This window comes from Robertmurraya siralis (assembly GCF_005502275.1).
GTDB classification, from domain to species: domain Bacteria; phylum Bacillota; class Bacilli; order Bacillales; family Cytobacillaceae; genus Robertmurraya; species Robertmurraya siralis.
The window spans coordinates 1-48803 of the sequence record NZ_SWLZ01000031.1; the positions used below are offsets into that span (position 1 = coordinate 1).

The window sequence follows — 48803 nt, forward strand, 5'->3', positions numbered from 1 at the left end:
GCGGAAGGGATAAGTGCTGAAAGCATCTAAGCATGAAGCCCCCCTCAAGATGAGATTTCCCATAGCGCAAGCTAGTAAGAACCCTGAAAGATGATCAGGTTGATAGGTCAGAGGTGGAAGCGTGGTGACATGTGGAGCTGACTGATACTAATCGTTCGAGGACTTAACCAAATAGGTTACTCGGTCTTTTTCTTCTTCATCCATTATCTAGTTTTGAGGGTACAATAGATTTTCATGTTGTTATGTTCTCATGTTACATAAAAAGTTTATTATAAGGAAGTTTTAATTATTTTTAACAATTAGTTATGAAGGAAAATTCTTTTGAATTTCTACTTGAAAAAAAAGTTAAAACCATTATAATAGAATTTGTCTTGATAATTTAAATAGGTCCGGTGGCGATAGCGAGAAGGTCACACCCGTTCCCATACCGAACACGGAAGTTAAGCTTCTCAGCGCCGATGGTAGTTAGGGGCTGTCCCCTTGTGAGAGTAGGACGTTGCCGGGCTGTTTAATAATAAATTGCTATTTCGGAGGATTAGCTCAGCTGGGAGAGCACCTGCCTTACAAGCAGGGGGTCGGCGGTTCGATCCCGTCATCCTCCACCAACATTTTTTCGCGTTAGCGAAAATAATGTACCTTTTCATTTTCTGTCTTAACATATATGCCGGCCTAGCTCAATTGGTAGAGCAACTGACTTGTAATCAGTAGGTTGGGGGTTCGAGTCCTCTGGCCGGCACCATTTTAGATTTAGAGCCATTAGCTCAGTCGGTAGAGCAACGAGCAATTCATCTATGAATTTGCTGCGAGTTGTACCCATCGAGCTGCTGCTTGAGTTAACTTTCTGAGGTGGGGACATCGTAGATGCTTTTTATCTCAAAGTTGAAAATTTGATAGCAGCGCATATTTACTTCAGAGCCATTAGCTCAGTCGGTAGAGCATCTGACTTTTAATCAGAGGGTCGAAGGTTCGAGTCCTTCATGGCTCACCAAAGTTCTTACGATGTAGGGAAAAAATATCTTTCTTTAATATACGTCAGTAAAAAGAACTTATGATTTTAACATGCGGGTGTGGCGGAATTGGCAGACGCACTAGACTTAGGATCTAGCGCCGCAAGGCGTGGGGGTTCGACTCCCTTCACCCGCACCAAGAAAAAATAATATATCTGCTTTTTTAATCGATTAATTTTGCGGAAGTAGTTCAGTGGTAGAACACCACCTTGCCAAGGTGGGGGTCGCGGGTTCGAATCCCGTCTTCCGCTCCATTTATTAGCCGGGGTGGCGGAACTGGCAGACGCACAGGACTTAAAATCCTGCGGTAGGTGACTACCGTACCGGTTCGATTCCGGTCCTCGGCATTAAAGTTTTTTCACAGTAGTGGAAATGACTGTTATATTGCGCCCGTAGCTCAATTGGATAGAGCGTTTGACTACGGATCAAAAGGTTAGGGGTTCGACTCCTCTCGGGCGCGCCATGTAACGGGAAGTAGCTCAGCTTGGTAGAGCACTTGGTTTGGGACCAAGGGGTCGCAGGTTCGAATCCTGTCTTCCCGACCACTATGCTATAATGATGGGGCCTTAGCTCAGCTGGGAGAGCGCCTGCCTTGCACGCAGGAGGTCAGCGGTTCGATCCCGCTAGGCTCCACCAATAATTATTCACACAACGAAATAAATTGAATATATTCATTCTTATAATGGCTCATAATAAAAGTGAGTATTTATCATATTATATTTGGCGGTGTAGCTCAGCTGGCTAGAGCGTACGGTTCATACCCGTAAGGTCGGGGGTTCGATCCCCTCCGCCGCTACCAATATTTTACCACAAAAGCTTTATTGGACCTTTAGCTCAGCTGGTTAGAGCAGACGGCTCATAACCGTCCGGTCGTAGGTTCGAGTCCTACAAGGTCCACCACTATTTTTTGCATAAGCAAAACAACCTATAATATTTCGGAGGAATACCCAAGTCTGGCTGAAGGGATCGGTCTTGAAAACCGACAGGCGGGTTAAACCGCGCGGGGGTTCGAATCCCTCTTCCTCCGCCATATCACCAATTTTACTATTAGCGCAGGGTGGAGCAACAAGCGTTACTTCACTGAGTAAACTGCGAGTTGTACCGATTGAAGTTCTTCCTCGAGTAAGCATACTGAAATCGGGACAGTCATTAAGCTATCTAGTAGCATGCGCTTATCTAGATATATACTATTATCGCGGGGTGGAGCAGTCTGGTAGCTCGTCGGGCTCATAACCCGAAGGTCGCAGGTTCAAATCCTGCCTCCGCAATCGAGTAGTTTCAATAAAGTTGAAACTACTTTGGTCCGGTAGTTCAGTTGGTTAGAATGCCTGCCTGTCACGCAGGAGGTCGCGGGTTCGAGTCCCGTCCGGACCGCCATTTACTTACATATGATGGCTCAGTAGCTCAGTCGGTAGAGCACGATGAATAAGCGGCAAGGATAAGCATCCAGCGCACTCATCGAGCATCATCTTGAATCAACTTTCTGAGATGAGGGCGAAGGACATTCGGAAAATGTGTTATAGGAATTTAATATTATTACGGCTCAGTAGCTCAGTCGGTAGAGCAAAGGACTGAAAATCCTTGTGTCGGCGGTTCGATTCCGTCCTGAGCCATCAAAGTTTTTTTACGAAGCATAGTGTAGTAAAAAAACTTTCACTATGCGGGTGTAGTTTAATGGTAAAACCACAGCCACGAGCAAAGCTTCAATGATTTATCAACGAGTTGCCTCGACGATATGACATCCTGAAAAAGCAAGAAGAGTTAGAGGCATGAAAGAAGGCCAAAATAAGGGAAGATAAAATCTAGTATAATTCAATAAAAATGCGGGTGTAGTTTAATGGTAAAACCACAGCCTTCCAAGCTGTTGTCGTGGGTTCGATTCCCATCACCCGCTCCAAAATGGGCCTATAGCTCAGCTGGTTAGAGCGCACGCCTGATAAGCGTGAGGTCGATGGTTCAAGTCCATTTAGGCCCACCATCTTTGCTTTTTTAATTTATGGAAGCTAGAACGCATCGTATTCCGCGGTAGCTCAGTGGTAGAGCAACGAGTAAAGCATCATGAATATGCTGCGAGTTGTACTCATCGAGTTGCTACTTGGATCGTCTTTCTGAGATGAGGACAATCGGAAAGTTATCAAGCTAGAGGAATAAATTAATAATTTTCCGCGGTAGCTCAGTGGTAGAGCAATCGGCTGTTAACCGATCGGTCGTAGGTTCGAATCCTACCCGCGGAGCCATATGGAGAAGTACTCAAGTGGCTGAAGAGGCGCCCCTGCTAAGGGTGTAGGTCGGGTAACCGGCGCGAGGGTTCAAATCCCTCCTTCTCCGCCATTTCTGGCCCGTTGGTCAAGTGGTTAAGACACCGCCCTTTCACGGCGGTAACACGGGTTCGAATCCCGTACGGGTCATAAAAAAAGCTGTTGACATTAGGTCAGCAGTTTTTTTTATCGTACTATACTAATGATACGCTTTTTTTGGCTCTGAAATATTTATTGGGATTTAAAAATAGTTTTAAGGACAAAGCATATAAACTCCCGATTCTGACGAGAATCTAATAAGATTAGAGTAACGACATAACACTATCACTCGTACTTTAGATTAAGGGATAGAGAAGGGGATAAAAGGGCGCTAATGGTAAGATACATCTTCATCATTAGCGCCCTTCTTTCATCGGTTACCGAGCTCTTTTTTCATCCGTGCAATCATTAATAATTCAGCGGCGTCACGTTTATTTAAGCTGTTAAAAATCGTAATTAACTCTTTTGCTTCTGCCGTTAGATTCACTATTTCATTCGAATCTGTGTCGTTAGTGGATCCTGTATTTTTGGAGGGACTGATTGCTGGTTTACCATCCTGGATCACGATATTTCCACTATTAAACGTTGAATCCACTATGTATTCCTCTCCATCTAGCAGCCAATCTGCCGTTACTTCAAATTCCTTGGCAATAGCATAAATGGCTTTGGCGCCAGGTAAAGATTTCTTTTTCTCGCTTTCCCAGTCTCCGACATTTCCAGCGGACACACCAATTCTTTTTGCAAAAGCAGCCTGAGATAATCCATGTTTTTCTCTTAAAAATTTAATTCGTTCTCCAATATTTTCGATGTTTTTCATCAATTTTTTCTCCCTTCGTACGAAAATACGTGTTTATATACGAAAATTCGATTATTTTTGTTGACTCGCACGCAAAAACGTGTATAATTTTAATTAGCAAATGATATTTGTCCACCGGTGCTAAATAGCTGCAAATATTTTTTGTGAAATGAATTTTTGAGTATTCTTAATTTTATTTGTTTGACACCCAAGTTAAAGTGCTATGAATAATGTGTTTTCTTAAGAAGAGCTTCTTGCATGCTGTTTTGATTCAGCTTGAAAAAGGCATACGTATGTCTACATTGGTTTGATTTTATTTACACGTATATGCGTGTTTATTTGGTTGCACCTTCATATCAGTATCACAAACAAAAGGAGCTTTGCTCACTCATACTTATACTGTTTTAAATTCAGAGAGGGGTTTCATATACCGACTGCTCCACACAGGTTTATTAGAGTGTCCCGCTGTCAGATGAACAGGGGGAAACGGATAGCAACTCTGTTCCATTCATGGTATGAAACAAAAGCTTCAAAGCCATTCGGATAAATTGTCTATTTATTTTGCTGCTATTAGCTTTACATTGCAGCATAAGGCGACTAGGAGTTACGCTGTTCTTTCGATGTTCTTGGTGTGTTGTAACAAATGTTGTTGGGGCAATCTGTATTACTCGATCCACTTTAAGGTATTTTGAGAGACGCTACAAAAAGATTAAAAAATAATGCCATTTGACTGCCCCAATGATCGCAGGCTTGCCACCTGCCTATTTTACTGTGCTCAAAGTGAGCAATGATAAACAACTTGTTTTAAACAAGGAGTGATTTGATGCAAATTGGTATGATTGGTTTAGGGAAAATGGGATATAACCTTGCGTTAAACTTAGCAAACAATGGCCATTCTGTCTATGGTTTTGATCGATCTAGCGAAGTGAGACTAGCAGCAAAAGATAAAGGTCTGCATATTGTGGATAGCATCGAGCAAATGCTGGCTAGTTTGCCACATCCAAGAGTGGTATGGGTCATGGTACCTGCAGGGAAATCAAGCGAAATGGTGATAGATGGACTCCTCCAAAAAATGAAAGCGGATGACATCGTGATTGATGGAGGAAATTCGCATTATAAGGACTCCGTCCGGCGTGCAGCCCAGGCTGATGAAAAGGGAATTGATTTTTTAGACGTTGGAACATCCGGAGGCATCGCTGGTGCCAATGGAGGAGCCTGTTTAATGATCGGAGGCAGGCGCGACGTTTTTGAACGGCTGGAACCAATATTTAAAGCAATTTCCATTCAAGGAGGTTGCTTATATGCGGGGGAATCTGGGAGTGGCCATTTCTTAAAAATGGTTCATAACGGAATTGAATACGGTTTTATGCAAGCGATTGGCGAGGGCTTTCAAGTGCTGAATCAAAGTCGCTATGATTTTGATTTGGCAGAAGTGGCTTCAGTTTGGAACAATGGTTCCGTCATTCGCAGCTGGCTAATGGAACTGACTGAATCTGCCTTCAAAAAAAATGCTGAACTTGAACATATTCGTGGAATGGTGGCATCGTCAGGCGAGGCAAAATGGACGGTAGAAACAGCCTTTGAGTTAGAAGTTCCTGTACCGGTTATTGCCTTGTCGCTTATGATGAGAAATCGTTCTTTAGAAGAAGATAGCTTCTCAGCAAAAGTGGTCGCCGCCCTGCGAAATGAATTTGGGGGACACAGTGTGGTAAAGAAGTAATTTAGTATAAATATGATGGTTTCACTTCTATTTTAATGGAGGGAGGAGAGTATTGCAGTAGTTTGTGAAATAACTAACATTTTAATTATACGAGGGAGTGATTAAACAAATGGCAACACTTTCCGTTGGTCAAGCACTAATAATAGCCATTTGGGTAGCGATTGTTATGTCCCGTGGGATTGGCTATGCTACCTTAACTTTGCGCTTTAGCCCATTAATGACAGGTCTGGTTGTGGGGATAGTGACAGGACATATAACAGAAGCAATGATTATTACAGCAGCTATTCAATTGGTTTATATGGGAGCGGTAGCGCCAGGTGGAGCTTTACCGAGTGAACCTGCGATTGCCGCAGCTATTGCTGTAACTGTCGCTGTACTAGGTGACTTCACTCCAGAAAAGGCAGTGGCGATTGCTGTGCCAGTTGGAATTTTAGGCAGCTATGCTTATCAATTTCGCTTCTTTTTAAATACGTTTGCATTACGCATATTGGACAAGTATGCAGCAGAAGTCAATGACAGAGGAATTTTTACTTCCGTAATCATTATTCCAATTGTAATAAGCTTTATTCTTTATGTTCCATTAGTGTTTGTGGCTCTTTACTTTGGAGCACCAGTTGTTGCTGATTTTGTTAATTCTATTAGCGATGGTCCGGTTATTCACGTTTTAGAAGTGGTTGGCGGTGGTCTTGCGGCTCTTGGAATTGCTGTTATTATGCACGTAATTGGCAAAAAGGAATTACTTTTGTTTTTCTTCCTTGCCTATTTTATGAGTGTTGCTTTAAAAGGGCTGGAAATCAACACGGTAACTTATGCGATTTTCGGAGCCATTTTAGCTGGTCTATATGTGTTATTCACAAGAAAAAAGGAACCGGCGTAAAAACTTTAAAGGTGGGATGACAGATGAATGCGGAAGAAAAGAGGCAAACTCCGGAGAATTATCCAGAGCCAATCACCAAGAAAGATTTGCTTAAAGCTTGGTCACGATGGTGGTGGGCAAATGAAATTCCTCATACATTTGACAGAATGGTCGCGCCATCGTTTTTATTTGGGATGATGCCAATTTTAAAGAAATTATATAAAGATAAAAAGGATTTAAGCGAGGCGTACCAAAGACATTTATTATTCTTTAATACGCAAGCGATTTGGGGTGGAGGGACGCTGACTGGCATTACAGCATCTCTTGAAGAATCCCGTGCAAAAGCATTTGCTGAAGGGAAGGAAGATGAAGCGCCAAGCCCTGACATGATTAACAATACAAAAGTAGGATTGATGGGAGCTTTAGCTGGTATTGGAGATGCAATTGACTCTGGTACCGTTCAATATATTTTTATTGCCATAGCTTTGCCATGGGCAATGGCAGGCAGTCCAATTGGTGCATTGTTTCCGTTCATTTGCTTCACGCTCGTCACATATTTGTACGGCTACTATTTTGTTAGAATGGGCTACGGCTTAGGTCGCAATGCCGCAAAAGAAATTTTAGCTGGAAGCCGAATTAAAACGATGATTGATGCATTATCTGTGCTTGGATTATTCATGATGGGGATCTTGGCCGGATCGTATGTAAAAGTGAGTAGTTCACTCTCTTTTACACTATCTGAAAAGGAATTCGTTCTGCAGGATATTTTGGACTCGATTTTACCAGGTTTATTGCCGTTATTAACCGTATTGGGTGTTTATTTATACTTTGATAAGAAAGGATTCAATATTACAAGAGGGCTATTATGGCTAACTGGTACATTAATTGTCCTTGGTGCGCTTCGGATTTTATAAGCTTTTGTTTTTAAAACTGTAATGGAGATTTAATGATCTGACGTGGGCGACTTACTTTTGTTAAGTTTCCTACAGAATAAAGGAGCGGGAATATGGCAAAGCGTGCGATTTTAGTGATTACGCATGGGGAGTTCGGCAAGGAGCTCATAAAAAGTGCGGAAATGATTATGGGACCGCAGGAAAATTTATGTGCATTAGCTCTTAAACCAAGTGCATCAGTAGATGATTTGCGTGAAGAAGCTAGTAAGATTGTAGTGGAGAATGAAAAAAAGGGATTAGAAACAGTCATCCTTGTCGATTTGTTGGGGGGAAGTCCGTCAAATGTATCGTTATCTCTGCTGAGCAAGTTTGAGTTGCATATATTAACTGGAGTCAATATGCCCATGTTAATTGAATTATTGACTTTGTTTCAATCAGAAGAAGATACAACAAAATTAATCGAAACGGTGAGAGGGACAAGTGTTGCTGGAATCTATCATTTGAATCGGAACTTTATAAAGAAGTAAATTTTTAGTGTCGAAAGGGAGGTCTGTATGGGGAAAATTAACTTGGTAAGGGTTGACGAGCGCTTAATTCATGGACAAGTCATGACAAAATGGTCAAAAGGTTTGGGTACGAATGCGCTTTATGTTATTGATGATGAAACAGCAGCAGATGAATTTATGAAAGATATTTATATTAATACGAATTCGTCATCTGGGCTGAAGATTCAAGTATACAGCAATAAAGAGGTTGTGGAGAAATGGAATCGTGATCAATTTGGAAATGACAGCGTTGTTCTATTATTTAAACATATTGCCAGTGTGAAAGAAGCTGTTGAAAGCGGGCTTCCCGTTACTAGGCTTAATATAGGGGGAGTTTCTAAAAAAGGAGATGCCCAATTTGTGATCCCAACCGTCGCTTTAACGAATGATGATGTTGAATGTTTAAAGAGTCTAGATGATAGAGGGATTGAAGTTTTTTTTCAAACTGTACCAGATAGTAAAAGAGTTTCTTTAGCTGAAGGATTAAAAGCGATTAAAAAATAACGATGAAATTCAAATTCACCTTAGTTAGTGCCTTGCTCTACAAAATAAGATATTTCTTCAGTTTGATAGAAGTAGAAAGGGATAAAAGCAATGGGAAATAAAATTGCAATTGTCAATTCAAGTAGTTTTGGAGAAAAGTGCCCTGGGCAACTAGAGCGTCTTAAAACACTTGGGGAAGTTGAAAGATTTACCTTTCATATAGATATTCCGGGGAAAGAATTAGCTGAAAAATTACATGGCTTTAATATCATTATTTCTAGTGTCACTCCTTTTTTTACGAGAGAATTTTTTGAGCATAAAGACGAAACGTGGATTATTTCACGGCATGGCATTGGTTATAACAATATAGACATTAAAGCAGCGACAGAAAAGGGTACAATTGTGACAGTTGTGTCCGCTTTAGTAGAAAGAGATGCAGTAGCTGAAAATGCCGTTACGAACTTGTTGGCAGTGGTAAGGAAGACAGTTTCAGCCGCGACAGCAGCAAAAGAAGGACGGTGGGTTGAGCGGGCTCAGTTTGTCGGACGGCAAATCACTGATAAAACGGTTGGTATTATAGGATTAGGAAATATAGGAAGTCGGGTTGGTGAGATTTTTAAATATGGATTTAATGCTAGATTACTTGCTTACGATCCTTATCAAACAATAGAGCAGTTAGAGCAAAAGGGAGCGGAAGCTGTTGCATTAGAGGAGTTATTAATTCAGTCCGATATTATTTCATTAAATGCATATGTTGATCAGAAAAGCTATCATCTTCTCTCTGATCGAGAGTTTGCCTTAATGAAAAAAGGCGTATACATCACTAATACAGCACGTGGAGAATTATGGGAGCAGGATGCTGTGTTGCGTGCGTTGGAGAGCGGTAAAATCGCTGGACTGGCAACAGACGTTTTAGAAGGGGAACCAGTTGATAATACTCATCCATTTTTTAAATATGACAATGTTCTTGTAACGCCCCACACTTCGGCATATACAATGGAATGTTTGAGAGGAATGGGTGAGAAAGTAGTTTCTGATGTTGAAAGGGTCATTCAAAAAGAGCAGCCGGATAACGTGGTAAATACTGAATTGTTTCGAGGTAATTTATCATAGGAAAGTACTGAGTAAACATCTATTCAAACGAAAGGAGAATCAGCTTGGAACTTCCATCTTTAGTTATTTTTGATATGGATGGCTTAATGTTTGATACGGAAAAATTGGCCTATGAAGCGTGGCAGATGACCTCTCACTATTATGGCTTCCCATTTGAAAGAGCGCTATTTGAGCAGTTTATTGGGATTACTAATCAAGATATTATTCGTAAAATGGCTGAGTATTATCCAGATCAACCTGTGCAGGAATGGCGAGCATATATGCGTTTTCAAAAGTATGAATTAGAACATTCGTTTATTAAAGGGCCTCGCTTTAAAAAAGAAGGGTTGGACGAGTTGCTTCAATTTTTGAGATCCAAAGGTATAAAGATTGCGGTAGCATCATCCAGTTCGGTTGAGGTAATCAATAGATTTCTAACGATTTCGCATACACTCCCATTTATTGATTTATATGTTTCTGGAGAGGAAGTGGCACGAGGTAAACCAAGTCCGGATATATTTCTCGAAGTTTGCACTCGGGCAAAAGTGAATCCGAAGGCCGCCATCGTACTTGAGGATTCACCTGCGGGAATCGAGGCAGCTTATAAGGCAGGAGTCCAAGCATTTTTTGTACCGGATTTTGTAAAGGAATCGGAAGTGATCGACAGATTCTCACCGAAAACGTTTGAAACGTTAGCTGCTGTCGAAAAGTACTTCCGTTTAACATCATGTTCTTCAAAAACAAATTGAGAGAGGAGGGGAACGGATGCCTAAAGTATTAATCACTCCACGCTCATTTGGAAAGCACAGTGATGAAGCGAAAAGGATTTTAATTGCGAATGGTTATGAAGTTGTCGAAAATCCATATGGAAGGATTTTGACCGAAGAGGAAATGAAAAAGGAAATCGCTGATGTCGATGCAGTTATTGTTGGTATTGATCCTTTGAATGGGGAGGTGCTTTCGTGCGCCAAAAACTTAAAAGTGATTTCAAAGTACGGCGTAGGTACAGATAATATTGACATTGAGTTTTGCAAGGGGCATAACATTCCAGTAACCGTTACCCGCAATGCAAATTCTGATTCAGTTGCAGATTTTACGTTCGCCCTTATGTTAGCGATTGCGAGAAGAGTAGTGGAAATAGATAAATCATGCCGTGCATTGAATTGGGGCAAAAAAGCAAGTATCGGTGTACACGGAAAAACACTTGGTGTCATCGGTACAGGTGCGATTGGAAGGGGTGTCATTAAAAGAGCGTGTGGCTTTGAGATGAAAATTCTTGCTTACGATGTTTATCCAGACGATGAATTTGCACAAGAGTACGATGCAACCTATGTTGAATTTGAAACGCTTCTTAAAGAGAGCGATTTTATTACCCTGCATTTGCCTGCAACACGGGAAACAACTGATTTACTCAGTGAGAAGGAATTTAGCATGATGAAGGAAACGGCTGTGCTGATCAACACAGCTCGCGGAGAACTTATTGATGAAGACGCGCTTTATGATGCTTTAAAAAATAAGCGAATTTGGGGAGCTGGACTTGATGTTTTCAAGAAGGAACCACCTGAAAAAATAGAACTGCTTGAATTGGAAAATATAATTTTAGGAGCGCATGCGGCCGCTTCAAGTGTGGATGCGGTTAATAAAATGAGCTTAATGGCAGTAGAAAATATTCTAGCCAATTTTAAATAAACATAAGGGATGAACATTCATGGATAAAATTGAAGTTTTGGCAAAGATGAAAGAGGAAAAAGTTATCGCAGTCATTCGTGCGCCAAATGAAGAACAAGGATTCCTTATCAGTGAAGCTATTTACCAAGGAGGCATTAAATTTTTAGAGTTAACGATGACCGTTCCAGGGGCGTTGGAGCTTATCAAAAAATTATCGGAAAAGTACGCTGGAGAGGATGTCATTGTTGGTGCCGGAACAGTGTTAGACTCTGAAACAGCACGCCTTGCCATTTTAGCAGGAGCTAAATTTATTGTTGGTCCAAATCTTTCACCTGAAGTCATTACGATGTGTCATCGATACCGAGTTACTGTAATGCCGGGTGTGATGACTCCGACGGAAGCATTATCGGCATTGGAACTGGGAGCAGATGTCATTAAGGTCTTTCCAGGAGGAGCTTTCGGACCAAGTATCATTAAAGATTTTAAGGGACCGCTTCCACATGGGAACTTCATGCCTAGCGGCGGTGTCACGGTAGAAAATGCAAATGAATGGATCAAAAGTGGTTCTTATGCAATCGGAACAGGCTCAAGCTTAACAAAAGGGGCGAGCATAGGAGATTACGAGGCAGTAACGAGAGAAGCAGAAAAATTTGTTGCGATTGTGAAATAGGGAAAAGAAGCTGTGTCAAAAGGTTGTTAAAAGGTACTGCACCCCAGAAGTTAGAGTTAATAATCTAACCTCTGGGGTGCAGTACCAAAAGGACTTTTTGATATCAGCTTTTTTTGCCTTGAAAATCGGATTATTATGCTCATTCACTAATAATAAACAATATTACCATTGAATCTTCTCCTCATTTTTAGCAATTATAATCCTTTATTGTTATAGTCCGAAACAACGCTTGTTATTTAATTAAAGTGGCAATATTAAAATTGCCTTCCTTTCATAAAATAGAATAGAATGGAAAGTACAAGTCATACTTTAAGGAGCGCTCAGACGATGTATGAACTAAAAACAAAAGAAAATAATCAAAGTGTTCTAGAGTTTATTGAAAATGTGGAGAGTCCGAAAAAAAGAGAGGACGCATATCGATTACTGGATATTTTTTCAGATGTAACAGGTTATAAAGCGAAAATGTGGGGACCAAGTATGATTGGATTTGGCAAGTATCATTATAAATATGCTTCCGGGCATGAAGGTGATGCTCCCTTGGTGGGCTTTTCTCCACGTAAAGCGAAAATTAGTTTATATTTTGCGCCGGGCGAGTCAAAAAGAGATGAGTTACTTAAGAGATTTGGAAAACACACGACAGGCAAGGCGTGTGTTTATATTAATAAAGTGGCAGATATTGATGAGGAGGTTCTAAAGGAGTTAATTGCCGCATCAGTTGAATTTTTGAGAGAATTGTATCCTTCTACAGCTGAATAGAAATGAAATAAGGAGAAGTCTTTCATCGCTGAAAGACCTCTCCAAATTCGATCGAGCATCAAGAATTAATTTTTCCCATTTACGCTTCCGTTGCTATTTCCTTTTTTGACGATATTTAATTTTCCTTTCGCTTTAGCGCGAGTTATATTGCCAAAGCTGTCTGTGACATTCACTTCGATTACAGCTCCCTTGCCCTCGATATTATTTGGAACCGTCCAATAGCCAACATAATGTCCATCGTCCGTTTCCATCATCGGCAATTCGGTTGCATTTTGGACATCACCAATATCGGTCAATGGCATTAAGATGGAGAACCTTGCTTTTAAATTCGGTTCGCTATCAAACTCAATGACGACTGTCTGACCAACTGAGACATCCCGATCCTTTGTAGGAGTTAAGTTCGCAATCGTTGGTGCGCTATAATCGACTTCAACAGTAATTGATTTAGATTCAGAATTTCCTGCTAAGTCGACGGCCTTCACTTCGATATTGTTCGAGCCTTCCTCTAATAAAATTCGTTTTGCGTAACGGCCGTCAGTAACAGTAGCTTTTTGCCCATTTACTTCGACATAATCTAAATGGGAGTCGACTACTTCGCCTTCAACTGTAACGGTTTCGCGATTGATCTTTTCCCCGTTTGTTGGGCTTGTGATCGTTAGTTGAGGTGCTTCTGTATCGAGAATGACGGTGACAGTTTCAGATTCATTTGCTCGTTCTCCATTTAAATAATTGACTGCTTGTAGTTCATTTTCACCTTCGCTTAAAGTAACTGGAATTTTAAATGTACCATCTTCTCCAACTGTTACTTCTTCAACTTCCTCACCGTTATTCAGCAAAGAAATGGTTGTTGTAGGTGATGCTTTCCCTTCGACTTCGATCGCTGGTTCATTTGTCATGTAGCCATTGGAAGGGGAGGTGATTTGAACAGCTTGAACCTCATAATCCACTCGAGCGCGAATCATATAATTTCCTTCACTAGAAGGGGATGGGGACCAAGTGCCAGCAACTGATTGGAAACTTCTCCCTGCGTTTGGTCCGTTTTCATCGGTAGCCAGGCCAGGAGTATTGGGATTCGCTCCAGTTTGGACGTATACCATGTAGAAATCACCCGAAACCTGGATATTTTCGTCACGAAGATCTACAATAGTCCATTGGTTTAAATCGCGAATCGCTTCTGCTTCAACAGGACCTGCTAATTTCTTGCCAGGTAGGCCGTCGGGACCTGTAGCATCCCAAACTTCAACGGCAAACTCAGTAGCTCCAGGAGATGGCCAATCCGTTCCATGGAATTGGAAAACACCATCTGTTACAATCGCCTCTTCTTTATCTTCTGGCAGGGACATGCGGACACCCCATTTATTCCCCGCATCGTAATAGGCACGAGCATTTTCTGGAGTGCCATCATCGTAGCCAATTTCTCCGCCAGGATAAGTGAATAGAGGCTCAAGTTCGATATTTACCTCTTTATTTTCATCAAAGCTCACTTCTAATTCTGTTCCAATAAATCCTCGTGCAGCAACTTTTAACGTATACGTGCCTTCATAAGCAGTTAAGCTATAGTTTCCGTCAGCATCTGTTTGTACTGGCGTTATATTGGCATCCTCCACAAGTAAGAGGGTTGCACCTTCGACTGCTTCTCCAGAATTGGCACTTGTAATGGTTCCGCTAATTGTTGCTTTTGGCAGTTCCTCAAGCACAAAATTAGCAGTTGAAACTCGATCGGCTTCAACGGTTACAGCTTGTTCTTCTGAACGGAAACCATATGATTCAGCAACCAATGTAAAATTACCGGCTGGATGAATGAAAGAAAAGCTCCCATCTGCTGGGTTTGTTCCTACAGATCTGCCATTTTCTAATACAGATACTCTTGCACTAACAGGCAGATTTGAAAGTTCCTTTTCAATTAATTCTACTTGATCGTTTTTAGATAGATTTGGACGAATTTTATTTGGGTCCACCTTTTCAGCATTTTTTCCTTTTGTTGTATCCTTCGCTGTTTCTTTTGGTATTGTAATGCTGCCAGCAGGCTTCTTTATATTGATGGATGTATTGGATAAGGCTACATCATCAATATACCAGCCATCTCTGACTACACTGCTGTCTGTATCTAGATTAAAGGCAACGTAGACTCTATCACCAGCATATTGGGATAAATCTATTTCAACTGGGGACCATGCGTTTTGAATATTCGTTAGACGTAGCGCTTGTGTCCATTGTTGCATATCAGTTGAGATAAAGACGTGTGCGAAGTCCCAATTGTTCTCAATGTTGTACCAATGCTCGAACTGCAGATAGGCATTGCCTTCAGGTAAATCAATCGGCGGCATCAGCAATGTTGAATTTTCATTGTTGTTATAGGTTCCTTCAGGATTAGTGGCATATACGTATTCACCTGAAACTGCTCCACCAGGACCGGAAGTAGGGATGCCACGAGCCCAAGAATTGTTTTCTCCATAACTAGTCCAACCAGCGGGCTCTGATTCAAAATCTGTTGAATATCCGATAGTGATTCCACCTATGACATTTGTTTCGTATTGTTCACTGGTTACAGAATTATTTCCAAAATCGTTCACTGTTACCGTATAGCTGAGTGTTCCTTCTACCACATCTTCTCCTGGAATAGTGGCAACAAAGGAACCGGACCGGAAGTCACCGGATGTTCTTTTAGCTTGAACTGAGCCTTCCTTTCCTTCTGAATTAACATAATCAACAGTGACAGAAGTAACACTAATATTGTCACTTGCCAAAACGGTTAGGTCTAAATCCATTTTTGAGTAAACTTCCTCGGAAGGAGTATGTTCAAAGACAGGTGCCTCTGTATCTTCTCCTTCCATCGTTACAGAGCCTTCAATCGTCCCTAATCCCTCAATTATCGATGAAACTGCATCAAAAGCATTGACTAGACCATGGCCAAATCCATTATTCGGGGACTCTGGATACTGGCTATTGGTTAGAGGTGTTGCTGTATCGAGTAGCAATTCTTCAAGTTCATCAACAGATAAACTGGAATTTGCCTGTAATAATAAGGCGACAACGCCGGCAACAGCCGGACCAGCCATCGATGTTCCATTCCATCCTCCTTCATAGCCACTTCCTGGTACAGATGAACGTATGTTGACACCAGGAGCTGAAATTTCCGGTTTGATTTCATTGTATGGAGAAGGGCCTCGTAATGAAAAGCTTGCTAAATTATTGTTTGAATCAGTTGCCCCAGTAGCAAATGATTCAGGGTAGTTAGCAGGTACTGCAACAGATCCCGGGCCTCCTGGATTCGTTAATGTTGTATTTCCTGCAGAGAATTCTGGGAAGATGTCAGCAGCCCGCCATGCTCTTACAATATCGCGATACCATTCATCTAATCCTCTACCACCACCCCAAGAGTTATTGACAACATCTGGAGCTTTCGTGATATCTCCACCAGGAGCTAGCATCCATTGACCAGCTGCGATAAGCTGAGCATCTGTCCCACCTCCAGCAGCGTTTAAGGCTTTAGCATGAATAAACTTTGCTCCTGGAGCAACCCCAATTTGATTTGCCCCATTTGGCTCGCTTCCGACCATCGTACCGGTAACATGAGTACCGTGACCATGATCATCGTATGCAGCAGCCCGTCCGTTTACCGCATCAAAGAAGCTATACGTGTGGTCTACTTCACCTGTGGCGGCATTGTACCCTCTATATTTTTCCTTTAATGCTGGATGGTCCCATTGTGAACCTGTATCGATTGCGCCGACAACGATTCCAGATCCGTCGATTCCAAGGTTCCAAACATCAGGTGCGCCGACTCTCTCGACGTTCCATTCGATATTTTGAACCTTGGATTGAACAGGTTCAGCTTTTTTATCAACGGTCGCTTCAATCAATTTTCTTTCTTCGTTGGGAAGTAATTTTTCAACTTCTTGAAAATGAGCAATTTTTTCAGCGACTTCTTTTGTTCCAGTAACGGCAATGGCATTGACGATATAAAACGATTCATAGTTACTGACAGCGCCTTCTTCTAATTGTTTATCGAGGAATTGCTTCACATTATCTTGTGTGGTTAATGCAGTATATTTAAGTTCGGAAACAACAGCTGATCGTTGTGCATATTCAATGTTTGTTGATGATAATCCATTCTTTTTTGCCGTGCTAGCTGCGTTTTTAGCAACTTTTTGTACATCTGCTTTTTCTTTGAATTTTACTAAAAATGTTATTTTCCCTTTGTTCTTTGTAAATTCTTCAATGAGGTGCGTGCTTATTTTCGATTGAGCGATTTGATTACTGTTCTTTAATGCTCGACTAACTTCCTTTGTTTCAGCGAAACCTGTACTTGGTATTACTAAAGACACAAGCATTAGAAATGTGAGTAGAATACTTAAATATCTCTTCAACCTAGCTCCTCCTCTCGAATAATTGCTTTTGTGTAGCGAGATGTACGATCCTCCTTTCCACTTTGTTTGCATAATGTCAAATCATGAATGTTACAAATTACTATATAGGCTGAGAAGGAGAAATCCTGTCGAATTATAGCGATTAAATGTCAGAAAATTCAAAAACGGTAGATTGGTAATGTCTTCCTTTCGGTTATCAGTAATTTATTCCCTGTCGTTTTTAGTTCCTTTGTCTGTAATTCCCCTGTAAATTGGATGTAACGTTACAGTCATATAAAGAGTTTTACAAAAAATGAAAAGAATGAACTATATGAAATTACTAAAATATGTAATAAAAATAAAATAGTAGTAATTTATTCCTTGTTTTTACAAATGTTTAGTAACCTGTCAAATTTCGATGAGAGAATCTGTCGATTATGGTGGAAGCGAGAAAGGGGACAAAAAAGAGAGGTGTCTAATCACACCTCTCAAATCCTTGTCTATTAATTGATGAAATAATCAATGAATAGTCCAATGGTTAATAGAAACCCAAAGATCGTGTTCGTTTGTGCTGTGGATTGCATTGCGGGCATCATCTGAATCGGTAAAGTTTTACCGATAAATCCTTTTGTTGCTTTTACAGCTTTTGGAACACTTAAAACGACGAGAGCTAACCACACGGAAGAATGGCCGATCATCATTAATGCGAAGATCCAAGCGTAGGAGACGGTAAACATGGCAGCTAATAAAAAGATTGCATGTTTCCTTCCTAATAAAATCGCAAGTGTTTTTCGACCGAATTCTTTGTCGCCGTCTAGGTCCCGGATATTGTTGGCTAATAGGATGGCCCCAACAAGGATAAAAATTGGCACTGAAATTAAGACACTTGCTGTTGTGACCGTGCCAACCTGGATATAAAAACTAATTAAAATAATTCCCATTCCCATAAAGAAGCCGGCGAAAATTTCACCAAATGGCGTATAGGCAATTGGCAGTGGTCCCCCTGTATAAAGGTAGCCAATAATCATACAAAATAATCCAATGGCAGCTAGCCACCATGATGTATTCATGCATATATAGATGCCAATTAAAATAGAGATTCCGTAAAGGCTTAATGCAATTTGCATAATTGTTTTCGGCTTGACTCCATCACGAACGATGGTACCGCCTATACCGACGGATTCTTCTGTATCTAGCCCTCTTTTATAATCGTAGTACTCATTAAACATGTTTGTGGCAGCTTGAATGAGTAAGCTGGCTACAAGCATCGCCAGAAATAATCCCATATGAATCGTTGTTTCATGGATTGCCAAAGCCGTTCCTAGTAAAACGGGAACGAATGCAGCTGTCAACGTATGGGGCCTAGTCAGCTTCCACCAAACCCTCCAGCTTTTGTTTGGAGACACAGGTGGGTAACTTATCTTTGTCTCTGTTTGCATGTCTCTCCCTCTCCTTTTTCATGCATCTAAAAAAATCAAAGAATCGTAATTGGACTGAACAATCGTATAAAAGTATTATTAGTAATACTTACATCAATTTCAAGTTGGATAACATCCAAATTCAAGTTTAGGCAATCAGGGGAAGGGTGTCAATGTCTTTTTACAGTTATTATAGGACGAAATTACCAGTAGTGAATACTATGATTATATAGTAAAAGCAAGTCAATAATATAATAAGGTAAATAGTCGGGAGAAAGTGACTGCTGTCATTGACATTTCAATAGGTAGAGGTGTATTTTAAAATAAGTTTGTATTCTAGATAAAGCAGGGAAAGACTGTTATTATTTTTATGAAAGCTATGTTAGACGATGCCGCTTATTTTCACACTTTGTGAGAATACCCCCGCTTTTTTCGATGCAGTAAAAATGAGCTAGAACGATATAGTTAAGCAAGGATGTCGTTAAACACAGTTTTTATGAAAGCAATTTCATATTGTTATGATTCATTTTATGATCTTATAGGAATGCAACAGTACATAAAGAGCCTTTTTATTGGAGGGGATTTTTTGGTTACGATACTTGAAACGGAACTAAAAAAAGGGATTGAACAAGCGATTAAGAAAGCCAAAAAAAGTTTGGCCCCCATATTAGTAAGTGAAGTTCAGAAAGTCGAACATATAGAACCGCTGTCTTTTTTTTCTGCTGGAAAAGACAAATTTTATGGTGAACGTTTTTTTTGGAAGGATCCGGAAGAACAAACGTATTTAATTGGTTTGGGAATTTGCAAGCAAATTCAAAATGAGCAATTATCCGACCGCTTCGAAGCAGTGGAAAAAGAGTGGGATGACCTTATAAAGGAAGCGATTGTTTTTAATGGTGATGGCAAAAGAGGGACAGGTCCGTTAGCGTTTGGGGGGTTTTCTTTCGATCCGCTGAAGGAGAAAACCTCATTATGGTCTCAATATAGCCATTCTTTATTTCACCTTCCGCAATTTTTATTAACGTTAGTAGACGGAGAGACATATTTAACGACGAATGTTGTATGTACGCAGTATGATGATATGACAGTTTGGAAAAAAGTCTTTAGTGATAGACAAACTATTCTTTCATTTGCTAGTTCCTCAGCAGCGTTGGAAATGGCACAGATTTTAAAGAAAGAGGAGGTTGTCAATCCTGATGAATGGAAGGATTCAGTCCAAAAACTAGTTGCGGATTTGAAGGCTGGACAACTAAAAAAGGTCGTCCTTGCAAGAGAACTACGATTATTCTTTAAAGATAAAGTAGCGGCTGATTTCGTTCTTCCACGTCTGTTAAAAGAACAAAGAGCAAGTTTTACTTTTGCATTAGAATCAAACGGTGATTGCTTTATCGGTGCTTCTCCTGAAAGATTGGTCAAAAAAGATAATGGCCAGTTATTTTCTACTTGTTTGGCGGGGTCAATTGCAAGGGGGAAGACGAAAGAAGAGGATGAGCACTTAGGTGAAACATTGCTAAGCGATGAGAAGAATTTAATTGAGCATCATTATGTGGTAGAAATGATTAAAGCAGCTATGGAAAAAGTATGTCAACAGATTGAACTTCCTACAAAGCCGACTCTTTTAAAAATGAGAGATATTCAACATTTATATACACCCATCGTTGGAGAGGCGTTAGAGGATAGCACATTATTGCAGGTGGTTGATTCGCTGCATCCGACTCCAGCATTAGGGGGCTTGCCTCAGAGAGAAGCGGTGGAAAAAATAAGAAAGATTGAGGCGTTGGATCGCGGCTTTTATGGTGCTCCGATTGGATGGCTCGATTATCAAGGAAATGGTGAATTTGCTGTTGCGCTTCGTTCTGCCCTTATACAAGGAAGCGAAGCCTCCCTATTTGCAGGTTGTGGAATTGTTGAGGATTCAGATGCCGAAAGTGAATATGCTGAAACAAACATTAAGTTTCGGCCGATGCTTTCCGCTCTTGGAGGTTTAGAAAATGAGTAATCAAGAAGCATTAACATCATATATAGCCGCTTTTGTCGCGGAATTGGTGCAAGCAGGTGTAACAGATGTTGTTGTTAGCCCCGGTTCTCGCTCCACGCCTATGGCAATGGTAATGGCTGAGCATCCTGAGCTTCAGGTTCATATCAATGTAGATGAACGTTCAGCAGCATTCTTTGCCCTTGGGATTGCGAAAGCATCAGGCAAAGCGGTAGGGTTATTGTGCACCTCTGGAACAGCTGCTGCAAACTACTACCCTGCAGTTGTGGAAGCATATTATTCACGTGTACCATTAGTCATTTTAACGGCGGATCGTCCTCATGAGCTAAGAGATGTTGGGGCACCGCAAGCCATTGATCAGATCCATTTGTATGGCAAGCACGTGAAATGGTTTGTGGAGATGGCAATCCCAGAAAAGACAGAGGAAATGCAAAGCTATGTTCGAAGCGTGTGCGCACGGGCAGCGGCAACGGCTACTTTAGCTCCAGCGGGTCCGGTGCATTTAAATTTTCCATTCAGGGAACCGTTAGTGCCGAACCTACAACAGGAAAATCTTTTCCACCTTGAAAAGCGCGGTGAAGGATATGTGACGATTCATCAAGGGATTCCAACTATGCAAAGGGAACTCATAGAACATTTTGGTGAGAAGTTAAAGAAATACGAAAAGGGAATCATTGTTTGTGGTTCTCTTGAAGAGAAGCGATTTATTGAAGCGGTTACTCGCTTTGCTGACCAGTTGCAATTTCCAATCATTGCTGATCCGCTTTCACAATTGCGAAGTGGACAGCATGATGGAATAAATATTATCGATACATACGATACATTTTTAAGAAACGAGGATGCAAAAAAAGCCCTCAAGCCTGACATTATTATTCGTTTTGGGGCGATGCCTGTTTCCAAAGCATTAACGATATTTTTGAACGAGAATAAGGACGCAGAACAATGGGTGATTGATAGCGGATCGGGTTATAGAGATCCCTCCTTATTGTCAACTTCAATGATTTACTGCAGTGAATCTGCTTTTTGTGATGATATCGCTGATTATGTTGGGAAGAAGAATTCAAGTACATTTCTCTTAAAATGGCGAGAGATAAACGTTTTTACAAAGGAAAACCTTTTAAGAATTAGAGAGCTTCCTCAGTTAAGTGAGGCAAAGCTTTTTCATCAGCTTTCAGAAGTCCTTCCTGAGGGAGCAACATTATTTGTTGGGAATAGCATGCCAATTCGTGATTTAGATTCATTCTTCCATTTTAATAAAAAATCAATTAAAATTATGGCCAATCGTGGGGCGAACGGAATTGATGGGACGGTCTCAACGGCTTTGGGGGCATCAACGGTTCTTGACCCACTATATCTTGTTGTTGGAGACTTGACCTTTTTTCATGACTTAAATGGGTTGATGGCAGCGAAACTTTATAATCTCAATATGAAAATTATTGTGATTAATAATAATGGCGGCGGGATTTTTTCTTTCCTACCTCAAGCCAATCACCGTAAAAATTTTGAGCGCTTGTTTGGAACTCCATTAGATTTAGATTTCAAACATGTTATTCATATGTACAATGGCTCATATGAGCTTGTTTCGGATTGGGAACATTTTACTTCCTCTTTCTTGCGAAATATGCAAAATAATGGATTATCAGTAATGGAAATGACGACAAATCGTGACACGAATTTAACAGAACATCGAGATTTGTGGAATTTTGTTTCCCGGGAAATAAGTCGTTTTTTGAAAGGTGACTTGTTATGAGACATGTAATAGACGGCGTTCGCTATAATGTCGAATCATATGGTAATGGATTCCCAGTCATTCTTCTTCATGGTTTTACTGGTGATAGCTCAAATTGGACTCCGTTTTTAGAGCGATGGGGAAAACAGTCGAAATTATTTATGGTCGACATTATTGGCCATGGCAAATCCGACTCTCCTGAAGAACTAGAACGGTATCATATGCTGTCAGTAGTTGATGATTTATTCCTGTTAATGGAGAAATTAAAAATTCAAAAAGCTGATTTTGTCGGGTATTCAATGGGGGGAAGGCTTGCGCTATCCTTTGCAGCTAAATACCCAACCAAGGTTAGAAAATTGGTACTGGAGAGTGCCTCTCCAGGATTGGAGTCTGATATTGAACGAAAACAAAGAATCGAACAGGACAAAAAACTTGCCGCCTTCATTGAAGAAAAAGGAGTGGCTGATTTTGTTGATTATTGGGAGAACATTCCTTTGTTTGCGAGTCAGAAACGTCTTCCAAATGAGAGTCAGAAGCAAATAAGAGAACAGCGGTTGCGCAATTCGACTCAAGGTTTAGTTAATAGTTTAAAAGGCATGGGTATTGGTTCACAGCCATCATGGTGGCAGGAGCTTTCTGAGCTTAAAGTCGATATGCTGCTCATTACCGGAGCATTGGATCAGAAATTTTGTCAAATTGCAAAAAAGATGCAAAATATCGTCAATCATGCTGAATGGATAACGGTTTCAGACTGTGGACATACAATTCATGTGGAGAATGCTGAAAAATTTGGTACAATAGTAGAAGGGTATTTGTCGAACACGGGAAGTTGAAAAACACCCTAAATTAAAAATCATGGCTCTGAAGCAAAAATGAACAGAGCACAAAATTTATATGACGGAGGTTGCTGTATGTCAGTAGAGTGGGTTGCAGGACGTCAGTATGATGAGATCATATATGAAACATACAATGGAATCGCGAAAATTACGATTAATCGTCCACACGTACATAATGCGTTTACACCAAAAACAGTATCGGAATTAATTGATGCGTTTGCTTATGCTCGTGATGATTCAAATGTCGGGGTGATTGTCTTAACAGGAGCAGGAGATAAGGCGTTCTGTTCAGGTGGGGACCAAAAGGTACGCGGCCATGGGGGGTATGTCGGAGACGACCAAATTCCTCGTCTTAACGTTCTTGATTTACAACGTTTAATTCGTGTTATTCCTAAACCAGTAATTGCGATGGTTAAGGGCTATGCGATTGGCGGCGGACATGTATTACATGTTGTTTGTGACTTGACCATTGCTGCAGATAATGCCGTGTTTGGTCAAACAGGGCCGAATGTTGGCAGCTTTGATGCTGGGTATGGATCCGGTTATTTGGCACGAATTGTCGGTCATAAAAAGGCACGCGAAATTTGGTATTTATGCCGTCAATACAATGCTCAGGAAGCATTAGACATGGGCCTTGTTAATACGGTTGTACCACTTGAGCAAGTGGAAGAAGAAACAATTAAATGGTGTGAAGAAATTCTAGAGAAAAGCCCAACGGCTCTTCGTTTCTTAAAAGCAGCGATGAATGCTGACACGGATGGACTTGCCGGTCTGCAACAGTTTGCTGGAGATGCTACACTTCTTTATTACACAACGGACGAAGCGAAGGAAGGCCGTGACTCCTTTAAAGAAAAGCGCAAACCTGATTTCGGTCAATTTCCTCGTTTCCCTTGATTCGAGAAAAGTTTTTTTGAAACAGCTTGATGAAGTCATCAGGCTGTTTACTTTTTATCAATTGCGGTGATAGAAGATGAACAATCAAATGATACCGAATCTGATTATAAAAAGAGCCTCTTTGACGCCGAATCGTGTAGCGATTCGATTTGAAGGACAAAACTACACGTATAAACAGTTGTACGAACTGTCTTATCGGAAGGCCGGATATTTACAAAAACTTGGAGTGAAAAAAGGGGATTATGTCGCTTGTCTTTTGAAGAACCATCTTGATACGGCAGTAGTCCTTGTTTCCTTACAATTAATAGGCGGGGTTGCTGTTCTTTTAAATAATCGCTTAACAGCGGAAGAACTTTTGTGGCAGCTCAGTGACTCAAAGACTGGTCTCCTTATCACAGAAAGAGACTTTGTTGAAAAAATTAGCGTGGTTTCGAGTCAACTAGATAGACTGACGCTTGTTTGGAAAGAGACAATCGATGCCGTCCCGTTTGAAGAGCCGGTCATTTTGGAAGAAATTGAATTGCAAGCGGTATGTACAGTTATGTATACCTCTGGTACAACAGGAAACCCAAAGGGCGTCTTGCAAACTTATGGCAATCATTGGTGGAGTGCGACGGGCTCTGCTCTTAATTTAGGTATTCATGAGGAGGATAGTTGGCTTTGTGCGGTTCCTTTATTTCATATTAGCGGCTATTCGATCTTAATGAGAAGTCTGATCTATGGGATGAAACTCGTTCTTCATGACACCTTTCAACCGGATAAAGTAATAAAAGTGATTAAGGATGAGAAGGTAACGATTATGTCTGTCGTTACGACGATGATGATAAGATTACTTGATTCCTTAGGGGAGGAAAAACTGCCCACAACGTTTCGGTGCATGCTTTTAGGAGGTGGACCTGCTCCGCTCTCAGTGCTTGAACAATGTGTTGAACGCAATATTCCCATCTATCAAACGTATGGTATGACCGAAACTTCTTCTCAAATTGTCACACTGGCTCCGGAGTACAGCATTGAGAAATTAGGTTCTGCTGGAAAACCGCTGTTTCCGTCACAATTGAAAATAATTGCTGCAGATGGCAGTGAGGCAGGTGCTTATCAATCTGGCGAAATAATCGTCAAAGGTCCTAATGTCACAAAGGGATACTTGCATCGTGAACACGAGCATGAGAAATATTTTCTAGATGGTTGGTTTAAAACGGGTGATATCGGTTATTTGGATAAGGACGGCTTTCTTTTCGTGCAGGATCGCCGCTCCGATCTTATTATTTCTGGTGGGGAAAATATCTATCCTGCGGAAATAGAAGGGGTTATTACATCTCATCCACAAATAGAGGATGCAGGTGTGATTGGTGTTGCTGATCCGAAATGGGGTCAAGTACCGGTGGCTTTTGTCTTGACGAAAGCAGATTTGACTGAAGAAGAGGTAAAGGAATATTGCAAAGGGAAGCTTGCTAACTATAAATTGCCTAAAAAAGTATATTTTGTTGAGCAAATTCCGCGAAATGCCTCAAGAAAATTGCTGAGAAGAGTTTTAAGAGAAATGTTATAAAGAATGGCTCGGAAAATTTCCATTCTTCAATGCAAGCGGAGATAGTGCCTCGTTTGTATGCACTTGTATTTTTGTGGCCTTTTCATCTAAAGGGAAATCTGACATTCTCAAGCTGTGATTTACCGCCGTCAAAGCGGTGTTAGGGCAAGTAAAAGTCCATATTTGTCCGAAATCCAAATCGTTATAAGCAAAAGGGGAGTCTATAGACTCCCCTTTTGCTTATTTCGTTTCAATGAGTGCCGTTTCTAATGCTTTTAAGTTATCTTCCATAATTGAAAAGTACGTTTTGTTGTCTTTTATATTTTGCGCTGTCAAAACGGATAAATTGTGGAGATATAAGGGCTCTGCATTTAATTCTCCTTGGACAATTTCTGCTAATTTAGAGCTGACATTTTGTTCGAAAAAGATGTGTTTAAGCCCGTGCCTTTTTGCCATTGTAATAATTTCTTTCAGCTGCTTTTGCGTAGGTTCGTTTGAAGAAGACAAACCTGAGATGCTAATTTGCTTTATACCGTAGCGTTTTTCCCAATACCCATAGGCAGCATGAGCGGCAATGATTTCTTTATGTTCTGCTTTCTCGATTAACTGTTTAAATTGTTGATTTAATTCATCTAATTGGTTGGAAAGTACAGTATAATTTGCTTCGAGTTGCTCTTTATGGTCAGGAAGGTGTTGGATAAGCTCATCCTTAATTGTTTCTGCAAGCTCTTTCGCGAACAATGGATCAATCCACACATGAGGATCAATATCTCCGTGGTCATGACCATCATCATGTTGCTCTTGTTCATCGTCGGTATGTACTTCCTCTTTATCAAAGTGAATATGTTCACCGGCAGCCACTACATGAACATTTTCATTTTCTAATGTTTGTTTCGCTTTATTGACAAAGCCTTCTAATCCTAAACCGACATAAATAAAAAGGTCAGAGCGCGCTAATTCGATCATATCTTTTTGCGAAGGTTCATAAGTATGTTCATCGGCACCAGGTGGATAAATAGTATTGACCGTAACGAGTTCCTTTCCAATTTCTTCTGTGAAATATTGCAGCGGATATACCGTTGTATAAATATGGAGTTTTTCCCCTGCTGTTTCTTTATTTGTGTTATTGTCCTTTGACCCGCAGCCTGCTACAGCAAGGAGCAAAAGCAATATGAGTAAACTGATTTTAGCACGCATAATATGGCTCTCCTTATATAAAACTCTATTGTTCTATGTTATTTTTTGTTGTCAGTCATTCATTTTAGCTGAATAACCGAAAATCTTAACGATAATATAAACGAAATTATTCCGATTTAATAATTAGTATCAATCCGTAATCGTTCCGATTAACTATAGTATCTTATTATATCTATGATATAATTGCAAGAAAAAATTCCTTTTTTCCATGGAATTAGAGAACCTTCCAGCATAGCTGAAAGGAGCATTGAATCGAACATTGTTTTATCAACAATATTCCCCATAAAGGGATACTAGCAGGTTATTTACGCATAATTTCACGGTGTTGTAAGCAAAGGAGAGTCATGATGAAGCTATTAGATGAGATTCTTCAATACAATGAGGAATTTGTTAAGGAAATGAAATATGAAGCCTACTCGACCACTAAATTTCCTAATAAACGAATGGTTATTGTTACCTGTATGGACACAAGATTAACCGAATTGCTTCCTAAAGCGTTAAATATAGGAAATGGTGACGTAAAGCTTGTGAAAAATGCTGGTGCACTCGTATCGCACCCATTCGGTAGCATTATGCGAAGCATTCTTGTCGCAGTATATCAGCTTCAGGCAGATGAGATATTAGTAATTGGTCATCATGATTGCGGAATGGCTGGGATGAAAGCGGGTCAAATGATTGATAACATGAAAGAGAGAGGGATTACAGAGGAGACGTTTGAGATGCTCACGTACTCTGGAATTAATGTGACAAAATGGCTTCAAGGCTTTCAAGATGTCAAAGAAAGTGTCTCTCATAGTGTAGAAATGATTAAAAAGCATCCTCTTTTGGCAGAAGATATTCCTGTCCATGGCCTTGTTATTCATCCTAACACAGGAAAACTTGACTTAGTGATTGATGGTTACAAGGAAAAGCTATGAGTTCGGCTTTTTTTTCTCAGGGACTAAATCAACTCCACCAGGATGGAAAGGATGGCATTTTAAAATTCTTTTTATTGTTAACCAACCGCCTTTTATCGGTCCAAACCGACTTATCGCCTCGATTCCATAGTGGGAACAAGTAGGGTAAAATCGACAAGTAGGCGGTTTCAGCGGGGAGATCACAATTTGATAAAATCGAATGATGCCGATCATGATTTTTCTCAGCATTTCTTTTCGTCTCACTTTCCAATTAAATGAATTAATCGTCTTAACTGTAACTCTTCAAAAAGATAACATAATATGATATATTAGTCTATGAACGAGTATTACACATTAAATTGATAAACTTACTAGGGATTTCGTTAGAATGTTTTTAAATGAACTGGATAACGATTTTTAATAAATAAAGGAGTGAAGAAACATGCCATCAGTTGAAAGCTTCGAGCTCGATCATAATGCTGTGAAGGCACCTTATGTAAGACATTGTGGTGTTCATAAAGTAGGGACAGATGGAGTTGTCAATAAATTTGATATCCGCTTTTGCCAACCGAATAAGCAAGCGATGAAGCCGGATTCTATTCATACATTGGAACATTTATTAGCCTTTAATATCCGTGAGCATGCGGAGAAATATGAGCATTTTGACATTATTGATATTTCTCCAATGGGTTGTCAAACAGGTTATTATCTTGTTGTTAGCGGTGAACCAACTGTCGAGGAAATTATTGATTTGCTTGAAGATACAATGAGATCAGCAGTTGAAATTGTTGAAATTCCTGCAGCAAATGAAAAACAATGTGGGCAAGCGAAGCTTCACGATTTAGAAGGAGCAAAGCGCCTGATGCGTTTTTGGTTGGAACAGTCAAAGGAAGATTTAAAACAAGTATTTGCTTAAAAAATCGCTATGCCCGCCCAAAAAAATTGAGTTTGTTGCGCGGGTAAAAATAAAAAAGGCCGATTATTGCAATCGGCCTTTTCCCATTGCATTGTTGGGTAGAGAGAGGAGCATTATTGCTGCCTCGTCTATAGTGTTCCGGGCTTTACCTCTAGCACAAGTCACAAGTCGCCAAAAAACTGCTCCTTACCATAAGTCATCTGGGTCCGGACCGGTCATTATCGTTTGTCCAAAGACGAGCATGAACTACTAGCATTGCTGTTCTTATAGGATGGGTGATAGCAGTCGTGAGACAGATTCTTTGAAGCGAATGACAAGTGAGCGTTTTTGATAAATTTCATCGGTTAGCTCCCACGATAGCTTCATATCCTCTTCGAAGCTTTGTGTCAGCTCATGAGCAATATCATGATTATAAATGAAGGCGTTCACTTCAAAGTTTAGACGGAAGCTGCGCACATCAATATTAGCTGTACCGACAGAGGAGATCTCATTATCAACAATGATGGTCTTCGCATGAATGAATCCATTATCGTAAATGTAAATTTTTGCGCCAGCCTTGATCATTTCTCCGATGTAGGAGTATGTAGCCCAATAAACAAACATATGATCGGGTTTATTTGGGATCATGATTCGCACATCAATTCCTGATAAAGAAGCAATACGCAATGCATCAAGAAGGCTTGCATCAGGAATAAAATATGGTGTTTGAATCCATACAGCCTGCTTAGCAGAAGAAATCATTTTTATATAGCCATTTTTAATTTGCTCCCACTCAGAATCAGGCCCTGACGTTACGATTTGGATACCCACTTCTCCCGTAGAATTCAAAGTTGGAAAGAGGCTATCGGAATAATGAATATTATGGCGATGGGATGCTTGATTCCAGTCTAATATGAACCGGGTTTGAATGGCGTATACAGCATTGCCGACAATACGGAGGTGAGTATCTCGCCAATAGCCAAATCGCGGATTTTTCCCTAAATATTCATCTCCAATATTAAAGCCGCCCACATATCCAATTTTTCCATCAATAATGGCTAACTTGCGATGATTGCGAAAGTTCAGGCGTAGATTAATAAATTTTAATTTGGATGGAAAAAACGCTTCAACTTCCCCTCCGGCGTTTCGAAGCTCCTTGAAGAAACTCCTCGTCAAAGTTCTTGAACCAAGATCATCATATAAGATCCGGACTTTAATCCCTTCTTTAGCTTTGCGAATTAAAGCATTTAATAGTTTTTGACCAAGTTCATCCCGTTTAAGAATATAGTATTGCAAATGAATATGATCCTTAGCTGCGGCAATATCGTGAAACAATGCTTTAAATTTATCATGGCCATCTGTAAAAATTGCCACTTCGTTATTTTGAGACAGCAGTGCATCATTATTTCTCAAGTGCATTAAAATGAGGTCGTGATATTTTTTTTCAAGCTCATTGCGGTAGGAAAATTTATTGGTGCAAATTTCTAATAATTGATTGGAAATTAATTGGGCGATTCCCACCTTTTTTTGATCCTCCCATTGAAACATTTTTGAACGGGCAAGATTTCTGCCAAATAACAAGTATGTTACAAACCCTAGTCCAGGAATAAAAAATAAGACCAGTATCCAGGCCCAAGTCGCACCTGCATCCTTTCGTTCCAAGAAAATAACAATGGTTGCTAAAAACATGTTTAGAACAAAAATAAGTCCAACTAATATTGAAGTGATACTCATTATCGTTTTCCTCGCTTATTTATTTGATTGATCTGTGTCCCTATCCTGATTTAAGTGAGGATTATCTTCTAATGGATCGACAGAATGCTTATAAGAATAGGCTTTGCTAGTAGTTAATACGGATAGCAGCAGCACCACAAAAACAATAATGATGCAAATAATTAAAACGGTTAACATTCTCTCCCTCTCCTGACGTCATTATTCATATATTTTTTGCTATTGTAACAAAAATGACAAATTATATGGTCAAAGACTATTCTAACATGAATCGTCTCATCTTTTGTAAGTATTACGTTTTAGTGTGAAAATCTTGGGTATTATAGGAATGGGAGGTTGATAAAATGTCAAACAAATTAGTACAAGCTGTCAATAAGCAAGTAGCCAATTGGACCGTTCTTTATGTGAAACTCCATAACTATCATTGGTATATAAAAGGACGGCACTTTTTCACTTTACATGAAAAGTTTGAAGAGCTTTACAATGAAGCAAATCAACATATCGATGAGCTAGCAGAAAGGATTCTAGCACTTGAAGGGAATCCTGTTGCGACGATGGAGGACTGTTTAAAGATGGCCTCTGTCAAAGAAGCAACGGGCACTGAAAAGGAAGAAGAGATGGTAAGCACGATTACAACTGATTTTGAAACGATGGTCGATGAACTTCAGGAAGGAATTGAGTTAGCAGAGGAAGCGAATGATGAAGGAACTGCGGATATGCTAATTGCTATTAAACAAAGCTTGAAAAAGCAAATTTGGATGTTTAAGGCTTTCTTGAGCTAAAAAATGAAAGAAGCTGGTTATTATGAACGGATGGTGGTGACCCCACAAAGTTAGAGTTTTTATTAAGCAGCTGATTGGCTGGTTTGAGTTTGCTATTGTATTGGACTTAAACCAGCCAATTTTACCTTTATCCGCTTATTATTGTAGTAATCTATGTACTCAACAATTTGTTTTTTTAGCTCTTCATAAGATGCTAATTCTTCTCCATAATACATCTCTTGCTTGAGAATCCCAAAGAAATTTTCCATTGCCGCATTATCCGCATATGTTGCTTTTCTTTGAGCTCGAATGCCAACGCTGTTTGTGGTTTTCGAGGGAGGCATTCGGATTTTCTTGAAAAGCTTTTAACTTTTTTAAATAGGCATTCTCTAAACGTAGAAGTTCATTTTCTCGTTCTAATAGTTCTTCACGAGATAACTCTTTTTCTTGTTTTGGTAATTTTGCTTTATGATTTTTAGACATAGAAGGCCGCCCTTTCATTTTTTTTAAATTTAAGTACTTCACTATACTTCGCCATACAAAAACACCCCAGAGGTTAGATTTTTAACTCTAACTTCTGGGGTGCAGTACCCTTTTTTAAAAAAAGTATGTATGCGCTTTTAATGTAGGTTTCGTGATTGCGGAGATGGTGCCCGCTGTTGGCCGTAGCTTTCCTGAGCAAATTTACCTTTTAAAGTTTCAATCATATATAACCCGATTAAGTCATAAAGCTCCTGTTTATCTAAATCTTTAATGATATTCATTAAATCGTCATATGTCATTTCTTCTAATAAAGCAAATGCGAGCATGTCAATATCTTCGTCATCTCCGGTCAATTTATCACGATAAAATTCAAAAATTTCGTCTATCAATTTCATAGGATCACCCCCAATTTTTTATACAATACCCTAAATGGACGATAATTATTCCTATTATACATGAAAATAATGAGAAAAAGATGAGTAAAGGCTTAGAAAAAAACGAATGCTAGTAAGAAAATACAAGTATTTATGGCATGGATCGATAGTGACAATATAAAGCAGACAAAAACTGCAGTTCAAAATGAAAAAAGGAGGATTTGTAATGAGTCAAGAGAAAAAGACGTATTATATTACTGTAGGAACTGGCGAAATCACAAAAAGTCGGACCGATTCCGCATGGAATTTTAAAATAGAAGCAACAGATGATGAAATTATTCAACTTCGTGAACTGTTTGATCAAAATTATTCAATGGAATGGCAAAATTTTTTTCGCGCCCATGTACCATATGTACAATATCATCATGATCGTGAAAATGATCAATACGATGATACAATCGTTCAAGTATATCAAATGATCTATAATTTAGGCGATGCTGAGGCGAAGCAGCATATTGAATCAATGGGAATTATTACTGATCTGTAAATCTGCCAGCGTTTAAACTCTTTTAGAACGAACTTTCTTCAGCAGCAAATGTTATAATAATGGTACGAATGTTACATAAGAAGAGTGTGCTTCATCAGGAAAGAATTCTTTCCGGGAGTATTGGAGGATTTATGGATACGTTTAAAGATTTTTTCGGTGCTACTGTTCGTCTAGCTTTTAAAAAAAATTCATTTAGCGAAGCACCAAGACATGTACTCGTTATTTGCGAATATCAGAATGAATGGCTTTTAACGAAGCATCCCGTACGTGGCTTAGAATTCCCTGGAGGCAAGGTTGAACCTGGCGAATCAATAGAAGAGGCCGCAAAAAGAGAAGTATACGAAGAAACAGGCGCTAAACTCGAGTCACTGCAATTGATTGGGGAATATGAAATAGAAAATGACACGGAAACCTTCGTAAAAGCGATTTTTTATGGCAAGATCAGTCACCTGGAAAAAAGGCCCCATTTTCATGAAACAGAAGGTCCAGCACTGATTAACGGAAATATTCTGGAAGAACGTTTTAACGACGCCTACAGCTTTATTATGAAGGATTCAGTGATTGAAAAAAGCCTGCTTTTTATCGGAAAGCTAAAAAACAGGTAATGGATATCATGCAGCTCCAGATAGTCGTGTTTAAACGCTGAAGCAATATGCATCAGCGTGAAAATTTGGTCTGGAATGAGCGAGATGTGTGAAAGTGTAGTCCGAATGGGCGGTCTATTCGAGTGAAAATTGCGAAGGCTCTAAGAGGTGTATTCGAGTGAAAGGTGAAAATGTTCAACCCAAAATAAGTTTCTATTCGACTGGAACGAGTGAAGTGTGTAAGGATGTAGTCCGAATACGAGGTCTATTCGATTAATAGCGCCAGTATAAAACAAACTACCGGAACAAATGTCATTTTTTCTGCCCCGACTGAACAGAGGACAGCAGTTCTAGAAATTTTGCAAAAGCAGACCACTGAAAACTTTTTCAGTGGTCTGTTTTTAATTATGTTTTATGAGCTTTTTTTCAAGCAGTTCCACCAGTTGATACATAATAGTGGCGAATACTGCGATGACAAGCAGGGAGAGCAAGACGAGAGTAAAATTAAATACTTGAAAGCCATAAATGATCAAATAGCCTAATCCTCTTTGGGAAACGAGGAATTCTCCGACAATGACACCAACCCATGATAATCCCACATTTACTTTTAAAGTGGAGATAATGGTTGGGAACGAGGCAGGAAGGATCGCTTCTTTGAATGATTGGAATCGATTTGCGCCGAATGTTTGTAAAACCTTTAAATAATTGGCATCTACTTCTCTGAAAGAAGTGTATACAACAATGGTTGTGATGATGACGGAGATAATGGCGCCCATGGCGATAATCGAAGTCATACTAGGACCTAGGGCTACGATTAAAATGGGGCCTAAAGCAACCTTAGGCATTGAATTTAAGATGACGAGGTACGGGTCCAATACTTTGGAAAGAAATGGCGACCACCAAAGAATTGCAGCGAGAATGGTACCGAGCAGAGTTCCAAGGATAAAACCAAAGACGGTTTCGGTTAAAGTATAGCCTAGATCCATAAACAGTGAACCGTCTATAACTTTATTGATAAAGAGGCTCCATACTTTCGAAGGTGCACTAAAAATAAGTGGATCAATCCATTGTTTTTGGCTAAAAAGTTCCCAACCAGCGAAAAAGACGACGAAGATAACAAGCTGATAAAAGCGAACCCAACGATTCTCACGTTTTAAGGACTGGATATACTTTTTATGGAGGAGCTCTGTTTTATTGTTCAGGTTCAATTTGCTCCAACTCCTTCCATATCTTTTGAAAAATTTCAGGATATTTTTCATGGTTTCTTGCATGAAATGGTGTCAATGCTCGTAATTGCTCAGGAATCGTAAATGTTTGATAGATTTGACCTGGCCTAGGGGAGAAAAGGTAGATACGGTCGCTCATGGCAATTGCTTCTCCAATATCATGGGTAACTAAAATGGCTGTTTTTCCAAAGGATTTGAGTGTGTTCGATACGAGATCTTCAAGACGGAGCTTCGTTTGGTAATCCAGTGCTGAAAAAGGTTCATCGAGCAATAACAGCTTTGGCTCTGTTGCGAGTGTTCTGACGAGGGCTGCTCTTTGCCGCATTCCCCCTGATAATTGTGAGGGATACTGTTTTTCAACTCCTTCTAAACCTATCTGTTTGAGGAGTGCAATCGTAGCCTGTTTTTTCTCTCGGGTTAGCAAGTTATTTAACCTTAATCCCAAAAGAATATTTTCTTCAATTGTTTTCCAGGGAAATAAATAATCCTGCTGTAGCATATAACCAATCTGATGATGAGCCTTTTCAAGCGTTTGATTTTCCAATGTTACTTTGCCTTCGGTTGGTTTCAGTAACCCTGCAATAATGGAAAGCAATGTCGTTTTACCGCACCCGCTAGGACCGAGAAAGGAGATAAATTCCCCCTCCTCCACCTCTAGCGAGATATTGGAGAGGGCCGTTGTTGCAGAGCTTTTGCTAAAGTAAGTATGATGTATTTCATCGATCTTTAAGAATCCCATTTAACTTGCGGCCTCCTCATTAAAAAGCTGTTTTAGAGATTAAGAATCTTACTTTACTATTTTATTACGATACTGAATGAAGGGTAACGGCCATTTCGTCAAGACAATTGCTACAAATAATATCTATTCCATGACACTCTCAGCGATGTCTGTGTTAACTAAGCTACTGTAATCGATGCGCTCAGGTAGTTCTCCAGCTTCGTCCATAATATTTTGCAAATTGTTCCATTCGTCTTCATCAAGAACTGGATCGACTGCGAAGGAATCTTGCCCCATGTAACGTTCTACGACCATTTCAATAATGTCTAGATCAGTATCAGCAAAATGCGGTTGGATAACTTCTGCTACTTCTTGTGGGCTATTTTCTTCTACCCATTTTTGCGCTTTATAAATCGCTCTCGTAAATTTTTCAACCAATTCTTTGTTTTCTTCAATATAGCTTTGTTTAGCCATATAGCTTGTGTATGGAACATGGCCTGATTCTTCACCGAAGGAGGCAACAATATAGCCTCGACCCTCTTGTTCAAACACGCTTGCCTGAGGCTCGAACAATTGAACAAAATCTCCAGTTCCAGAAGCAAATGCGCTTGAAATATTAGCAAAATCAATATTTTGAATAAGCTCTAGGTCAGCATGAGGATCGATATCATGTTTTTTCAACACGAATTCGCCAACCATTTGCGGCATGCCCCCTTTTCGTTGACCAAGAAAAGTCACACCTTTAAGCTGATCCCAAGAGAAATTATCGACTTTTTCTCGAGATACAAGGAAGGTTCCATCTGTTTGAGTAAGCTGAGCAAAATTGATCACTTGATCACTGGCTCCTTGGGCGGCAACATATATGGAGGTTTCAGAACCAACAAGACCAATATCAGCACCGTCTGATAAAAGGGCAGTCATTACTTTATCTCCGCCAGGGGTAAGAGTTAGTTCTATATTTAATCCCTCTTCCTCAAAAAACCCTTTTTCAATTGCTACATATTGGGGGGCATAAAATATCGAATGCGTCACTTCAGCAACACGAATGGTTTGAACCTCTTCATTATTACAAGCAGCTAGAGCTATAATAAGAATAGCTGTTAAAAGACTAGCGCAACTTATCTTGAACCACTTTTTCATGTTTTGACCTCCTTAGGTGGAATCATTTGAAATTGTAATTAACAATCTATATGAAAGGTTTATAAGCCTAACATATCGTATGAAATGATAAAAAATGTGTGAATGCCTAGACAAAAATGACGAACTATTTTTAGGAGTTGAACATATGCAATGGGATGACGGTCAAATTATTACGAAACAAAAATTTCCTTCACCTAATCCACAGGTTGATCTCTATACGGTTACATACATGTCAGATGGTTTTAAAGTGAAAGGATTGCTAGCTGAACCGAAGGAAGGAGGAAAGTACGGAGGGTTCCTCTATTTGCGCGGGGGGATCAAAAATGTTGGTAAAGTACGTCCAAGCAGGATCGTCCAATTTGCAGTAGAAGGCTTTATCGTTTTTGCCCCTTTCTACAGAGGAAATCAGGGGGGAGAAGGGAATGAAGATTTTGCGGGCGATGATCGCAAGGACGCATTCTCCGCATTTAAATTGCTTCAAGCTCACCCAAGAGTGGACAAGATCCATGTATTTGGCTTTTCTAGAGGAGGAGTGATGGCCCTTTTCACCGGAATTACCTTTCCAAACGTGGCTTCTGTAGTGACTTGGGGCGGAGTAAGCGATATGTTTCTTACCTACGTGGAAAGAAAAGATCTGCGGAGAATGATGAAAAGAGTAATTGGAGGGACACCGAGTAAATATCCTGAACGCTACCAATATCGAACGCCATTATTTCAACTGGAATGCTTGGAAGCCCCTATTCTCATTATCCATGGGGCCAGGGATAAAAATGTATCCGTCGAACATGCTTATCGACTTGAAACAAGATTAAAAGAACTAAATAAGAGGGTGGAGAGCTGGTATTTTACTGAATACACCCATTATTTCCCTCCACTAGTTAATCGCCAAATTGTTGAAGATTTGACGAAATGGATGAAAAAGCAAGAGTGAAAATGGTAAGATAAAAATACATATAAGTCTTATTAAGAATTAAGTTCTACATGGCAAAGGAGAGAAAACGATGGGTATGCCTTTGGAATTAAATACAATGATTGTGACGAAAGGAAACGAAATGCGTGTAAGGGAGAATCTTTTTACGCTGGTAAAGGAAGGGTTTCGACTTTATCCAGTAGAAATTCCGATTGAAGTGAGAAGAACAATGGAAGGTGATTTAATTGGAATTGCCAAAATAAAAAAAGTGGAATGGGAAAATAATGAAACGACGTTGCATTATCAACTGATTGCTTTAAATTCTACAAATTAAAAAATCGCTTTTTTCGTTGCGGATATCTCTTATAAAGAGTCTTGCACATGCAACTAAAGTTTAATTCGTCAAATGAGGTTCTATCAGAGGTTGTTCTGTTTTCCGGAATTGTAGGGTGAAATTCCGGAATTAATGCAATTTTTCCGGAATTACATCTGCTTTTTCCGGAATTAAGCAGAAAAATTCCGGAATTAATCACGATTTTTCCGGAATTAAACAGAAAAATTCCGGAATTAATCACGATTTTTCCGGAATTCACCTTCGTTTAAGTAGTGCACACGATTTTTTGTTTGTTGTTATTACAGTTGATAAAAAAAGCTCCTCTGTTGGAGAAGCTTTTAGGTCACAAAATTAGTAGTGATTAAGAAAGTGGTCCGCCCTGTTCACGAATAGATGCGGGTACATCTGTGAATTTTTCAAAGTTTTTCTTGAATTTTTCTGCTAATTCTTTCGCTTTGTTTTCATAAGCAGTTTGATCAGTCCATGTTTTATGCGGCAGCAATACTTCATCTGGTACACCGGGAACGTGAAGAGGGATATTTAAGCCAAAGAAATGGTCTTTTACTGTTTCGACATTGTTTAACTCCCCTTCAAGGGCTGCGTGAACCATAGCCCTTGTATAGCTTAGCTTCATTCGGCTGCCCACACCGTATTCTCCGCCAGTCCACCCTGTGTTAACAAGATACACTTGAGCGTTATGCTCATCGATTTTTTCGCCGAGCATTTCTGCATAACGAGTGGCTGGCAATGGAAGAAATGGGGAACCAAAGCAGGTAGAGAACGTCGCTTCTGGAGATGTAACTCCTCGTTCTGTTCCAGCCAGTTTAGAAGTATAGCCGCTTAGAAAATGATACATTGCTTGTTCTTTTGTTAATTTTGCGATTGGTGGTAGCACCCCAAATGCATCAGCAGTTAAAAAGACGATTGCATTCGGATGGCCGGCGATGCTCGGATCAACAATATTGTCAATAGCCTGAATTGGATAAGCCGCACGGGTGTTTTCCGTTAATGAGCCATCATCATAGTCAGCTACTCGAGTTTCTGGATTAAGAATGACATTTTCTAACACTGAACCGAACCGAATGGCTTCGAAAATTTGCGGTTCTTTTTTATAAGAAAGATTAATGCACTTTGCGTAACATCCACCCTCAATGTTAAAAACGCCATTTGCTGACCAGCCGTGTTCATCATCTCCAATGAGACGGCGATGCGGATCAGCGGATAAAGTTGTTTTGCCAGTACCAGAGAGGCCAAAAAATAAGGCGACGTCTCCTTCTTGCCCTACATTGGCAGAACAATGCATAGGCAAAATGCCGTTTTCAGGAAGTAAATAATTCATAATAGAAAAGATCGATTTTTTGATTTCACCTGCATATTCTGTTCCACCTATTAATACAGTTTTACGCTCAAATGATATAATAATAAAGGTTTCAGATTTTGTTCCGTCAACAGTCGGATTTGCTTTGAAATCTGGAGCTGAAATGACAGTAAATTGAGCTTGATGAGTGTCTAATTCATCTTTCGTTGGTCGAATAAATAATTGATGGGCAAATAGATTGTGCCAAGCGTATTCATTAATCACTTGAATCGGAAGCTGCGAATTTTTATCGGCACCAGCAAAGCCTTTAAAAACAAATACTTCATCCTTCTTTTTCAAATAATTAAGCACTTTTGTATAAAGAGAGTCAAACGAATCTTCGGAAATCGCCTGGTTGATCGGGCCCCAGTCAATTTTATCTTTTGAAGAACGTTCTTCCACGATGTATTTATCTTTAGGGGAACGTCCAGTATAGGTTCCAGTAGTAGCACATATGGCACCGGTAGAAGTAAGAACTCCTTCATTTCGACGCAAAACTTTTTCGACTAATTGGGGAACAGATAGCTGGATATGAACATTATTTTGTTGTAACAATTCATTTAGTTCATTAGAAAGGCTAACTGAATTCATCTGATGAATACCTTCTTTCAATATAGTTTAAAAATGTAATTCTCGAAAGCGATATCATAATACGATTAGTATAACACATTTATCTCATTAGTCTATACTAATTCGCGGAAAATGCCACTGAACAACTAAAAAGTTTCAATTGTTTAAGGAAAATTACTAGAGTGCTTTTTGCAAAACGATGATCATAATCTATTCAGTCTTCAACAGGAAGGGAATGGAAAAGTTGAAAATTGAGGCATTATATGATGGAAATTGTGCGTTATGCTTGAGAACAAAGACTATGTTACGAAAAATGGATTTATTTAAAAAAGTCACTTGGCTTTCTTTACAAGAGTTTGAGGAAATTCATAAGGATGGTAGATTTACAGCAAAGGATTTGAGAAGTGAGCTTCATATTCTTCTTCCAAATCAACGAGTGCTTAAGGGGTTTAAAGCTATAAGAAGACTTTTACTTATCAGCCCGTATACATTTATCGTTGCATGTATATTATATTTGCCTTTTCTGCATTTAATAGGAGATCCTATTTACAAGTGGATTGCCCGAAATCGGCATTTATTTTTCAAGCAAAAATGTGATGATGGAAGTTGCTCCTTATAGGGAGCATTCCTATGAAAAAGAAAAAAATAAAAGAATTATTCCATAGCTGTTGACACATATGCACTCGTTCGTTATGATCTACACTTGAACGGATACTCTCTTATCCCGAGTAGGTGGAGGGACAGGCCCTATGAAACCCAGCAACCGGTTATTATGTTCAAGATTCTGTTTGAATCCTTGAAAGTTTTGATAGCAATGGTGCTAACCTGAAGCAAGGATGAAGTCCTTGAACGATAAGAGTGAAAGGCGAGAATTGTTTACGTACTCCTTTCCTCTTCTTAGGAAAGGTTTTTTTGTGTTTAGTGCAAGAGGCTTATCATCCAACATAATTTAGCGTTTCTAAAAAAAGATCCTCTAGTTTGCCGGGTGATGACTGCAAGGAGAGCTCCTTAGAAATATAAGCTGCATTAAATTTGTGGTGAAGGCGCCTTGTACTTTTCAATATTGTAAACAATTGAATGAGTTTCAAGATGGCAGAACGATTATTCGTTCGCAGCATAATATGAAATGAGTTCTTCAACCCTTTTTATGGATTCTTGAAAATCATCATAAAAACTCCATGTTTATTTCATACTACATAGGGAATGAGTTCCGTATCAGCGTGGGGGTAAGCCCTCGTACTTATAGATGAGGAGGAAGTCAGATGTCAAGAAACGCGCGTTTGTTTACTTCTGAGTCAGTTACTGAAGGTCATCCAGATAAAATTTGTGACCAAATTTCTGACGCAATATTGGATGCGATCTTAGCAAAAGATGCTAATGCTCGTGTTGCTGCTGAAACTTCTGTCAATACAGGACTTGTTTTAGTGGCAGGAGAAATTACTACTTCTACATATGTAGATATTCCAAAGATTGTCCGTGAAACGATAAAAGAAATTGGATATAATCGTGCTAAATACGGATTTGATTCTGAAACTTGTGCAGTATTAACATCGATTGACGAACAATCTCCTGATATTGCTATGGGTGTTGATCAAGCTTTGGAAGCACGTGAAGGCAGTATGACGGATGAAGAAATTGAAGCAATTGGTGCAGGTGATCAGGGATTAATGTTTGGCTTTGCTTGTAATGAAACAAAGGAGCTTATGCCGCTTCCGATTTCACTTGCCCATAAACTATCTCGCCGTCTAACAGAAGTTCGGAAAGAAGAGATTCTTCCTTACCTTCGACCGGATGGAAAAACACAAGTGACCGTTGAATATGATAAAAACAACAAGCCGGTCCGCATTGATACCATTGTCATTTCCACACAGCACCATCCTGAAATTACCCTTGAACAAATTCAGCGCAATATTAAAGAGCATGTGATTAATCCAGTTGTTCCTAGTGAACTAATTGATGAGAATACAAAGTATTTTATCAATCCTACTGGACGATTTGTCATCGGGGGTCCTCAAGGGGATGCAGGCTTAACAGGTCGTAAAATTATTGTAGATACTTATGGTGGTTATGCTCGTCATGGCGGCGGTGCATTCTCTGGTAAAGATCCGACAAAAGTGGATCGCTCTGCAGCCTATGCTGCCCGTTACGTAGCGAAAAATATCGTTGCAGCGGGGCTAGCTGATAAGGTAGAAGTACAGCTAGCTTATGCGATTGGTGTCGCACAACCAGTGTCTATCGCTGTCGATACATTTGGAACAGGGAAAGTAGACGAAAATATTTTAGTAGAAGTGGTTCGCCATAACTTCGATTTACGTCCTGCAGGCATCATTAAGATGTTGGATTTACGCCGTCCGATTTACAAGCAAACAGCTGCTTACGGGCATTTTGGTCGTACAGACATCGATCTTCCGTGGGAGCGTACAGATAAAGCTGATGCTTTGCGTGAGCAGGCATTAAAGGGTTAAAAAGAGGGGACAGAATTCTCTTTAGTTCCTTTCAGACTGCAGACAAACTCGATAATCAAGTTTGTCTGTAGTTTTTTTAATCGCTCTGTCAAAGTTTAAAGCTGATATTACTCAATATAGTCAATTAACTTTGCAGGAACTTGTTCAAAAATATAAAGTTCAGGTTTATTAAAAGGTTTGTGCTTTAAATAGTCAGACAGAGTCATCATACTTTTCCAATACTGTTTCATTAACTCCTCCTTTGATGGTAATCCTTCAACAAGGAACCCGCTACCCCCATCATATCTATCTTCCAGATAAGCAAATAATTCACTTGATATATCGAAGTTAAAAACTAAGATCTTATCGCTAAACACTGGAAAACGATAATAGGGTTTTTCGTATGGTTCCAAATCTGCACCGAAGGCTACTTTAAAATCAATCCATTTTGGTAAATTCATTGGTCTGTAACGCTCCGTTAGTTCTGGAAAGAAATTAGCTCCCCTTGAATACCATCTTGTTGCTGTCTTATGCGTTAATCCTTCTTTTAAAACCTTTTCCGGACTTATATTTTCTCCGAACTCATTATGAATGAACATATGGTATAAATACAAACAGGCTCCTCCTTTCTTTAAACAAATCTACCCGATAGTTGAACAAGTAGTTCTGTTTACAGCGTGAATTTACATAAATCTAAGTATATCATTTTTTCCATATTTTGTATTGAGCTTTCATGATGATTCCTTTGAGAATGCTTTCCAAAATTATTTCAGTTTATTTGGCTTTAGGCTAGTGGTGTAGCTTATTTGTATAAGAATTAGTAGAATGCCGATGCCGATGATACTTATTAATTGAGAGTTTCCGCTAAAAATAGAATAGTACATGAGACCGGATGCTAAAATAACAAGACCCCAAATTAAAACTGAATATACTTTAAGCAAGCTTTTTAAGATGACATATTTTTCACCGTCGTCAAATTGGTCCATTATTTCTTGATTATAATGATTGGACTGAGGGTCAGGGAATTGAAAGTTTGGATTTGTGATCCTCATAAGCTTAGGATTCGGGAAAAAATTAAAAACAGAAATAATCATTAAAGTAAAGCTCCAAAAAGGCACACTTGGTGCTGTCTCTCGAAGTAGTAAAAAGCCAATGAGCAGACCGAGAAAGGAGAGAGAAAGTGCCATTTGAATAAAAGAAGTGATCGTATATGCTTTTCTCTCTAAAGCAACACAGTGGGAATCTTCTTTATCTTTTTCAACCTGTTGTTGACTGCCACGGATAATTTTATAGAATTGAAATCTAGCTATGATTAAAAAAAGAAGTATCGTTATATTTACTAGCATTAAAAGATTTGCATCAAGCGCTCTATCGTTAAAATGAGAAAATAAATCATTGAGTGCAAATAAAAAGATGATGATGTAAATAACTAAGATTTTCATGATAGTTCCTCCTCGCTAAAAATAAAAACATTTTCTATCGGTTCTTGAAATACTTTGGCGATCCTGATTGCAATCAATAATGATGGCATATATTCATTTCTTTCAATTAGACTTACTGTTTGTCGGGAGATCCTTGCTTTTTTTGCCAGTTCTGTTTGGTTTAGTCCATCTCTAGCCCGCAATTCTTTGAGTCGAGTTTTCATTGTATCACCTCGTATAAATAGTAAACCATCTTTGTCTTTTTGACAATTATAATAGTCAAAAAGACAAAGATAATTTTCTTTATATATGGCTTTGTTAAATAGAATTGTTGTTAAAATGATTTTGGGCCCATTTCATGTGAAACCAAAGTTTCACATGCCTTTCAGTATAACTGAAAGGTCAGAGAGAAAATGAGCCAAAAATCAACACCGACATATAACAAAGCCTTATATATAATAAAATTTGTTATATATTTGGATTCTTTTTTGTAAAAACCGGAATGAAGCAGTATCGTTTTTATCTACATGGTCATGAATTAAAAAAGAGGCGCATTGAATAAATGTCGCCTCTACAAAAATGAGTTTATTTGCTTTGTTGCAATTTTTTATAATATTGCCCTTTCTCAGCGTATTCTCTTGTTATTCTCTGCATATCTTTAATATCATCTAGTGTAAGTTCTCTGATTACTTTAGCAGGTCTTCCGAACGCTAGCGTATTAGGCGGGATTTTTTTTCCTTGTGGTACAAGGCTTCCTGCTCCAATAAAAGCACCCTCACCAATTTCCGCATTGTCTAAAATAATGGAACCCATTCCAATCAGTGAATTTTTGCGAAGAATGCAGCTATGTAAAATCACTTGATGCCCGACGGTAACTTCGTCTTCAAGAATTAATGGGTTATTCGGGCTTTGGTGAAGGACGCAGTTGTCCTGCACGTTTACTCTTTTGCCGATGATTGTAGGAGCTATATCTCCTCTAATAACTGTATTAAACCAGATGCTTGCTTCGTCACCAATTACCACATCTCCTGTGATCGTGACGTAGTCAGCAATAAAGGCGCTAGCTGAAATTTTGGGAGATTTGTGATGAAATGGATAAATCATGAGCATTCTCTCCTTAATAGATTTTACTCCCATTGTACCTAATTTTTGTGTAAAAAGTGTGAATTAATCAGAGGCGGTGGTAAAAACTCTGAGGTTTCGCCTTTTTTGTGTTAAAATGAACTATAATTTCGATTCTTTTTTACCATCAGGTTGAATAGAATGAACCGATTTGACTAAGGTTGTAGGTCTATAACCAATTTAAATAAATGGAAGAACTGTTTGATAAGGGCTTTGTAGGAGGAATATTCATGTGGAAATGGGAACCAGACGGGGAAGCAAAAGGAGTCATAGTCATCGTTCATGGTGCGCTGGAGCATCATCGCCGCTATGGATGGTTAATTGAAATGTGGCGTAAAGAAGGCTTTCAAGTCATCATGGGCGATTTGCCTGGACATGGTCTCACAACAAGGTCTAGAAGAGGGCATATTGATTCTTTTGAGGAGTATATAGCAGAGGTTAAGGACTGGGTGAGGACGGCTTATCAATTCGATTTACCTGTCTTTCTCCTGGGGCACAGTATGGGGGGATTAATAACGATCCGTTTGCTTCAAGAGGTGAAGCTAGACTTGGCGGGTGTTATTTTATCATCTCCTTGCCTCGGCTTAGTGAAGAAGCCCGGAAAGCTGTTAAACGGCTTAACCCATATTTTAAACGTTGTTGCCCCTGAGTTGCGGGTGGATCCTGGTATTACCGTCAAAATCGCGACCAGAAATAGGGAAGTTCAAGATGTTGACCGAAACGATACGTTATATATTGATAAGGTGTCGGTAAGATGGTTTCGCGAATTAGACAGTTCGATTAAGCTTGCTTTTGAAGAAATAGAAAAAACACATGATGTTCCTCTCCTTGTGATGCAGGGCGGCGATGATAAAATCGTCAATAAGCTCGCTGTTAAAGAATGGTTTAATTATGCACCATTGTCAGAGAAACGCTTTAAGGAATGGCCAAAGTGCTATCATGAAATTTTCAATGATCCTGAAAGGGATGAAGTATTTGAATATGCAAAGGATTTTGTATATAGTCAATTGAAAGCAATTGGTTACATTATTTAACGGAGGATTTTTATGATACCGTCAGAACCGCTTAGTTTAATGTCAAAAGTATATCGTCATATTTTACCAACAGCACATGTTGAGCTTGCTTATTGGAAGAAACGTGCAGAAGAAATTCCTGATCCGGAATTGAGGAAACAGGCATTGGCCAGCATTGAAGGGAAAACCTTCCACTGTGAAGGTGGTTCGATCTTAGCCATTATGGCTGGGGAGAGGTATAAAGAAGCGATTAAATTTATTGTTGCCTATCAAACGATTAGCGATTATTTAGATAATTTATGCGATCGAAGTACTTCATTGAATCCTGATGATTTTTCTGCTTTGCATGAATCCATGGAAGTGGCTTTAACAGTTGGGGCGGAGCAACGAAAGTATTATCGATTTCGAAAGGAATTTGATGATGGAGGGTATTTAGAGGAATTATCGCAAACATGTCAACATGTTTTGAATACAATCGCCGCTTATGGTGATATTAAACACTATTTACTCGAGCTTTGTGGCTATTACTGCGACTTGCAAATACATAAGCATGTTAAGGTTGAAGAACGGATTCCCCGATTGCAAAAATGGTTTAAGCGCCATAAGAATCAAATCCCTGAAATGGAATGGTACGAGTTTTCGGCATGCTCCGGTTCAACGCTTGGGATTTTTTCTTTAGTTTCTCATGGGATGAGCACTGATTTTAATAAAGAAGACGCTGAGAAAATTAAAAATGGCTATTTTCCATATATACAAGGTTTGCATATTTTACTGGATTATTTTATTGATCAAGAAGAAGATCGCCTTGGTGGCGATTTGAATTTTTGCTTTTATTATCAGAATGAAGAAAGTTTATTCGATCGCTTAAAGCATTTTGTCGAGGAAGCGGACAAGCATACTGATGGACTCCCGAATAAACAATTTCATCGTCTCATTAATAGAGGCTTACTTGGAATTTATTTGTCCGATGAAAAAGTTCGCCGGCAGAAATCGGTGAGATTATTGGCGAGAGAGATGATTAAAAGCAGTGGATTAGTGAGTTTTTTCTTTTATGTGAATGGACGCCTTTACCGCAAAGTGCAAAAATGGATTCCTTCATTAAAAGTGAAGACCGACTCATAAATTTGAGTCGGTCTTTGTATTTTATCATATTCACGCTTTTCTTATCTTTTTTCAATCGCGATGATAAATGGCGGGGCATTTTCTTGATTAATAAATTGGTACTGGAGAACATGGGCCTTTTTTTGTTCAAGCTGTTCTACGTATGAAAGAAGTTCTTCTTTTTCTACTACACCTTCTGGATGACCATGGTAAATGACAAGCACAATGATCCCTTCTTGGGCAAGGATTTCCAGCAATTGCTCAATTGCTGCTATGGTCGTATTGGGCTGTGTCGCTATTGCCTTATTTCCACCAGGTAAGTAGCCTAAATTAAAAATAGCTCCCTTTATTTGCCCATGTATGCCTGCTTGAATAGACTCTGCTATTTTTTCGTGCCCCTTGTGAAATAACGTCACTTGATGGCTAAGCCCTTGCTCCTGTAAGCGCGTCATCGTGTTGGCAATCGCCGCTTCCTGTATATCAAAGCCAAAAACATGTCCATTTTCTCCAACAAGATTTGCTAAAAATACGGTATCATGCCCATTTCCAACGGTCGCATCGATCGCGATATCTCCCGGACCCACTGCATTTGTTAATAATGTTCTTGCAAAAGGCAATATCCCTTGAAGCTTCATGATGTTGCCTCCCAATACTTCCCTTGCCAGCTGTTGCGGCGTTTTAGCTCGGCATCGATTGAATTAAGAACCTCCCATTTATTGACACTCCACATCGGACCAACCATTAAATCGATGGGGCCATCTCCCGTGATGCGATGAACAATCATTTCAGGAGGTAAAATTTCCAGCTGATCACATACGAGCTTTACGTAATCTTCTTGAGAAAGGAATTCAAGCATGCCCTTTTCATATTGCTTAACCATAGGTGTCCCTTTTAATAAATGGAGCAGGTGGATTTTTATCCCTTGTACATCGAGCTTGGCTACTTCCTGTGCTGTCTCCATCATCATGTCGTATGATTCCAACGGTAGGCCATTGATGATATGGGAGCATACACGAATGCCATGCTTACGAAGTTTTTCAACTCCTTTTACATAACATTCATAATCATGGGCACGATTAATTAATAAGGCTGTTCTTTCATGTACAGTTTGCAGGCCAAGTTCAACCCAAAGATACGTCCTTTCATGGAGCTCTGCCAAATATTCAACAACATCGTCGGGCAAACAGTCTGGACGGGTCGCAATTGACAGACCAACAACCCCTTCTTGTGCAAGGACACGTTCGTATTTCTCTCTTAATTCTGCTACCGGAGCGTGAGTGTTTGTATAGGCTTGGAAGTAAGCCATATATTTGCCATCCTTCCATTTTTCATGCATTTTTTCTTTAATTTCATTGAATTGAACTTCAAGATCATCAGCCCGATTTCCAGCAAAATCTCCTGAGCCTGCTGCACTGCAGAAGGTGCACCCTCCATGGGCAACGGTGCCATCTCGATTCGGGCAATCAAATCCTCCATCTAATGCTACCTTAAATACTTTATGGCCAAATTGCTTTCGCAAATGGTAATTCCAAGTATGATAACGCTTATCATCTAATGCATATGGAAAAGGCATTGTCTGATTCAAATCAGTACCCTCCTTTATTTCGAAAAAAATATAAATTTTTAATTTGGAATCTTTATCGCCACAGAACAAATCCATTGAAGAGCGAATTTGCAACGTGAGTGCTTAAGGTTTTTTAATGAAACATAAGAAAGATTTTAACATGAAATAAGGAATTTTCATAATGGAGTTTATTTCTATAGTAAAAAAACGGGTAAGGAAAAGATGGGGTGAACAAACTAAAAAAGAAGCTTTTATGCTTCGTTAAATGAAATGAGTGGGAGGTTTTATAGGATGGCTACTCGTCAATCAATCGAAGACCTTCTTCAGCAGTGCGAGGATGCGATACGCAACGCTCATGAGCAATATCAGGATCATACAAGACAGGAACATTATAATGAAACAGAATTTACAGAGGCGATGCAACAAATTGAAACGGCGTATAATGACTTAGCGAAAATGGCTCTCAGTGCAAATGGACAACAGCGCGAACAGCTACATCGAATGAGACTGCAATTACAGCAAGTGCAAAATAACTTAATCTTACATGAGCATTAAGGAGAGATTCAAAAGTGAAGAAACGCTCAAAACAAAACAATCCTGAGCAAAAAACACGAAATGGCATTAACAATCAAGATTTAGAGCTTGGACGAGATGTTGATGAGGTAAAAAAAGCCAAAAAGACGTATGAAAAATCAGGAGGACAGCCGATTAAATCAAAATTCCATCAAGAGTAATCTGCTTGTTTCTCAATAAAAAAGAACGAGGGTGGGACAAAACCCATCTCTAAAATGAAAAAGCCAGTGAAATTTTACGACACGTAAAATTTCACTGGCTTTGATTCATTTTTGTATAAAAATAAGGACCTCTTCTGATAAAATTAAG

Annotated in this window: 47 protein-coding genes, 20 tRNA genes, 2 rRNA genes, 1 pseudogene and 1 riboswitch; of the genes and pseudogenes, 50 read left to right on the plus strand and 20 right to left on the minus strand. The window is 39.5% G+C overall.

Annotated elements, in window-relative coordinates; genetic code table 11:
* The 22 genes from FCJ93_RS22300 to FCJ93_RS22405 form a co-directional block, all read left to right on the plus strand.
* Positions 1 to 171 (plus strand): 23S ribosomal RNA (locus FCJ93_RS22300); the annotation flags it as partial.
* Positions 172 to 388: 217 nt separating this feature from the next.
* Positions 389 to 505 (plus strand): 5S ribosomal RNA (gene rrf, locus FCJ93_RS22305).
* Positions 506 to 529: 24 nt separating this feature from the next.
* Positions 530 to 605, plus strand: a tRNA-Val gene (locus FCJ93_RS22310).
* 58 nt (positions 606 to 663) lie between these two features.
* A tRNA-Thr gene (locus FCJ93_RS22315) sits at positions 664 to 739 on the plus strand.
* Between the two features lie 173 nt (positions 740 to 912).
* Positions 913 to 988, plus strand: a tRNA-Lys gene (locus tag FCJ93_RS22320).
* A gap of 73 nt (positions 989 to 1061) precedes the next feature.
* Positions 1062 to 1146 (plus strand) — tRNA-Leu (locus tag FCJ93_RS22325).
* 40 nt (positions 1147 to 1186) lie between these two features.
* Positions 1187 to 1261 (plus strand) — tRNA-Gly (locus FCJ93_RS22330).
* A 7-nt stretch (positions 1262 to 1268) separates the two neighbouring features.
* Positions 1269 to 1354 (plus strand) — tRNA-Leu (locus FCJ93_RS22335).
* Between the two features lie 39 nt (positions 1355 to 1393).
* Positions 1394 to 1470, plus strand: a tRNA-Arg gene (locus tag FCJ93_RS22340).
* Positions 1471 to 1475: 5 nt separating this feature from the next.
* Positions 1476 to 1552: transfer RNA gene (locus FCJ93_RS22345), tRNA-Pro, on the plus strand.
* Positions 1553 to 1567: 15 nt separating this feature from the next.
* Positions 1568 to 1643, plus strand: a tRNA-Ala gene (locus tag FCJ93_RS22350).
* 86 nt (positions 1644 to 1729) lie between these two features.
* Positions 1730 to 1806 (plus strand) — tRNA-Met (locus FCJ93_RS22355).
* Positions 1807 to 1830: 24 nt separating this feature from the next.
* Positions 1831 to 1907 (plus strand) — tRNA-Ile (locus tag FCJ93_RS22360).
* Positions 1908 to 1944: 37 nt separating this feature from the next.
* Positions 1945 to 2037, plus strand: a tRNA-Ser gene (locus FCJ93_RS22365).
* Positions 2038 to 2201: 164 nt separating this feature from the next.
* Positions 2202 to 2275 (plus strand) — tRNA-Met (locus tag FCJ93_RS22370).
* A gap of 32 nt (positions 2276 to 2307) precedes the next feature.
* A tRNA-Asp gene (locus FCJ93_RS22375) sits at positions 2308 to 2384 on the plus strand.
* A 163-nt stretch (positions 2385 to 2547) separates the two neighbouring features.
* A tRNA-Phe gene (locus FCJ93_RS22380) sits at positions 2548 to 2620 on the plus strand.
* A gap of 210 nt (positions 2621 to 2830) precedes the next feature.
* A tRNA-Gly gene (locus tag FCJ93_RS22385) sits at positions 2831 to 2904 on the plus strand.
* A gap of 4 nt (positions 2905 to 2908) precedes the next feature.
* A tRNA-Ile gene (locus FCJ93_RS22390) sits at positions 2909 to 2985 on the plus strand.
* A gap of 184 nt (positions 2986 to 3169) precedes the next feature.
* Positions 3170 to 3244 (plus strand) — tRNA-Asn (locus FCJ93_RS22395).
* 3 nt (positions 3245 to 3247) lie between these two features.
* A tRNA-Ser gene (locus tag FCJ93_RS22400) sits at positions 3248 to 3338 on the plus strand.
* A 5-nt stretch (positions 3339 to 3343) separates the two neighbouring features.
* Positions 3344 to 3415: transfer RNA gene (locus FCJ93_RS22405), tRNA-Glu, on the plus strand.
* Between the two features lie 259 nt (positions 3416 to 3674).
* Here FCJ93_RS22405 and FCJ93_RS22410 read toward each other — a convergent pair.
* Entirely contained in the window at positions 3675 to 4121 is a 447-nt protein-coding gene (locus FCJ93_RS22410; protein WP_137744754.1) for a helix-turn-helix domain-containing protein, read from the minus strand.
* Between the two features lie 802 nt (positions 4122 to 4923).
* Between FCJ93_RS22410 and gnd the strand changes: the two genes are divergently transcribed.
* From gnd to FCJ93_RS22460, 10 genes are all read left to right on the plus strand, one after another.
* The gene (gnd, locus tag FCJ93_RS22415; protein WP_137744755.1) at positions 4924 to 5820 is read left to right on the plus strand and encodes a phosphogluconate dehydrogenase (NAD(+)-dependent, decarboxylating); all 897 of its coding nucleotides are present in this window, start codon (positions 4924 to 4926) and stop codon (positions 5818 to 5820) included.
* A gap of 109 nt (positions 5821 to 5929) precedes the next feature.
* The gene (locus tag FCJ93_RS22420) at positions 5930 to 6697 is read left to right on the plus strand and encodes a PTS mannose/fructose/sorbose/N-acetylgalactosamine transporter subunit IIC (RefSeq protein WP_095312579.1); all 768 of its coding nucleotides are present in this window, start codon (positions 5930 to 5932) and stop codon (positions 6695 to 6697) included.
* Positions 6698 to 6720: 23 nt separating this feature from the next.
* Positions 6721 to 7590: a PTS system mannose/fructose/sorbose family transporter subunit IID gene (locus FCJ93_RS22425; protein ID WP_137744756.1), complete on the plus strand. Its 870-nt coding sequence runs from the start codon at positions 6721 to 6723 to the stop codon at positions 7588 to 7590.
* Between the two features lie 92 nt (positions 7591 to 7682).
* A complete protein-coding gene (locus tag FCJ93_RS22430) occupies positions 7683 to 8096 on the plus strand; it encodes a PTS sugar transporter subunit IIA (RefSeq protein ID WP_095312584.1) in 414 nt (137 codons plus the stop codon).
* A gap of 27 nt (positions 8097 to 8123) precedes the next feature.
* Positions 8124 to 8618, plus strand: a complete 495-nt coding sequence (locus tag FCJ93_RS22435) for a PTS system mannose/fructose/N-acetylgalactosamine-transporter subunit IIB (RefSeq protein WP_095312587.1) — start codon at positions 8124 to 8126, stop codon at positions 8616 to 8618.
* A gap of 90 nt (positions 8619 to 8708) precedes the next feature.
* Positions 8709 to 9710 (plus strand): D-isomer specific 2-hydroxyacid dehydrogenase family protein, encoded by a 1002-nt coding sequence (locus tag FCJ93_RS22440; RefSeq protein ID WP_095312589.1) that lies wholly within the window; start codon positions 8709 to 8711, stop codon positions 9708 to 9710.
* Between the two features lie 44 nt (positions 9711 to 9754).
* Positions 9755 to 10438 (plus strand): HAD family hydrolase, encoded by a 684-nt coding sequence (locus FCJ93_RS22445; protein WP_095312592.1) that lies wholly within the window; start codon positions 9755 to 9757, stop codon positions 10436 to 10438.
* Between the two features lie 16 nt (positions 10439 to 10454).
* A complete protein-coding gene (locus FCJ93_RS22450; protein ID WP_095312594.1) occupies positions 10455 to 11378 on the plus strand; it encodes a phosphoglycerate dehydrogenase in 924 nt (307 codons plus the stop codon).
* 19 nt (positions 11379 to 11397) lie between these two features.
* Entirely contained in the window at positions 11398 to 12027 is a 630-nt protein-coding gene (locus tag FCJ93_RS22455) for a bifunctional 2-keto-4-hydroxyglutarate aldolase/2-keto-3-deoxy-6-phosphogluconate aldolase (RefSeq protein WP_095312597.1), read from the plus strand.
* Positions 12028 to 12354: 327 nt separating this feature from the next.
* On the plus strand, positions 12355 to 12783 hold the full coding sequence (locus FCJ93_RS22460) for a DUF1801 domain-containing protein (RefSeq protein ID WP_095312600.1): 429 nt from the start codon (positions 12355 to 12357) through the stop codon (positions 12781 to 12783).
* A gap of 65 nt (positions 12784 to 12848) precedes the next feature.
* Here the strand turns inward: FCJ93_RS22460 and FCJ93_RS22465 are convergent, their stop codons facing one another.
* A complete protein-coding gene (locus FCJ93_RS22465; RefSeq protein ID WP_137744760.1) occupies positions 12849 to 17117 on the minus strand; it encodes a S8 family serine peptidase in 4269 nt (1422 codons plus the stop codon).
* Positions 17118 to 17635: 518 nt separating this feature from the next.
* A complete protein-coding gene (locus FCJ93_RS22470; RefSeq protein WP_095312606.1) occupies positions 17636 to 18571 on the minus strand; it encodes a 1,4-dihydroxy-2-naphthoate polyprenyltransferase in 936 nt (311 codons plus the stop codon).
* 565 nt (positions 18572 to 19136) lie between these two features.
* On the opposite strand from FCJ93_RS22470, the gene FCJ93_RS22475 reads away from it, so the two are divergent.
* The 5 genes from FCJ93_RS22475 to FCJ93_RS22495 all read left to right on the plus strand — a co-directional run bounded on the left by FCJ93_RS22475 (position 19137) and on the right by FCJ93_RS22495 (position 25554).
* Positions 19137 to 20549 (plus strand): isochorismate synthase, encoded by a 1413-nt coding sequence (locus FCJ93_RS22475; protein ID WP_235879572.1) that lies wholly within the window; start codon positions 19137 to 19139, stop codon positions 20547 to 20549.
* Positions 20542 to 22296 (plus strand): 2-succinyl-5-enolpyruvyl-6-hydroxy-3-cyclohexene-1-carboxylic-acid synthase, encoded by a 1755-nt coding sequence (gene menD / locus FCJ93_RS22480; protein WP_095312609.1) that lies wholly within the window; start codon positions 20542 to 20544, stop codon positions 22294 to 22296. The genes FCJ93_RS22475 and menD overlap by 8 nt, the downstream gene beginning before the upstream one ends.
* Complete coding sequence (menH, locus tag FCJ93_RS22485; RefSeq protein WP_095312612.1) at positions 22293 to 23108, plus strand: 2-succinyl-6-hydroxy-2,4-cyclohexadiene-1-carboxylate synthase; 816 nt, start codon at positions 22293 to 22295, stop codon at positions 23106 to 23108. Before menD ends, menH begins: the two co-directional genes overlap by 4 nt.
* A 78-nt stretch (positions 23109 to 23186) precedes the next feature.
* Positions 23187 to 24005 carry a 1,4-dihydroxy-2-naphthoyl-CoA synthase gene (menB, locus tag FCJ93_RS22490; RefSeq protein ID WP_095312641.1) on the plus strand — a complete coding sequence of 273 codons (819 nt, stop codon included), beginning with the start codon at positions 23187 to 23189 and terminating at the stop codon, positions 24003 to 24005.
* Between the two features lie 76 nt (positions 24006 to 24081).
* The gene (locus tag FCJ93_RS22495) at positions 24082 to 25554 is read left to right on the plus strand and encodes an o-succinylbenzoate--CoA ligase (protein WP_095312648.1); all 1473 of its coding nucleotides are present in this window, start codon (positions 24082 to 24084) and stop codon (positions 25552 to 25554) included.
* Between the two features lie 219 nt (positions 25555 to 25773).
* Here FCJ93_RS22495 and FCJ93_RS22500 read toward each other — a convergent pair whose 3' ends face one another.
* Positions 25774 to 26730 carry a metal ABC transporter solute-binding protein, Zn/Mn family gene (locus FCJ93_RS22500; protein WP_095312650.1) on the minus strand — a complete coding sequence of 319 codons (957 nt, stop codon included), beginning with the start codon at positions 26728 to 26730 and terminating at the stop codon, positions 25774 to 25776.
* Positions 26731 to 27077: 347 nt separating this feature from the next.
* Between FCJ93_RS22500 and FCJ93_RS22505 the strand changes: the two genes are divergently transcribed.
* A complete protein-coding gene (locus FCJ93_RS22505; protein WP_137744757.1) occupies positions 27078 to 27647 on the plus strand; it encodes a beta-class carbonic anhydrase in 570 nt (189 codons plus the stop codon).
* Here FCJ93_RS22505 and yidD read toward each other — a convergent pair.
* Entirely contained in the window at positions 27642 to 27875 is a 234-nt protein-coding gene (yidD, locus tag FCJ93_RS22510; RefSeq protein WP_095312654.1) for a membrane protein insertion efficiency factor YidD, read from the minus strand. The two genes, FCJ93_RS22505 and yidD, sit on opposite strands and share 6 nt — an antisense overlap.
* Positions 27876 to 28068: 193 nt before the next feature.
* Here yidD and FCJ93_RS22515 point away from each other — a divergent pair, with 193 nt between their 5' ends.
* On the plus strand, positions 28069 to 28542 hold the full coding sequence (locus FCJ93_RS22515; RefSeq protein WP_095312657.1) for an S-ribosylhomocysteine lyase: 474 nt from the start codon (positions 28069 to 28071) through the stop codon (positions 28540 to 28542).
* Positions 28543 to 28806: 264 nt separating this feature from the next.
* Here the strand turns inward: FCJ93_RS22515 and cls are convergent, their stop codons facing one another.
* Together cls and ytzI are read right to left on the minus strand one after the other, a co-directional pair.
* Positions 28807 to 30255 (minus strand): cardiolipin synthase, encoded by a 1449-nt coding sequence (cls, locus tag FCJ93_RS22520; protein WP_095312659.1) that lies wholly within the window; start codon positions 30253 to 30255, stop codon positions 28807 to 28809.
* Between the two features lie 15 nt (positions 30256 to 30270).
* Complete coding sequence (ytzI, locus tag FCJ93_RS22525) at positions 30271 to 30432, minus strand: YtzI protein (RefSeq protein WP_095312662.1); 162 nt, start codon at positions 30430 to 30432, stop codon at positions 30271 to 30273.
* A gap of 164 nt (positions 30433 to 30596) precedes the next feature.
* On the opposite strand from ytzI, the gene FCJ93_RS22530 reads away from it, so the two are divergent.
* Positions 30597 to 31034 carry a Dps family protein gene (locus FCJ93_RS22530; protein ID WP_095312664.1) on the plus strand — a complete coding sequence of 146 codons (438 nt, stop codon included), beginning with the start codon at positions 30597 to 30599 and terminating at the stop codon, positions 31032 to 31034.
* Positions 31035 to 31126: 92 nt separating this feature from the next.
* Here FCJ93_RS22530 and FCJ93_RS22535 read toward each other — a convergent pair.
* From FCJ93_RS22535 to FCJ93_RS22540, 3 genes and pseudogenes are all read right to left on the minus strand, one after another.
* A pseudogene (locus tag FCJ93_RS22535) lies at positions 31127 to 31312 on the minus strand (IS3 family transposase); the annotation flags it as partial.
* A complete protein-coding gene (locus FCJ93_RS25150) occupies positions 31290 to 31496 on the minus strand; it encodes a hypothetical protein (protein ID WP_170211387.1) in 207 nt (68 codons plus the stop codon). The gene FCJ93_RS25150 and the pseudogene FCJ93_RS22535, both read right to left, overlap by 23 nt.
* A 137-nt stretch (positions 31497 to 31633) precedes the next feature.
* On the minus strand, positions 31634 to 31891 hold the full coding sequence (locus FCJ93_RS22540) for a DUF6154 family protein (RefSeq protein WP_095312671.1): 258 nt from the start codon (positions 31889 to 31891) through the stop codon (positions 31634 to 31636).
* Between the two features lie 205 nt (positions 31892 to 32096).
* Between FCJ93_RS22540 and FCJ93_RS22545 the strand changes: the two genes are divergently transcribed.
* Together FCJ93_RS22545 and ytkD are read left to right on the plus strand one after the other, a co-directional pair.
* On the plus strand, positions 32097 to 32417 hold the full coding sequence (locus tag FCJ93_RS22545; RefSeq protein ID WP_095312672.1) for a hydrolase: 321 nt from the start codon (positions 32097 to 32099) through the stop codon (positions 32415 to 32417).
* 131 nt (positions 32418 to 32548) lie between these two features.
* Positions 32549 to 33022: an RNA deprotection pyrophosphohydrolase gene (gene ytkD / locus FCJ93_RS22550; RefSeq protein ID WP_095312674.1), complete on the plus strand. Its 474-nt coding sequence runs from the start codon at positions 32549 to 32551 to the stop codon at positions 33020 to 33022.
* Between the two features lie 380 nt (positions 33023 to 33402).
* Here the strand turns inward: ytkD and FCJ93_RS22555 are convergent, their stop codons facing one another.
* The 3 genes from FCJ93_RS22555 to FCJ93_RS22565 form a co-directional block, all read right to left on the minus strand.
* The gene (locus FCJ93_RS22555) at positions 33403 to 34209 is read right to left on the minus strand and encodes an ABC transporter permease (RefSeq protein WP_095312676.1); all 807 of its coding nucleotides are present in this window, start codon (positions 34207 to 34209) and stop codon (positions 33403 to 33405) included.
* The gene (locus tag FCJ93_RS22560) at positions 34193 to 34966 is read right to left on the minus strand and encodes an ABC transporter ATP-binding protein (RefSeq protein ID WP_095312678.1); all 774 of its coding nucleotides are present in this window, start codon (positions 34964 to 34966) and stop codon (positions 34193 to 34195) included. The genes FCJ93_RS22555 and FCJ93_RS22560 overlap by 17 nt, the downstream gene beginning before the upstream one ends.
* Positions 34967 to 35089: 123 nt before the next feature.
* Positions 35090 to 36085 (minus strand): ABC transporter substrate-binding protein, encoded by a 996-nt coding sequence (locus FCJ93_RS22565; protein ID WP_095312679.1) that lies wholly within the window; start codon positions 36083 to 36085, stop codon positions 35090 to 35092.
* A 145-nt stretch (positions 36086 to 36230) separates the two neighbouring features.
* Here FCJ93_RS22565 and FCJ93_RS22570 point away from each other — a divergent pair, with 145 nt between their 5' ends.
* Both FCJ93_RS22570 and FCJ93_RS22575 read left to right on the plus strand, forming a co-directional pair.
* On the plus strand, positions 36231 to 37016 hold the full coding sequence (locus tag FCJ93_RS22570; RefSeq protein WP_137744758.1) for an alpha/beta hydrolase family protein: 786 nt from the start codon (positions 36231 to 36233) through the stop codon (positions 37014 to 37016).
* A 70-nt stretch (positions 37017 to 37086) separates the two neighbouring features.
* A complete protein-coding gene (locus tag FCJ93_RS22575) occupies positions 37087 to 37329 on the plus strand; it encodes a DUF2584 domain-containing protein (RefSeq protein WP_095312681.1) in 243 nt (80 codons plus the stop codon).
* A gap of 361 nt (positions 37330 to 37690) precedes the next feature.
* Here the strand turns inward: FCJ93_RS22575 and pckA are convergent, their stop codons facing one another.
* On the minus strand, positions 37691 to 39277 hold the full coding sequence (gene pckA, locus FCJ93_RS22580) for a phosphoenolpyruvate carboxykinase (ATP) (RefSeq protein WP_095312682.1): 1587 nt from the start codon (positions 39275 to 39277) through the stop codon (positions 37691 to 37693).
* Positions 39278 to 39491: 214 nt separating this feature from the next.
* Between pckA and FCJ93_RS22585 the strand changes: the two genes are divergently transcribed.
* Together FCJ93_RS22585 and metK are read left to right on the plus strand one after the other, a co-directional pair.
* Positions 39492 to 39875: a thiol-disulfide oxidoreductase DCC family protein gene (locus FCJ93_RS22585; protein ID WP_235879573.1), complete on the plus strand. Its 384-nt coding sequence runs from the start codon at positions 39492 to 39494 to the stop codon at positions 39873 to 39875.
* Positions 39876 to 39972: 97 nt separating this feature from the next.
* Positions 39973 to 40115, plus strand: a riboswitch (SAM riboswitch).
* Between the two features lie 403 nt (positions 40116 to 40518).
* Positions 40519 to 41721 carry a methionine adenosyltransferase gene (gene metK / locus FCJ93_RS22590; protein WP_095312683.1) on the plus strand — a complete coding sequence of 401 codons (1203 nt, stop codon included), beginning with the start codon at positions 40519 to 40521 and terminating at the stop codon, positions 41719 to 41721.
* Between the two features lie 107 nt (positions 41722 to 41828).
* Here metK and FCJ93_RS22595 read toward each other — a convergent pair whose 3' ends face one another.
* From FCJ93_RS22595 to FCJ93_RS22610, 4 genes are all read right to left on the minus strand, one after another.
* Complete coding sequence (locus FCJ93_RS22595) at positions 41829 to 42314, minus strand: hypothetical protein (protein ID WP_095312684.1); 486 nt, start codon at positions 42312 to 42314, stop codon at positions 41829 to 41831.
* A 150-nt stretch (positions 42315 to 42464) separates the two neighbouring features.
* Positions 42465 to 43142, minus strand: coding sequence for a DUF3169 family protein (locus FCJ93_RS22600; RefSeq protein ID WP_095312685.1), 678 nt, complete (start codon positions 43140 to 43142; stop codon positions 42465 to 42467).
* On the minus strand, positions 43139 to 43345 hold the full coding sequence (locus tag FCJ93_RS22605) for a helix-turn-helix transcriptional regulator (protein WP_137744759.1): 207 nt from the start codon (positions 43343 to 43345) through the stop codon (positions 43139 to 43141). The genes FCJ93_RS22600 and FCJ93_RS22605 overlap by 4 nt, the downstream gene beginning before the upstream one ends.
* 361 nt (positions 43346 to 43706) lie before the next feature.
* The gene (locus FCJ93_RS22610) at positions 43707 to 44225 is read right to left on the minus strand and encodes a gamma carbonic anhydrase (protein ID WP_095312687.1); all 519 of its coding nucleotides are present in this window, start codon (positions 44223 to 44225) and stop codon (positions 43707 to 43709) included.
* 248 nt (positions 44226 to 44473) lie between these two features.
* On the opposite strand from FCJ93_RS22610, the gene FCJ93_RS22615 reads away from it, so the two are divergent.
* Both FCJ93_RS22615 and FCJ93_RS22620 read left to right on the plus strand, forming a co-directional pair.
* Positions 44474 to 45277 (plus strand): alpha/beta hydrolase, encoded by an 804-nt coding sequence (locus FCJ93_RS22615; protein WP_095312688.1) that lies wholly within the window; start codon positions 44474 to 44476, stop codon positions 45275 to 45277.
* A 12-nt stretch (positions 45278 to 45289) separates the two neighbouring features.
* On the plus strand, positions 45290 to 46378 hold the full coding sequence (locus FCJ93_RS22620; RefSeq protein ID WP_095312689.1) for a tetraprenyl-beta-curcumene synthase family protein: 1089 nt from the start codon (positions 45290 to 45292) through the stop codon (positions 46376 to 46378).
* A gap of 41 nt (positions 46379 to 46419) precedes the next feature.
* Here the strand turns inward: FCJ93_RS22620 and FCJ93_RS22625 are convergent, their stop codons facing one another.
* Complete coding sequence (locus FCJ93_RS22625) at positions 46420 to 46992, minus strand: class I SAM-dependent methyltransferase (RefSeq protein ID WP_095312690.1); 573 nt, start codon at positions 46990 to 46992, stop codon at positions 46420 to 46422.
* A complete protein-coding gene (locus FCJ93_RS22630; RefSeq protein ID WP_095312691.1) occupies positions 46989 to 47942 on the minus strand; it encodes a TIGR01212 family radical SAM protein in 954 nt (317 codons plus the stop codon). The genes FCJ93_RS22625 and FCJ93_RS22630 overlap by 4 nt, the downstream gene beginning before the upstream one ends.
* Positions 47943 to 48212: 270 nt before the next feature.
* Here FCJ93_RS22630 and FCJ93_RS22635 point away from each other — a divergent pair, with 270 nt between their 5' ends.
* Complete coding sequence (locus tag FCJ93_RS22635; RefSeq protein WP_095312692.1) at positions 48213 to 48476, plus strand: YtzC family protein; 264 nt, start codon at positions 48213 to 48215, stop codon at positions 48474 to 48476.
* A 14-nt stretch (positions 48477 to 48490) separates the two neighbouring features.
* A complete protein-coding gene (locus FCJ93_RS22640; RefSeq protein WP_095312693.1) occupies positions 48491 to 48655 on the plus strand; it encodes a glycogen biosynthesis protein GlgD in 165 nt (54 codons plus the stop codon).
* The last annotated feature ends 148 nt before the right edge of the window (positions 48656 to 48803 follow it).

Excerpts from the sequence above, each read along its gene's own strand:
- FCJ93_RS22410 (WP_137744754.1), bottom strand. The coding sequence starts at position 4,121 with ATGAAAAACATCGAAAATATTGGAGAACGAATTAAATTTTTAAGAGAA.
- gnd (WP_137744755.1), top strand. The coding sequence starts at position 4,924 with ATGCAAATTGGTATGATTGGTTTAGGGAAAATGGGATATAACCTTGCG.
- FCJ93_RS22420 (WP_095312579.1), top strand. The coding sequence starts at position 5,930 with ATGGCAACACTTTCCGTTGGTCAAGCACTAATAATAGCCATTTGGGTA.
- FCJ93_RS22425 (WP_137744756.1), top strand. The coding sequence starts at position 6,721 with ATGAATGCGGAAGAAAAGAGGCAAACTCCGGAGAATTATCCAGAGCCA.
- FCJ93_RS22430 (WP_095312584.1), top strand. The coding sequence starts at position 7,683 with ATGGCAAAGCGTGCGATTTTAGTGATTACGCATGGGGAGTTCGGCAAG.
- FCJ93_RS22435 (WP_095312587.1), top strand. The coding sequence starts at position 8,124 with ATGGGGAAAATTAACTTGGTAAGGGTTGACGAGCGCTTAATTCATGGA.
- FCJ93_RS22440 (WP_095312589.1), top strand. The coding sequence starts at position 8,709 with ATGGGAAATAAAATTGCAATTGTCAATTCAAGTAGTTTTGGAGAAAAG.
- FCJ93_RS22450 (WP_095312594.1), top strand. The coding sequence starts at position 10,455 with ATGCCTAAAGTATTAATCACTCCACGCTCATTTGGAAAGCACAGTGAT.
- FCJ93_RS22455 (WP_095312597.1), top strand. The coding sequence starts at position 11,398 with ATGGATAAAATTGAAGTTTTGGCAAAGATGAAAGAGGAAAAAGTTATC.
- FCJ93_RS22460 (WP_095312600.1), top strand. The coding sequence starts at position 12,355 with ATGTATGAACTAAAAACAAAAGAAAATAATCAAAGTGTTCTAGAGTTT.
- FCJ93_RS22465 (WP_137744760.1), bottom strand. The coding sequence starts at position 17,117 with ATGCTTGTGTCTTTAGTAATACCAAGTACAGGTTTCGCTGAAACAAAG.
- FCJ93_RS22470 (WP_095312606.1), bottom strand. The coding sequence starts at position 18,571 with ATGCAAACAGAGACAAAGATAAGTTACCCACCTGTGTCTCCAAACAAA.
- menD (WP_095312609.1), top strand. The coding sequence starts at position 20,542 with ATGAGTAATCAAGAAGCATTAACATCATATATAGCCGCTTTTGTCGCG.
- menH (WP_095312612.1), top strand. The coding sequence starts at position 22,293 with ATGAGACATGTAATAGACGGCGTTCGCTATAATGTCGAATCATATGGT.
- menB (WP_095312641.1), top strand. The coding sequence starts at position 23,187 with ATGTCAGTAGAGTGGGTTGCAGGACGTCAGTATGATGAGATCATATAT.
- FCJ93_RS22495 (WP_095312648.1), top strand. The coding sequence starts at position 24,082 with ATGAACAATCAAATGATACCGAATCTGATTATAAAAAGAGCCTCTTTG.
- FCJ93_RS22500 (WP_095312650.1), bottom strand. The coding sequence starts at position 26,730 with ATGCGTGCTAAAATCAGTTTACTCATATTGCTTTTGCTCCTTGCTGTA.
- FCJ93_RS22505 (WP_137744757.1), top strand. The coding sequence starts at position 27,078 with ATGAAGCTATTAGATGAGATTCTTCAATACAATGAGGAATTTGTTAAG.
- yidD (WP_095312654.1), bottom strand. The coding sequence starts at position 27,875 with ATGCTGAGAAAAATCATGATCGGCATCATTCGATTTTATCAAATTGTG.
- FCJ93_RS22515 (WP_095312657.1), top strand. The coding sequence starts at position 28,069 with ATGCCATCAGTTGAAAGCTTCGAGCTCGATCATAATGCTGTGAAGGCA.
- cls (WP_095312659.1), bottom strand. The coding sequence starts at position 30,255 with ATGAGTATCACTTCAATATTAGTTGGACTTATTTTTGTTCTAAACATG.
- ytzI (WP_095312662.1), bottom strand. The coding sequence starts at position 30,432 with ATGTTAACCGTTTTAATTATTTGCATCATTATTGTTTTTGTGGTGCTG.
- FCJ93_RS22530 (WP_095312664.1), top strand. The coding sequence starts at position 30,597 with ATGTCAAACAAATTAGTACAAGCTGTCAATAAGCAAGTAGCCAATTGG.
- FCJ93_RS25150 (WP_170211387.1), bottom strand. The coding sequence starts at position 31,496 with ATGTCTAAAAATCATAAAGCAAAATTACCAAAACAAGAAAAAGAGTTA.
- FCJ93_RS22540 (WP_095312671.1), bottom strand. The coding sequence starts at position 31,891 with ATGAAATTGATAGACGAAATTTTTGAATTTTATCGTGATAAATTGACC.
- FCJ93_RS22545 (WP_095312672.1), top strand. The coding sequence starts at position 32,097 with ATGAGTCAAGAGAAAAAGACGTATTATATTACTGTAGGAACTGGCGAA.
- ytkD (WP_095312674.1), top strand. The coding sequence starts at position 32,549 with ATGGATACGTTTAAAGATTTTTTCGGTGCTACTGTTCGTCTAGCTTTT.
- FCJ93_RS22560 (WP_095312678.1), bottom strand. The coding sequence starts at position 34,966 with ATGGGATTCTTAAAGATCGATGAAATACATCATACTTACTTTAGCAAA.
- FCJ93_RS22565 (WP_095312679.1), bottom strand. The coding sequence starts at position 36,085 with ATGAAAAAGTGGTTCAAGATAAGTTGCGCTAGTCTTTTAACAGCTATT.
- FCJ93_RS22570 (WP_137744758.1), top strand. The coding sequence starts at position 36,231 with ATGCAATGGGATGACGGTCAAATTATTACGAAACAAAAATTTCCTTCA.
- FCJ93_RS22575 (WP_095312681.1), top strand. The coding sequence starts at position 37,087 with ATGGGTATGCCTTTGGAATTAAATACAATGATTGTGACGAAAGGAAAC.
- pckA (WP_095312682.1), bottom strand. The coding sequence starts at position 39,277 with ATGAATTCAGTTAGCCTTTCTAATGAACTAAATGAATTGTTACAACAA.
- FCJ93_RS22585 (WP_235879573.1), top strand. The coding sequence starts at position 39,492 with ATGGAAAAGTTGAAAATTGAGGCATTATATGATGGAAATTGTGCGTTA.
- metK (WP_095312683.1), top strand. The coding sequence starts at position 40,519 with ATGTCAAGAAACGCGCGTTTGTTTACTTCTGAGTCAGTTACTGAAGGT.
- FCJ93_RS22600 (WP_095312685.1), bottom strand. The coding sequence starts at position 43,142 with ATGAAAATCTTAGTTATTTACATCATCATCTTTTTATTTGCACTCAAT.
- FCJ93_RS22605 (WP_137744759.1), bottom strand. The coding sequence starts at position 43,345 with ATGAAAACTCGACTCAAAGAATTGCGGGCTAGAGATGGACTAAACCAA.
- FCJ93_RS22610 (WP_095312687.1), bottom strand. The coding sequence starts at position 44,225 with ATGATTTATCCATTTCATCACAAATCTCCCAAAATTTCAGCTAGCGCC.
- FCJ93_RS22615 (WP_095312688.1), top strand. The coding sequence starts at position 44,474 with ATGTGGAAATGGGAACCAGACGGGGAAGCAAAAGGAGTCATAGTCATC.
- FCJ93_RS22620 (WP_095312689.1), top strand. The coding sequence starts at position 45,290 with ATGATACCGTCAGAACCGCTTAGTTTAATGTCAAAAGTATATCGTCAT.
- FCJ93_RS22625 (WP_095312690.1), bottom strand. The coding sequence starts at position 46,992 with ATGAAGCTTCAAGGGATATTGCCTTTTGCAAGAACATTATTAACAAAT.
- FCJ93_RS22635 (WP_095312692.1), top strand. The coding sequence starts at position 48,213 with ATGGCTACTCGTCAATCAATCGAAGACCTTCTTCAGCAGTGCGAGGAT.